At 68.5% G+C, this 57,671-nt stretch carries 48 protein-coding genes (2 of these 48 cut by a window edge); 27 read left to right on the forward strand and 21 right to left on the reverse strand.

What is annotated here, in order from left to right; translation table 11 throughout:
* Together ACX114_RS23865 and ACX114_RS23870 are read left to right on the forward strand one after the other, a co-directional pair.
* On the forward strand, positions 1-309 hold the 3' portion of the coding sequence (locus ACX114_RS23865) for an immune inhibitor A domain-containing protein (RefSeq protein ID WP_459288110.1). It extends 2,046 nt beyond the left edge of the window; the window shows 309 of its 2,355 coding nt (coding positions 2,047-2,355); the start codon falls outside the window, past its left edge; the stop codon is at positions 307-309.
* 149 nt (positions 310-458) lie between these two features.
* Positions 459-1,424: a hypothetical protein gene (locus ACX114_RS23870; protein ID WP_459288112.1), complete on the forward strand. Its 966-nt coding sequence runs from the start codon at positions 459-461 to the stop codon at positions 1,422-1,424.
* 6 nt (positions 1,425-1,430) lie between these two features.
* On the opposite strand, the gene ACX114_RS23875 is transcribed toward ACX114_RS23870, so the two are convergent.
* Together ACX114_RS23875 and mltG are read right to left on the reverse strand one after the other, a co-directional pair.
* Positions 1,431-3,125, reverse strand: coding sequence for a sensor histidine kinase (locus ACX114_RS23875; RefSeq protein ID WP_459288113.1), 1,695 nt, complete (start codon positions 3,123-3,125; stop codon positions 1,431-1,433).
* Between the two features lie 9 nt (positions 3,126-3,134).
* Positions 3,135-4,151: an endolytic transglycosylase MltG gene (mltG, locus tag ACX114_RS23880; RefSeq protein WP_459288115.1), complete on the reverse strand. Its 1,017-nt coding sequence runs from the start codon at positions 4,149-4,151 to the stop codon at positions 3,135-3,137.
* 133 nt (positions 4,152-4,284) lie between these two features.
* Here mltG and ACX114_RS23885 point away from each other — a divergent pair, with 133 nt between their 5' ends.
* Positions 4,285-5,199 carry a LysR family transcriptional regulator gene (locus tag ACX114_RS23885; RefSeq protein ID WP_459288117.1) on the forward strand — a complete coding sequence of 305 codons (915 nt, stop codon included), beginning with the start codon at positions 4,285-4,287 and terminating at the stop codon, positions 5,197-5,199.
* A 258-nt stretch (positions 5,200-5,457) separates the two neighbouring features.
* Here ACX114_RS23885 and ACX114_RS23890 read toward each other — a convergent pair whose 3' ends face one another.
* Together ACX114_RS23890 and map are read right to left on the reverse strand one after the other, a co-directional pair.
* Positions 5,458-6,372: a YeiH family protein gene (locus ACX114_RS23890; RefSeq protein WP_459288118.1), complete on the reverse strand. Its 915-nt coding sequence runs from the start codon at positions 6,370-6,372 to the stop codon at positions 5,458-5,460.
* A gap of 120 nt (positions 6,373-6,492) precedes the next feature.
* Positions 6,493-7,284, reverse strand: coding sequence for a type I methionyl aminopeptidase (map, locus tag ACX114_RS23895; RefSeq protein WP_459288120.1), 792 nt, complete (start codon positions 7,282-7,284; stop codon positions 6,493-6,495).
* Positions 7,285-7,384: 100 nt separating this feature from the next.
* Here map and ACX114_RS23900 point away from each other — a divergent pair, with 100 nt between their 5' ends.
* The gene (locus ACX114_RS23900; protein WP_459288122.1) at positions 7,385-7,669 is read left to right on the forward strand and encodes a LysR family transcriptional regulator; all 285 of its coding nucleotides are present in this window, start codon (positions 7,385-7,387) and stop codon (positions 7,667-7,669) included.
* A gap of 6 nt (positions 7,670-7,675) precedes the next feature.
* On the opposite strand, the gene ACX114_RS23905 is transcribed toward ACX114_RS23900, so the two are convergent.
* Positions 7,676-10,237, reverse strand: a complete 2,562-nt coding sequence (locus ACX114_RS23905; protein WP_459288124.1) for a DEAD/DEAH box helicase — start codon at positions 10,235-10,237, stop codon at positions 7,676-7,678.
* 193 nt (positions 10,238-10,430) lie between these two features.
* Between ACX114_RS23905 and ACX114_RS23910 the strand changes: the two genes are divergently transcribed.
* From ACX114_RS23910 to ACX114_RS23925, 4 genes are all read left to right on the forward strand, one after another.
* Positions 10,431-11,066, forward strand: coding sequence for a DUF4142 domain-containing protein (locus ACX114_RS23910; RefSeq protein WP_459288126.1), 636 nt, complete (start codon positions 10,431-10,433; stop codon positions 11,064-11,066).
* 148 nt (positions 11,067-11,214) lie between these two features.
* On the forward strand, positions 11,215-12,882 hold the full coding sequence (locus ACX114_RS23915) for a serine/threonine-protein kinase (protein ID WP_459288128.1): 1,668 nt from the start codon (positions 11,215-11,217) through the stop codon (positions 12,880-12,882).
* Positions 12,883-12,942: 60 nt separating this feature from the next.
* A complete protein-coding gene (locus ACX114_RS23920; protein ID WP_459288130.1) occupies positions 12,943-13,773 on the forward strand; it encodes a hypothetical protein in 831 nt (276 codons plus the stop codon).
* An 18-nt stretch (positions 13,774-13,791) separates the two neighbouring features.
* Positions 13,792-14,607: a hypothetical protein gene (locus ACX114_RS23925; RefSeq protein ID WP_459288132.1), complete on the forward strand. Its 816-nt coding sequence runs from the start codon at positions 13,792-13,794 to the stop codon at positions 14,605-14,607.
* A gap of 30 nt (positions 14,608-14,637) precedes the next feature.
* On the opposite strand, the gene ACX114_RS23930 is transcribed toward ACX114_RS23925, so the two are convergent.
* Together ACX114_RS23930 and ACX114_RS23935 are read right to left on the reverse strand one after the other, a co-directional pair.
* A complete protein-coding gene (locus ACX114_RS23930; RefSeq protein WP_459288134.1) occupies positions 14,638-17,406 on the reverse strand; it encodes a bifunctional acetate--CoA ligase family protein/GNAT family N-acetyltransferase in 2,769 nt (922 codons plus the stop codon).
* 140 nt (positions 17,407-17,546) lie between these two features.
* Complete coding sequence (locus tag ACX114_RS23935; RefSeq protein ID WP_459288136.1) at positions 17,547-18,440, reverse strand: NmrA family NAD(P)-binding protein; 894 nt, start codon at positions 18,438-18,440, stop codon at positions 17,547-17,549.
* A gap of 80 nt (positions 18,441-18,520) precedes the next feature.
* On the opposite strand from ACX114_RS23935, the gene ACX114_RS23940 reads away from it, so the two are divergent.
* Both ACX114_RS23940 and ACX114_RS23945 read left to right on the forward strand, forming a co-directional pair.
* Positions 18,521-19,522, forward strand: a complete 1,002-nt coding sequence (locus tag ACX114_RS23940) for a LysR family transcriptional regulator (protein ID WP_459288138.1) — start codon at positions 18,521-18,523, stop codon at positions 19,520-19,522.
* Between the two features lie 79 nt (positions 19,523-19,601).
* Positions 19,602-20,219, forward strand: a complete 618-nt coding sequence (locus ACX114_RS23945) for a DUF2378 family protein (RefSeq protein WP_459288140.1) — start codon at positions 19,602-19,604, stop codon at positions 20,217-20,219.
* Here ACX114_RS23945 and ACX114_RS23950 read toward each other — a convergent pair.
* On the reverse strand, positions 20,170-21,015 hold the full coding sequence (locus tag ACX114_RS23950; RefSeq protein ID WP_459288142.1) for a tRNA (5-methylaminomethyl-2-thiouridine)(34)-methyltransferase MnmD: 846 nt from the start codon (positions 21,013-21,015) through the stop codon (positions 20,170-20,172). The two genes, ACX114_RS23945 and ACX114_RS23950, sit on opposite strands and share 50 nt — an antisense overlap.
* A 132-nt stretch (positions 21,016-21,147) precedes the next feature.
* Here ACX114_RS23950 and ACX114_RS23955 point away from each other — a divergent pair, with 132 nt between their 5' ends.
* The 5 genes from ACX114_RS23955 (at position 21,148) to ACX114_RS23975 (ending at position 28,931) form a co-directional block, all read left to right on the forward strand.
* Entirely contained in the window at positions 21,148-22,047 is a 900-nt protein-coding gene (locus ACX114_RS23955; RefSeq protein WP_459288144.1) for a hypothetical protein, read from the forward strand.
* Positions 22,048-22,243: 196 nt separating this feature from the next.
* On the forward strand, positions 22,244-22,765 hold the full coding sequence (locus tag ACX114_RS23960) for a hypothetical protein (protein ID WP_459288146.1): 522 nt from the start codon (positions 22,244-22,246) through the stop codon (positions 22,763-22,765).
* A 271-nt stretch (positions 22,766-23,036) separates the two neighbouring features.
* On the forward strand, positions 23,037-23,762 hold the full coding sequence (locus ACX114_RS23965) for a type VI immunity family protein (protein ID WP_459288147.1): 726 nt from the start codon (positions 23,037-23,039) through the stop codon (positions 23,760-23,762).
* Positions 23,763-23,927: 165 nt separating this feature from the next.
* On the forward strand, positions 23,928-27,194 hold the full coding sequence (locus ACX114_RS23970; RefSeq protein WP_459288149.1) for a Kelch repeat-containing protein: 3,267 nt from the start codon (positions 23,928-23,930) through the stop codon (positions 27,192-27,194).
* 36 nt (positions 27,195-27,230) lie between these two features.
* Positions 27,231-28,931: an OmpA family protein gene (locus ACX114_RS23975; RefSeq protein ID WP_459288151.1), complete on the forward strand. Its 1,701-nt coding sequence runs from the start codon at positions 27,231-27,233 to the stop codon at positions 28,929-28,931.
* Between the two features lie 180 nt (positions 28,932-29,111).
* On the opposite strand, the gene ACX114_RS23980 is transcribed toward ACX114_RS23975, so the two are convergent.
* The gene (locus ACX114_RS23980; RefSeq protein ID WP_459288153.1) at positions 29,112-29,885 is read right to left on the reverse strand and encodes an HAD family hydrolase; all 774 of its coding nucleotides are present in this window, start codon (positions 29,883-29,885) and stop codon (positions 29,112-29,114) included.
* Between the two features lie 102 nt (positions 29,886-29,987).
* Between ACX114_RS23980 and ACX114_RS23985 the strand changes: the two genes are divergently transcribed.
* Entirely contained in the window at positions 29,988-30,548 is a 561-nt protein-coding gene (locus ACX114_RS23985; RefSeq protein WP_459288155.1) for a sugar O-acetyltransferase, read from the forward strand.
* A gap of 43 nt (positions 30,549-30,591) precedes the next feature.
* A complete protein-coding gene (locus ACX114_RS23990) occupies positions 30,592-31,329 on the forward strand; it encodes a TetR/AcrR family transcriptional regulator C-terminal domain-containing protein (protein WP_459288157.1) in 738 nt (245 codons plus the stop codon).
* A gap of 11 nt (positions 31,330-31,340) precedes the next feature.
* On the opposite strand, the gene ACX114_RS23995 is transcribed toward ACX114_RS23990, so the two are convergent.
* The 3 genes from ACX114_RS23995 to tgt form a co-directional block, all read right to left on the reverse strand.
* Entirely contained in the window at positions 31,341-32,108 is a 768-nt protein-coding gene (locus tag ACX114_RS23995) for a transglutaminase domain-containing protein (protein WP_459288159.1), read from the reverse strand.
* 169 nt (positions 32,109-32,277) lie between these two features.
* Positions 32,278-33,462 carry a nuclease gene (locus ACX114_RS24000; RefSeq protein ID WP_459288161.1) on the reverse strand — a complete coding sequence of 395 codons (1,185 nt, stop codon included), beginning with the start codon at positions 33,460-33,462 and terminating at the stop codon, positions 32,278-32,280.
* 124 nt (positions 33,463-33,586) lie between these two features.
* The gene (tgt, locus tag ACX114_RS24005; RefSeq protein ID WP_206793309.1) at positions 33,587-34,756 is read right to left on the reverse strand and encodes a tRNA guanosine(34) transglycosylase Tgt; all 1,170 of its coding nucleotides are present in this window, start codon (positions 34,754-34,756) and stop codon (positions 33,587-33,589) included.
* Between the two features lie 235 nt (positions 34,757-34,991).
* Here tgt and ACX114_RS24010 point away from each other — a divergent pair, with 235 nt between their 5' ends.
* From ACX114_RS24010 to ACX114_RS24025, 4 genes are all read left to right on the forward strand, one after another.
* A complete protein-coding gene (locus tag ACX114_RS24010; protein WP_459288163.1) occupies positions 34,992-36,590 on the forward strand; it encodes an ABC-F family ATP-binding cassette domain-containing protein in 1,599 nt (532 codons plus the stop codon).
* A 274-nt stretch (positions 36,591-36,864) separates the two neighbouring features.
* On the forward strand, positions 36,865-38,322 hold the full coding sequence (locus ACX114_RS24015; protein ID WP_459288165.1) for a DUF4041 domain-containing protein: 1,458 nt from the start codon (positions 36,865-36,867) through the stop codon (positions 38,320-38,322).
* A gap of 83 nt (positions 38,323-38,405) precedes the next feature.
* Positions 38,406-41,684 carry a metallophosphoesterase family protein gene (locus tag ACX114_RS24020; RefSeq protein ID WP_459288166.1) on the forward strand — a complete coding sequence of 1,093 codons (3,279 nt, stop codon included), beginning with the start codon at positions 38,406-38,408 and terminating at the stop codon, positions 41,682-41,684.
* Between the two features lie 481 nt (positions 41,685-42,165).
* Positions 42,166-43,245 carry a hypothetical protein gene (locus ACX114_RS24025; RefSeq protein ID WP_459288168.1) on the forward strand — a complete coding sequence of 360 codons (1,080 nt, stop codon included), beginning with the start codon at positions 42,166-42,168 and terminating at the stop codon, positions 43,243-43,245.
* On the opposite strand, the gene ACX114_RS24030 is transcribed toward ACX114_RS24025, so the two are convergent.
* A complete protein-coding gene (locus tag ACX114_RS24030; RefSeq protein ID WP_459288170.1) occupies positions 43,232-44,329 on the reverse strand; it encodes a serine/threonine protein kinase in 1,098 nt (365 codons plus the stop codon). The genes ACX114_RS24025 and ACX114_RS24030 overlap by 14 nt on opposite strands.
* 21 nt (positions 44,330-44,350) lie before the next feature.
* Here ACX114_RS24030 and ACX114_RS24035 point away from each other — a divergent pair, with 21 nt between their 5' ends.
* A complete protein-coding gene (locus tag ACX114_RS24035) occupies positions 44,351-46,102 on the forward strand; it encodes a serine hydrolase domain-containing protein (RefSeq protein WP_459288171.1) in 1,752 nt (583 codons plus the stop codon).
* A 7-nt stretch (positions 46,103-46,109) separates the two neighbouring features.
* On the opposite strand, the gene ACX114_RS24040 is transcribed toward ACX114_RS24035, so the two are convergent.
* Positions 46,110-46,769, reverse strand: a complete 660-nt coding sequence (locus tag ACX114_RS24040; RefSeq protein ID WP_459288173.1) for a glutathione S-transferase family protein — start codon at positions 46,767-46,769, stop codon at positions 46,110-46,112.
* A 79-nt stretch (positions 46,770-46,848) separates the two neighbouring features.
* Here ACX114_RS24040 and ACX114_RS24045 point away from each other — a divergent pair, with 79 nt between their 5' ends.
* Genes ACX114_RS24045 through ACX114_RS24055 form a run of 3 tightly spaced genes read left to right on the forward strand, consistent with a single transcriptional unit; the run spans position 46,849 to position 48,527 of the window.
* On the forward strand, positions 46,849-47,361 hold the full coding sequence (locus ACX114_RS24045; protein WP_459288175.1) for a winged helix-turn-helix transcriptional regulator: 513 nt from the start codon (positions 46,849-46,851) through the stop codon (positions 47,359-47,361).
* Positions 47,362-47,385: 24 nt separating this feature from the next.
* The gene (locus ACX114_RS24050) at positions 47,386-48,003 is read left to right on the forward strand and encodes a hypothetical protein (protein ID WP_459288177.1); all 618 of its coding nucleotides are present in this window, start codon (positions 47,386-47,388) and stop codon (positions 48,001-48,003) included.
* A 38-nt stretch (positions 48,004-48,041) separates the two neighbouring features.
* Entirely contained in the window at positions 48,042-48,527 is a 486-nt protein-coding gene (locus ACX114_RS24055; protein WP_459288179.1) for a hypothetical protein, read from the forward strand.
* 57 nt (positions 48,528-48,584) lie between these two features.
* On the opposite strand, the gene ACX114_RS24060 is transcribed toward ACX114_RS24055, so the two are convergent.
* The 5 genes from ACX114_RS24060 to rfbB all read right to left on the reverse strand — a co-directional run bounded on the left by ACX114_RS24060 (position 48,585) and on the right by rfbB (position 53,217).
* Positions 48,585-49,646 (reverse strand): YihY/virulence factor BrkB family protein, encoded by a 1,062-nt coding sequence (locus ACX114_RS24060; RefSeq protein ID WP_459288181.1) that lies wholly within the window; start codon positions 49,644-49,646, stop codon positions 48,585-48,587.
* A gap of 146 nt (positions 49,647-49,792) precedes the next feature.
* Positions 49,793-50,338, reverse strand: a complete 546-nt coding sequence (rfbC, locus tag ACX114_RS24065) for a dTDP-4-dehydrorhamnose 3,5-epimerase (protein ID WP_459288183.1) — start codon at positions 50,336-50,338, stop codon at positions 49,793-49,795.
* Complete coding sequence (gene rfbA / locus ACX114_RS24070) at positions 50,335-51,216, reverse strand: glucose-1-phosphate thymidylyltransferase RfbA (RefSeq protein ID WP_206793278.1); 882 nt, start codon at positions 51,214-51,216, stop codon at positions 50,335-50,337. The genes rfbC and rfbA overlap by 4 nt, the downstream gene beginning before the upstream one ends.
* A gap of 71 nt (positions 51,217-51,287) precedes the next feature.
* Positions 51,288-52,187, reverse strand: a complete 900-nt coding sequence (locus ACX114_RS24075; RefSeq protein ID WP_459288185.1) for an SDR family oxidoreductase — start codon at positions 52,185-52,187, stop codon at positions 51,288-51,290.
* 4 nt (positions 52,188-52,191) lie between these two features.
* Positions 52,192-53,217 (reverse strand): dTDP-glucose 4,6-dehydratase, encoded by a 1,026-nt coding sequence (rfbB, locus tag ACX114_RS24080; RefSeq protein ID WP_459300258.1) that lies wholly within the window; start codon positions 53,215-53,217, stop codon positions 52,192-52,194.
* Between the two features lie 114 nt (positions 53,218-53,331).
* Between rfbB and ACX114_RS24085 the strand changes: the two genes are divergently transcribed.
* Both ACX114_RS24085 and ACX114_RS24090 read left to right on the forward strand, forming a co-directional pair.
* Positions 53,332-54,978, forward strand: coding sequence for a glycosyltransferase (locus tag ACX114_RS24085; protein WP_459288187.1), 1,647 nt, complete (start codon positions 53,332-53,334; stop codon positions 54,976-54,978).
* On the forward strand, positions 54,968-55,495 hold the full coding sequence (locus tag ACX114_RS24090; protein WP_459288189.1) for a hypothetical protein: 528 nt from the start codon (positions 54,968-54,970) through the stop codon (positions 55,493-55,495). Before ACX114_RS24085 ends, ACX114_RS24090 begins: the two co-directional genes overlap by 11 nt.
* A gap of 6 nt (positions 55,496-55,501) precedes the next feature.
* Here ACX114_RS24090 and ACX114_RS24095 read toward each other — a convergent pair whose 3' ends face one another.
* Positions 55,502-56,383 (reverse strand): class I SAM-dependent methyltransferase, encoded by an 882-nt coding sequence (locus ACX114_RS24095; protein ID WP_459288191.1) that lies wholly within the window; start codon positions 56,381-56,383, stop codon positions 55,502-55,504.
* An 18-nt stretch (positions 56,384-56,401) separates the two neighbouring features.
* Positions 56,402-57,671 carry the 3' portion of a glycosyltransferase gene (locus tag ACX114_RS24100; protein ID WP_459288193.1) on the reverse strand. The gene runs 2,354 nt beyond the window's last position, so only the last 1,270 of its 3,624 coding nucleotides appear in the window; the start codon falls outside the window, past its right edge; it ends in the stop codon at positions 56,402-56,404.

The following is a 57,671-nucleotide window of genomic DNA, read 5'->3' on the forward strand; positions in this document are numbered from 1 at the left end:
CCCGTCGACGCGCGCCCGCAGCCGCTGCAGCGCAGCGACGGCCGCTACTGGTCCGGCCGCGTGCAGACGCACGACGCGACGTTCGGTCTGGACCCCAGCTTCCCGCTGTCGCTCAAGCCCAACGGCTTCCCGCGCAACGAGTACCCCTCGCAGCCCGCGGTGCCGGTGTTCAACGACACGAACGAGTTCTGGTACGCCACGCAGCCGTACGCCGGCGTGAAGGTCCCGAAGACGGGCACCATCATCGAGGTGCTGTCGACGAACGCGGACCAGACCGTGATGGAAGTCCAGGTGCGTCCGGTCGACTGAGTGTCTGACCGTCGTCACCGCTGAGCCGTGAAGGAAGGCCGGTCCCGCTTCGCCGCGGGGCCGGCCTTTCGCATTCGGGTTGAAGGAATCCGGACATCCAGCCCGCGGCCGAGGATGACGGCTGCGCGCGGGGCGCTACGGTGTCCGCCATGGCCGAGTGCCCCGTGGGCGGTCCCTCCTCCCCCTCCCCTCCTCCTGAACCGCCCTCCGACGTCGCGCGAGCCGTGGCGCTGGACCCCGCGGATCCGCTCAGCGTGCTCAACCAGGCCTTCCGCGACGCGTACGCCGCGCGCCGTGAGGCCGTGCTGTCCCGCATGGGCCCGGTCATCGCGCAGATCGACGACGTGCTCATCCTGCGCATGCGGGGCCAGCGCTTCGAGGCCCCCGCGCGCACGCGCCGCTACCACGAGTACAAGACCGTCACCCACGTGCCGCTCGCGCTCCACGTCCTGCTCGCCAGCAAGGAAGCGCTCGACTGGGAGACGCACACGCGGCTCACCACCCTGCGCGGCCTCATCACCGCCTCGCGCCGGAGCCTGAAGGGCCGGGACCTCCCGGCCGAGGCCCTGGCGCGGCAGAAACGCCTGCTCGACGCGTCGCTGGTGCTCGTGGACGAGGTGACGGCGGCGGGCGGGGTGACGCCGGCGCAGCTCTCCGCGTTCATCCACGCCCGGGTGCCGGACCTGCTGAAGAACGCCGAGGACGCGGCGAGGGACCAGATCGACACCATGCACGCCTCGGTCGAGGCGTGGAAACGCCAGATGACCGAGGAGGAGCGCGGCCAGTTGCGCGCCGTGGTGGCCGCCTCGCACATGTCGCGGCCCGGCAACGTGGCCGCGCAGTACTTCTCCATCACCCTGGGCGACACGTGGGAGGGGCGCTTCCACGAAGAGGATCAACAGCCCGGCAAGCGCGTGCTCTCCTCGGAGGCGACGTTCGACGAGCCGTCGGCGTTCGCGCTGCTCGCCACGCACGTGCTGGACGCGAACACGTCGCGCGGCATCTTCGGCGAGGAGACGCGCATGGCGAGGGACCTGCTCGCGGACGCGGCCGAGCGCATCCTCGCGGGCATGTTCCAGACGTCGCCCCAGCCGCCCGGCACGAGCGCGCCTTGAAGCCGCTCAGGGGCGCGTGAGCGGCAGCTCCACGGTGGCCGTCGCGCCCTCGCCCAGTTGGCTGTCCAGGGACACGCGCCCGCCCTCCGCCTCCACGATGGTGCGGGTGAGGTAGAGGCCCAGTCCCAGGCCGCCATAGTGGCGCTCGGACACGGCGCGGCCGTAGCGCTCGAAGAGGCGGGGCCGCTGCTCCGGCGAGATGCCAATGCCCCCGTCGCGCACCGTGATCCGCGCCAACGCCCCGTCCGCCACGAGCCGCACGGACACCGGCGTCCCGGCGCCGTACTTGAGGGCGTTGTCCAGCAGGTGATCCAACACCTGCGCCAGCCTTACCCGGTCGAAGCAGCCGCGCACCGACTCCGGGGCCTCCACCTGGAACTCGCAGTGCTCCAGGGCGAACCTCGGCGCGAACAGCGCGGCCACCTCGCGCACCACCTCCGCGACGTCCACCTCCTCGCGCTGCAGGCGGAAGGTGCCGGCGCTGATGCGCGACACGTCCAGCAGGTCGTTCATCAGCTCCGTGAGCCGGCGGACCTGGCGGTGCCCCGTCTCCACGTGGGCCTCGATGACCGGGGCGAGCGGCGAGTCCGGATGGGACTTCACCGCGCGCGACAGCGCCTGGAGCTTCAGGCTCAGCGGCGTCAGCGGCGTCTTCAGCTCGTGGCTCGCGACGGAGAGGAACTCGTCGCGCAGGCGGATGGCGTCGCGCGCGCCCTGGAGCAGCCGCGCGTTGTCCACCGCGAGCGCGGCCACGTTCGCCAGCTCCTGGGCGAAGCGCAGGTCCTCGTCGCCATACCGGCGGCCGGAGGTGGTGACCAGGAAGGTCAGCGCGCCCAGGATGTGGCCCCGGGCCAGCAGCGGCACCGTGAGCAGCGACCGGATGCCCACCGTGCGCATGGCCTCCAGGTGCTGGGAGTCCTGCGCCACGGCCTGCATCAGCGCGTCCGTGACCTCCGGCACCAGCGTGGCCTGTCCGGTGGCGAGCGCCACCGCGGGAGGATAGACGGGCCGCTCCCGTGGCACCGGCGGCAGCCGCTGCACGGCGGCCGCGAGCGAGCGCAAGGCCGGATCCGTCGTCACGACCTGGACGCGCTCGAAGTGCCCGTCCGCATGCAGCACGTCCACGATGCACCAGTCCGCGAGCGCCGACACCGACAGGTTCGCCAGCGATGCCAGCGTGGCGGTGGCATCCAACGACGACGCGAACAGCTCGCTGGCCCGCGCCAGGAACGCGGCGCGCTCCTCGCCCAGCACCTGCGCCTGGATGTCGATGCAGGTGCCCACCCACTCGCGCACGGCGCCGTCCGGCCCCAGCACGGGCACGCCCCGCGCGAGCATCCACACGTACGTGCCATCCACGCGGCGCAGCCGGTAGCGCGTGGAGAAGACCCGCGCCCCCGCCTTGGCCCGCTCCCACGCCGCCAGGGCGCCGGCCCGGTCATCCGGGTGCAGGGCGAGCAGCCACCCATGGTTGCGTATCTGCTCCGGCGTCTGGCCGGTGAAGGCCGTCCACGACGGAGAGACGGGCGTCAGCGCGTCCCTGGCGGGGTTCGTCGACCAGGTGACCTGCGCCGCGGTCTCCAGCAGCCGGCGCAGCCGCTCGGATTCCTGGCGCAGCGAGGCCACCTCCTCGCGCAAGGCGGCCTCGGCATCGCCGGAAGGCGTGGAGACGCGGCCCGGGTCCGTGAGGGGGGACGTCATCGCGGTGCCTCAGTACACGTTGTACTTGGCCCGGAGCGCCTCGTGCTCCTGCGCGTTGCGCGACGGGTGCAGGACCTTCTGCGCGTCATGCAGGTAGTACCAGTAGTCGCTCTTCACCGGCCGCAGCGCGGCGAGCAGCGAGTCCACCGTGGGCGCGCCAATGGGGCCCGGCGGCAGGCCCGCGCGGGTGCGCGAGTTCCACGGGTCCGAGTTGTCCCGCAGCCGCTTGAGGAACGCCTTGCGGTCGTTCCACTCCGCCAGCTCGTAGCGGCTGGTGGCGTCCACGCCCAGCGGGAAGCCCTTGTCCACGCGCTTCCAGAGGATGCCCGCGACGAGCGCGCGCTGGGACGGCACCGGCTCCTCGCGCTCCAGCATGGAGGCCATCACGACGATGTCGTGCAGCGACCGGCCGCTCTTGGCGATCTCGTCCTTGTGCTCGTCGTAGAAGCGCGCGCGGAAGGTGTCGATCTGCCGCTGGATGAACGCCTCCACCTTGAAGTTGTCCGCGATGATCCCGTACGTCTCCGGGTAGAGGTAGCCCTCCAGGCTGCGCGTGGGCAGCGGGAACGGCGCGGCGAAGCTGCTCGGGCGGCTGGCCGCGGCGATGTACTCGCCCGGCTTGATGAGCCCCTGGGCGGCGAGCACCTGGTCGGTGTCGCGCAGGCGCCAGCCTTCGATCATCGCGAAGGGCACGTCCTCCGGCAGCGGCTGGCCTTCCAGGGCGTTGGCCAATTCCGCCACGGAAGACGTAGGGCTGAGCATGAAGCGGCCCGCCTTCACGTTGAGGCTGCCCCGGCGCCACAGGTGGAAGCGCCACACGGTGGGGTCGTCCAGGAAGCCCTGGGCCTGGAGCTGCTGGCCCAGCGAGCGCGCGGACGCGCCCTTCTTCACGACGAACTCCTTGGGGGCCGGATCCGCCGCCGTGTGCGGCGCGGTGGTGGCGTTCTGGAAGTGCATGAACACGCCGCCTGCACCCGCGACCGCCAGGACGATGAGCACGAGGAGCGCGACCAAAATCTTCTTCATGGGGCGCCAACCTATCAAAGGCCCTGACGCTTCCAACGAGAACCACCGGGCTCCCGGCCGGGCAGGCGGACGCAAGCGCCCCCTTCTCAACACCCAGCGATGAAGGCGCCCCTTCCCCCGCGCCTCGTCTAGGATGACGGCCTTGTTCGTCGACCCCCGCCGGCTCGAAACCTTCCGCGTCGTCGCCTCGACCGGGCAGATCTCCGCCGCCTCCCGCCTGCTCCACCTGTCACAGCCCGCCGTCACCGCGCAGGTCCGGCAACTGGAGGCGGACTGCGGCCAGCCGCTGCTCGTGCGCACCGCGCGCGGAGTGCGGCTGAACGCGGCGGGGCGTGTGCTCTTCGACTATGCCCAGCGCATCCACGGCCTGCTGGATGAGGCGGCGCTTGCCATCGCGGCGGAGGAGACCCTCACCGGCGAGCTGGCGCTGGCGGCGAGCACCACCGTCGCCAATGCCATCGTGCCGGGCCTGCTGGCGTCCTTCCTGCGCACGCACCGCGAGCTCCAGGTCCGTCTGGAAGTGGGCAATACGCGCGAGGTGCTGGAGTGGCTGTCGGAGGGCCGGGTGCCGCTCGGGCTGGTGGAGGGCCACGCGCGGGCGCCCGGGATCCGGCTGGAGCGCTACCTGGATGACGAGCTGGTGCCGGTGGTCTCGGCGCAGGGGCCGGCGGAGTGGTCGCGGATCCGCACCATGGAGGCGCTGCGGGAGGTGCCGCTGCTGTGGCGGGAGCAGGGCTCCGGCACGCGAGCCGTGCTGGACCGGGCCCTGCGCAAGGCGGGCGTGCGCAAGGGGCCCCGGCGCGGAGACCTCCAGTTGGGTAGCACCGAGGCCATCAAACGGGCCGTGTCCCTGGGCATGGGCGTGGCGCTGTTGTCCCGCTGGAGCATCGACGGCGAGCTGTCCCTGGGCCGCTTCCAGGTGCTGCCCGTACCGGGGCTGCGAATCCCGCGAGCGTTCTCCTGGGCCCTGCCCGTCGATGAGCCGTCCGGAGCCGCGGGCCGCTTCCTGCGCCATGCCCGCGCCACGCCCCCGGTACTGCTGCCCTAAGCCCAAGGCTCACGCCGCCCAGCCTAGCCGCGCCAAGCCCGCGCTTCACCCCGATTGCCGCCCTGAGCCCGCGCCTCACGCCGCCCAGTCGTGCCATTCCCGCGCTTCACCCCGATTGCCGCCCTGAGCCCGCGCCTCACGCCGCCCAGCCGTGCCATTCCCGCGCCTCGCCCCGGTTGCAGTCCTGAGCCCAAGGCTCACGCCGCCCAGCCGCGCCATTCCCGCGCCTCGCCCCGGTTACAGTCCTGAGCCCAGGGCTCACGCCCAGTCCAGCCTCAGCGCGCCCAGGCACAGGCCCGCCATGAGCAGCCACAGCGCCACTGCCTGCGCGAGCGGACGGAGGCCCACGGCCCGCAGTGTTTCGCGCGTCAGCCCCGCCCCCAACAGGAACAGTGTCACCACGAGCAGCTGCCGGGCGACGGCCGCCACGCCCTGCCCCACCGGTTCGAGCGACGGGAACAGCGTCACGACCGCCGCCGCGCCCAGGAACCCGGCGATGAACCACGGCCGGCGCACCCGGCCCGTCACCGCGTGGCCTTCGCGCCTTCGCCATGCGGCCAGGCCCACCGTCAGCGGGAGGATCCACAGGGCGCGTGCCAGCTTCACGGGCGTGGCCACCGCCAGGGCCTCGGGGCCGTAGCGCAGCGCCGCGCCCACCACGGAGCTGGTGTCGTGGATGGCCATCGCGCACCACAGTCCGAACTGGTGCGGCGTCAGCCCCACCGCGTGACCCACCACGGGGAAGACGAACAGCGCTACGGCATTGAGCAGGAACACCGTGCCCAGCGCCACGGACGTCTCATGCTCCTGGGGCCGCAGCACCGGCACCACCGCCGCGATGGCGCTCCCGCCGCAGATGGCCGTGCCCACGCTGATGAGCAGGCCCGTCACCCGGGGCACGCCCAGCAGCCGGGCAAGCCCCACGCCCAGCGTCAGGCACAGCGCGATGCCCACCACCGTGTAGCCCAGGCCCTCACGCCCCGCCGTGAGCACTGTGCGCAGGTCCATGCCCGCGCCCAGCCCCACCACCGCCAGGGACAACAGCCGGGGCGTCAGCTTCCGCGTCGTCCCGGCGAACGGATTGCCCACCGTCAGGGCCACGCACAGCCCCGCGAGCAGGGCCACGCCGGTGGAGACGGCAGGCAGCAGACACAACGCCGTGCCGAGCGGCATCAGGACATGCGCGGCCGTCCAGGCCCGGGGACGGACAACGGGAAGCGTCGGAGGCGTTTCCATGCGCCAGGAGATGCGCCCGGCGGCCTCCGCGCACCAGATGTCAGAAGCGATATGCCATCAGCTTTCTGGATGGCTCACGGGGATGTGCAGCAGTAGCTCGTTGGGCGTGAGGATTTCGCAGCCCTCGCGGGTGACGAGCACGGTGTGCTCGAACTGGGCGGACAGGCTGCCGTCCGCGGTCACGACGGTCCACCCGTCCGGCATCATCCGGATGTCCGGGCGCCCCAGGTTCACCATGGGCTCGATGGTGATGACCATCCCCGACTTCAGCGTGATGCCCGTGCCCGCCTTGCCCACGTGCGGCACGTGGGGCTCTCCATGCATCTGCCGGCCGATGCCGTGGCCCCCGAACTCCTCCACGATGCTGCACCCCTCCGCCTTCGCCAGCGCCATCACCGCCGCGCCAATGTCCCCCAGCCGCGCGCCGTGCCGCACCACCGACACGCCCACGTCCCGGCACCGCCGCGCCACGTCCACGACGTGCCTCGCGTCCGAGGAGACCTCGCCAATCATGAACGTGGCGGACGTGTCGCCGTGGAAGCCATCCAGGTGCGTCGTCACGTCCACGTTGACGATGTCGCCGGACTTCAGCACCTCATCCGTGCGCGGGATGCCATGGCACACCACGTGGTTGCGGCTGGTGCACACCGTGGCCGGGAAGCCCTTGTAGCCCAGCTGACTGGGCGTCCCTCCCCGCCGCGCCGTGTCCTCGCGCACCCAAGCGTCGATGTCCGCCGTCGTCACGCCCGGCTGGAGCCGGGTGGACACGTGCGCCAACGTCCCCGCCGCCGCGCGGCCCGCGAGCCGCAGCCGCTCCACTTCACTGCCCTTGAAGAGAGGAATGCCCATGGCGGGCAAGGTGGCACCCGGCCGTCCGGAACGTCCAATGCTGTTCTGGCATCACGCGCCCCCCTCCACGGCGCCCCCGTCCCGCGCTAGCTTCCAGGCCGTGAGCATCACGCACCTCCAGTCCTTCGTCGCGGTGGCGGAAGAGGGTCACGTGGGCCGGGCCGCGCGCCGGCTGCACCTCACCCAGCCGCCGCTCAGCCGTCACATCCTCGCCCTGGAGGATGAGCTGGGCACGCCCCTCTTCGAGCGCGTCCCCCGGGGCATGCGCCTCCTGCCCACCGGCGAGGCCCTGCTCCAGCACGCGCGCCGCATCCTCGCGGAGGTGGAGGTCGCCACCCGCACCGTGCGCGAGGCGGCCGGGAGCACGAAGCCGCCCCCGGCCTGACCGCGACTACGACCAGGCGGCCATGCCGCCAATGCGGCGCAGCATCAGGATGGGGCCGTCGTCCATGCGCCGGCCGCGCAGATCAATCTCACAGTCGATGACCCAGTCCCCGTGGCCCTCCGGGTCCATGATGCGCTGCTGGGCCTCCCACTGGCGCGTGCCCGCCTCCTTGAGCTGCGTGTTCGCCGGCTTGCGCGCCTGGGGCGTGAGCACGACCAGCTTGTGCTCCTCGAAGTACGGCGCCATGGCCTGCTCCAGCTTCGGCGCGGTCCACTCGCCCAGGGCGTTGTCCAGCATGCCCAGCGCGTCCAGGTAGCGGCGCTGTCCCAGCGCGCGCAACAGCCGGTGCAGCTCCTCGCGCACGCGCGCGGCGAAGGCCTTGGGGTCCTCCGTGAGCTCCTTGGGCTTGAGGTCCACCACCGGCTTCACTTCGACGGGGGCCTCCGGGTTGCGCATCCGCTCCCACTCGTCCAGGAGGCTGGAGTCCACCTGGCGCAGCGTCGCGCGCAGGTGGTCGATGATGTCGTCCAGGTCCTCGTTGCGGAACTTCTCCGGCACCGTCTGCACCAGCGACTTGTAGACGTCACCCACGTAGCGCAGGAGCACGCCCTCGCTGCGCTGCAGGCCGTACTCGCGCACGTAGTCGTGGAAGGACATGAAGCGCTCGAACATGTCCCGGACAATGGACTTGGGCCGGATGTTCTCCTCGCCCACCCACGGGTGCTTCTTCGCGAAGGCGTTGAAGGTGCCGTAGACGAACTCGCGGTTCGGCTTGGGCCATTCCAGCTTCTCCAGCTCCTCCATGCGGTCGTCGTACTCCACGCCCCGCGCCTTCATCTCCTGGATCTTCTCCCCCTTGAGCTGGTGCAACTGCGCGTACAGCACCACCTCCGGGTTCTCCAGGATGGACTCCACCAGCGTGACGACGTCCAGCGCGTACGTGTCCAGCGTGGGGTCGAGCAGCTCCAGCGTCTCATGCAGGTACAGGGACAGCGTGTGGTTGAGGCTGAAGTCGCGCTGGAGGTCCTCGGACACCTCCACCGTCGCCGAGTGCTTCTCCCACTGCACCACCTTCACGATGCCCGCGTCGCGCAGCGTGCGGAAGTACATCGCCGCGTCCTTCAGGAGCTTCTTCTTCGTGTAGTCGGAGCTGTGCGAGCGCATCACTAACTGCACCAGCCGCCGGTAGCCGCCGCTGCCCTCCGTCTTGTCGCTCTGGAGCAGGTTGAGCAAGAGGCCGTGGCTCACGTCGAAGCGCGACTCCAGCGGCTCCGGCAGCCCGTTCTGGAGCCGCTCGAAGGTGCTCTTGTCGTATTGCACGAACCCCTTCTGCGGCGGCTTCGCCTTGGGCGACTTCTTCTTGCCCGCGGCCTCCTTCGCGGCCTGGCGGATGTTTTCAATCATGTACTCCGGGGCCTGCGCCACCACGCTGCCCTCGGTGTCGAAGCCCTTGCGGCCCGCGCGGCCGGCGATCTGCTTGAAGTCGCGCACGCTCAAGGTCGCCAGCTTCTCGCCGTTGAACTTGAACAGCTGCGTGAAGAGCACCGTGCGGATGGGGATGTTCACGCCCACGCCCAGCGTGTCCGTGCCGCTGATGACCTTGAGCAGGCCCTGCTGCGCCAGCTTCTCCACCAGCAGGCGGTACTTGGGCAGCAGGCCCGCGTGGTGCATGCCGATGCCGTGGCGCAGGAAGCGCTGGAAGTCCTTGCCGTAGGGCGTGTCGAAGGGGGCGTCCAGCAGCGCCTGGCGGATCTCCTCCTTCTCCTCCTTGGTGTTGAAGTCCACGGACATCAGATTTTGCGCCTGCTCGGCGGCGGCCCGCTGCGTGAAGTTCACCAGGTACACGGGGTACTTCCCGCGCGCGATGAGGTCCTGGATGGTCTCGTGCAGCGGCACCTCGCGGTAGTCGAAGTCCAGCGGCACGGGGCGCTCGGAGCTGCGCACCGTGGCCACCTCGCGGCCGGTGAGCTTCTCCAGGCTCTGCTCGATGACGTGCGTGTCGCCCAGCGTGGCGGACATCAGGAGGAACTGCGTCTTGGGCAGCGCCAGCAGCGGGATCTGCCAGGCCACCCCGCGCTCCTTGTCGGAGTAGTAGTGGAACTCGTCCATCACCACCGCGTCCACGCGCGCGGACGCGTCACGCAGCGCGAGGTTGGAGAGGATCTCCGCCGTGCAGCAGAGGATGGGCGCCTCGCGGTTGATGGACGCGTCGCCCGTCAGCATGCCCACGTTCTCCGGGCCGAAGGCCTTGGAGAGCGCGAAGAACTTCTCGTTCACCAGCGCCTTGATGGGGCACGTGTAGAACGACACCTTGCCCTCGGCCATGGCCTTGAAATGGAGCGCCATGGCCACCAGCGACTTGCCGGAGCCCGTGGGCGTCTTGAGGAACAGGTGCTTGTCGCTCAGGAGCTCCAGGATGGCCTCCTCCTGGGCGGAGTACAGGCTCAGGCCGTTCGTGGCCACGTAGCTCACGAAGCGGTTGAGGATCTCGTCGGCATCGAGAGGGGGCTCGCCGGGCTTCGGCAGCAGGGCGGCGAGCGGGGCGCGGGTGTCGGCGGAGGCACTCATCGGGCCCGACTCTAGGAGGTGACGCCCGGTCCCCGTGAAAAATCGCGCGTTCCCGGGCCGGCACCCGTCCCCGGAGAGGCCCCCTGCCTGCCCGGCCTGTGCACCCGGACACAGTGGCAACGGCTGGGACGCGCATGGCCGCGGGCGGCGGGCCTCCCCATCCTGCCCCCGCGACATTCACGGGGGGTTGGACATGCGGACAGCGAAATTCTGGATGGGGACACTGCTGGCGGGCGCACTGGCGCTGGGCTACGGCTGCGGAAGCGACGCGAACAAGGATCCGACGCCGCAGGACGCGCCACAGCAGCAGGTCCCGGACGCGGGCACCGACGCGGGCGTGGTGCTGACGCTCACCGACGCGCAGATCGCCCGCGTCCTGCAGGTGGCCAACGAGGGCGAGGTGATGCTGGGCCAGTACGCCGCGCCGCTCGCCACCGACCAGGCCGTGATCGACTTCAACAACCAGATGGTGACCGAGCACACGGCCGTGAAACAACGGCTGGACGCGCTGCTCGCGGCCGAAGGCATCACGCCCGAGGACTCCGCGCTGAGCCTCCAATTGCAGACCGAGATCCAGCAGCTGATGCTGATCCTCCAGGGACCGAACGCCCCGGCCGCGGGCCCCGCGCTCGACCTGGCGCTGATCAGCGCCCAGCTCAACGCGCATGCGCGCACCGCCTTCATCGGCGACAGCCTGCTCTCACCCCAGGCCACCAACGCGGCCCTTCAGCAGGAGCTGCTCAGCGAACGGCAGGCCGTGCAGATGCACATCAACGAAGCGTCGGACATCCAGTCGGACATCGTGATGCCTCCTCCCGCCACGCCGTAGCCGGAGCGCTTTCCGTTCCTGGATAAAAATACAGCTCGGGCTCTCAGAACCTGAGAGCCCGAGCGCCTTCGCACGACCCGTGGGGGAGGATTCGACCCAGGTGCTTTCCAATCGTGTCGGCCCGGTTTAGTAGGAATTTGGACCGCCGATGCAAAAGCCAACCGAACCGACCTCCGCGCAGAGCGAGCCGTTGACGACGGGACGGGTCCTGCGCTCCACGTATGAGATTGGCACCGTGCTGGGCAAGGGCGGCATGGGCGCGGTGTTCCTCGCGCGCCACCTGCGCCTGCCGGGCAAGCAGGTCGCCATCAAGGTGCTGCACGGCGCGGAGGAGCTGTCGGAAGAGGTGGCGGTGCGCTTCCGGCGCGAGGCGGAGATCGCCTCCCGGCTGGGGCACCCGAACATCGTGGAGGTGCTGGACTTCGACACCCTGGAGGACGGCACGCCCTTCATGGTGATGGAGTACCTGCGGGGTGAGGGCCTGTCGCGCCGGCTGCGCAAGCAGAAGCAGCTTCCCCTGGAGGAGGTCTTCTCCATCGCGCGGCAGATGGGCGCGGCGTTGCAGGCGGCGCACCGCGCGGGCGTGGTGCACCGCGACCTGAAGCCGGGCAACGTGTTCCTCGTGCCCACCGAAGCGGGCGGCGTCGTGGGCGAGCGCGTGAAGCTGCTCGACTTCGGCATCTCCAAGCTCGTGGACGCGCGCACGGTGATGACGCTGGACTCCGTGCTGATGGGCACGCCGCAGTACATGGCCCCCGAGCAGGCCATGGGCCACAACAGCAACGTGGACGCGCGCACGGACCTCTTCGCGTTCGGCTGCATCGTCTACGAGATGCTCGCCGGCCGGCCGCCCTACTCCGGCGACAACATCGCGGAGCTCATCTACCAGATCGTCCACCTGGAGCCCCCGCCGCTGCTGACGCTGGCGCCCGAGACGCCGCCGCACGTGGTGACGGCCATCTCCCGCGCGATGGCGAAGAAGCCGGAGGACCGCCACCCGGACGTGGGCGCGTTCATCCTGGAGCTGACGGGCAGCCCGCTCCAGACGCTCGCGGAAATGAAGCCGGAGCAGCGCTCGCGCGGCACTACGCCCACGGCCCCGCCGCCGTCGGTGCCGCGTCCGCCGGACCGCGAGGAGCACATCCCCACGGTGGGCATGCGCCCCCACGCCGGCCGCGACACGGCGTCCCTTCCTTCCGGCCCCCAGACGGCGTCCCTGGCCGCGCAGCCGCTGGCCCCCGCCCGCCCGAAGTGGCCGGTGGCCGTGGCCGTGGGGATGGCGGTCATCGTCGCGTTCGCGGTCGCCTTCTTCTGGAAGCGCCCGGACGTGACGCCGCCGCCCACCGTCGCCGGGGTGAATCCCCCGGCCCAGACTCAGCCCCAGCCCGCGGCGCCCGTCACCCCGCCGCCCGCCGCGGTCGTGGCGCCGCCGGAGGACGTGAAGAAGCCCGTGGAACCGGAGCCGCAGACAGTGGAGCCAGTGGAGCCGGAGGAGCCCAGGCAGCCCCCGACGGACTCGCCCACGGCGAACGCGAAGCCCAAGCCGCGCGGCGCCCCCGAGTCCATGCCGGACAGCGTGCGCGAGGACCTGGCGTCGGCGCAGAAGGCGCTGGACGCGTCGAACACGGCGGAAGCGCTGCGTCACATCCGGCGCAGCCAGCGCACGAAGATCACCGGCCTGTCGTTCTCGCTGCTCACCCGCGTGTACTGCCAGCAGCACGACCTGGCGAACGCGCGAGCGCAATGGACCCGTGTCCCGGCAACGGAACGTCCAAGGGTCCGACAATACTGTTCGCAGTACGATATCGACCTGTAGGGTCGTCCGGGCGCGCGGAAACTCCAGAGCGGGGGCGCGTCCGCAATCCAAGGAGTCGTCGTGAGAGTGCTACTGGCAGTGGGGGTCGTGGCGCTGTCCCTGGGGTGTTCCCGGGGCGTGCGACCTGACAGCCAGGTGGCGGGCACGAAGCCCGTCACCGGCAAGGTTTATTCCAACGAGGCTGGCGAGAAGGTCACCCTGATCGCGCTGGAGCCGGGTGACGCGCACAAGGCGCTGGTGGCCTTCGAGGGCACCAAGAGCGAGCTGGACGGCCAGGTGCTGGTCGCGTCGGTGAACAACGAGCGCGGCAAGACGCACTACTGGACGCCCTGGCGCGGCCGCACCCAGCGCTTCGTCTCCGTGGAGGACCGGGGCGGCTACGAGGACCTCATCTTCAGCGACGTGAACCACACGGGCTACACGCACCTGAAGCCGGACGCGGGGAAGACGGGCTCGCTGAAGGTGGAGAAGGTCTTCGAGCGCTACCAGGACCTGGAAGGCGACAAGAAGTACCAGGCGATGCTCGCGTTCGACCGCAAGTTCTGGGCGAACCAGGCGGAGGTGCAGCTCGCGGAGGCCCTGGCGGAGACGAACAAGGCGTGCGGCACCAAGCTGACGTCCACCGTTGCCTGGGACTCCATCACGGACGCGCAGATCAACGACATCTCCTTCGGCAGCTACTGCGTGGGCCCGCTGGAGTCGCTCCAGAAACTGTGCGCGCGCTCCGACGAGGCCAAGCGCGCCGTCCAGGAGAAGATCCAGACGGTGGAGTGCCGCATGGACGCGCAGCAGGCGCTGAAGCTGGAGTCGCGCAAGGTCATCTGGTCCGTGACGGAGCGGTACACGGTCCAGCCGGACGAGGCCACCACCTACTTCATCGACAACCTCTAGAACGAAAGCCCACCGACAATGACGCTTCGACACATGGTCATCGCCCTGGGGCTCGTCCTGGCCCCGCAAGCCGCGCTCGCGCTGGATCCGCCCTGGAAGAAGGAAGAGAAGCTGCGCGACCGCATGGTGCTGGAGTCCGCCAAGGTCTGCGCGGACGGCAAGGGCCACTACACGGTCATCATCCCCCGCTCGCCCGAGCACGACGGCGACCTGTACTACGGGGACGGCAAGACGTTCACGCAGGTGCCTCCCGTGGGCTACACCGACGCCCGGGAGGGCATGTTCTTCGAGCCGCGCTTCTTCAACCCGAAGGCCAACGACAGCTTCCGCGGCGTGGACTACCGGGTCGTGTCCTATCTGCGGCTCAGCGAGGACCTCAAGACGTGCACGCTCAGCTGCGGGGAGAAGAGCCTGCCCCAGCAGCCGGTGCCGGCGGCGGAGGCCAAGGAGCTCCTGCGCAAGGCCACCTACCAGCCCAGCCCGGTGAAGTTCCAGCCGTACGCCCTGCTGCGCGACGACAAGGGCGTGTACTACCTGGTGGAGCGCGGCATCGGCTCGGACAACAAGAGCTTCCGCATCTTCACGGGCCAGCGCGGCCAGGTGAAGCAGCAGAAGATGCTCAACGTGGTCACCGACTCGCAGGGAGAGATCTTCTCCACGCAGGGCGGCGACCTGCGCCTCGTGGTGGACCGCGAGGAGCCGTCGTTCTGGGTGGTGAAGAGCAAGCGCCAGAAGCTGCGCGCGGTGCCGGTGGGTGAGAACCTGCCGTTCATCTACAACGAGCTGGGCGTCTACACGGGCGCGCGGCTGGGCACTCCCTGCGACGACGTGTAGTCCCGTAACACCGGGGAGCCCCGGGCACGGTCAGCCGTTGAGCACCTTCACGGCCTTGACCATGTCCGGGGCCAGCTCCTCGTGTTCGAGGAGCGTGAACCCCAGCTTCTTGCTGACGGCCTGCATGCCGCGGTTGCGCGTGAGGATGTCCGCGACGATGCGGCGCAGGCCCCAGTCCTTCCCGATATCCACCAGCCGCCGCAGCAGCTCCGTGCCCAGGCCCAGCCGCTGCGCGGGGTCGCTGACGGTGATGGCGAACTCCGCGTCCTTCGTGCCGCGCAGGCGCGTGAGCCGGCCCACCGCGAGAATCTCTCCCCCGCCCTTCCCGTCCGGCGACGGCCGCTCCGCGACGAGCGCCATCTCCCGCGCGTAGTCGTTGAAGCAGATGCGCGCCAGGCGCTCATGGGCCACGCGCTGGCTGAGCTTCATCAGGCCCGCGTAGCGCATGAACACCGTCTGTTCGGAGAGGGCCTGGTGGAAGCGGCCCATGGCGGGCTCGTCCTCCGGGCGGATGGGGCGCACGAGCAGCTGCTCGCCGTTCTTCAGCGTGAGCACCTTCGCGTACTGGTGCGGGTACGGCTCGATGGCGAGCTTCGGCAGCGACGCGGCCTGGACCTCCGGAGGGTGCAGCACCACGCGCGCGTCCAGCGCGATGATGCGCTCGCCGGAGACGAGCAGCGGGTTGATGTCCAGCTCGCGGATGAGGGGCTGCTCCACCACCAGTTGGCTGAAGCGCACCATCAATCGCTCCAGCGCGCCCAGGTCCACGGGGGCCCGGCCGCGCACGCCCTTGAGCGCGTGGTGGATGCGCGTGCGCTCCATCATCCGCCGCGCCAGCGTGGTGGTGAGGGGCGGCAGGCCCAGGGCCCGGTCCTGCATCACCTCCACCAGCGTGCCGCCCGCGCCGAAGAGCAGCACCGGCCCGAACTGCGCGTCCAGGCTGCTGCCCAGGATCAGTTCGTAGCCGTCCAGCTTCGCCATGGGCTGCACGGTGACGCCCTGGAACGCGTCCTGGAGCCCCCGCTCCGCGAGCGCGTCGCGGATGGCGCGGTATGCATCCCGCACCTGTTGTTCGTCGCGCAGGTCCAACCGCACGCCGCCCACGTCCGTCTTGTGCGTCACCGTGAGCGAGTTCAGCTTGAGCACCACGGGGAAGCCCAGCGTGCGGGCCTTCTCCACCGCCTCGTCCTCCGTCGTGGCGAGCCACGTCTCCACGGTGGGGATGCCGTAGGCGGCCAAGAGGCGCTTGGACTCGTACTCGGACAGGAGCGTGCGGCCGGAGGCGCGGGCCTCGTCCACCAGGGCGCGCGCCACGTCGCGGCCTCCGCCGCCAGGCTCCTCCGCCAGCGTGGGCGTCTCATAGAGCCCGGCGATGTTGTCCGAGTAGCGCCACATGTAGTTGAAGACGCGGGCCGCGGTGTCCGGGTAGCCGAAGGTCGGGATGCCCGCGTCGTTGAGGATGCGCTCGCCGGCGGCGACTTCAGAGCCACCCATCCAGCTCGCGAGCACGGGCTTGCCGGGCAGCTTCGCGTAGCCCTTGAGGCGGTCCGCCGTCTTGGTGGGCTCCGTCATGTCCTGCGGGGTGAGGATGACGAGCAGGCCGTCGCTGTTGGGGTCCGCGCCCGTCGTCTCCAGGGCCTTCGCGTAGCGCTCCGCGTCCGCGTCTCCCAGGATGTCCACCGGGTTGGCGTGGCTCCATGGCGGCGGCAGGAAGCCGTCCAGTTGCTTCCGGGTGTCGTCGGACAGCACGGCCAGTTCGCCGCCGCCGGACACGAGCGCGTCCGTGGCGAGCACCGCGGGGCCGCCCGCGTTGGTGAGCAGCGTGAGCCTGCGGCCGGAGGGCCGGGGCTGGCGGGCCAGCACCTCCGCCATGTGGAAGAGGTCCTCGATGGAGTCCACGCGCAGCACGCCCGCGCGGCGGAAGGCGGCGGAGAGCACCTCGTCGCTGCCGGCGAGCGTGCCGGTGTGGGACGCGGCGGCCTGCGCGGCCTGCGCGGTGCGGCCGGCCTTGATGACGATGATGGGCTTGGTGAGCGCCACCTCGCGCGCGGCGGAGAGGAAGGCGCGCGCGTCGCCGATGGACTCCATGTACAGCAGGATGGAGCGCGTCATCGGATCATCCGCGAGGAAGTCGATGAGGTCTCCCCAGCCCACGTCCAGCATGGAGCCCACGGAGACGAAGGCGCTGAAGCCCACGGCCTCGCGCAGGCTCCAGTCGAGGATGGAGGTCAGCAGCGCGCCGGACTGGCTGATGAAGGCCACGTTGCCGGGGCGGGCCATGCCCTTGGCGAAGGTGGCGTTGAAGCCGCTCGTGGGGCGCATCACGCCCAGGCAGTTGGGGCCGATGATGCGCAGGTTCGCGGCCTGCGCGATCTTCAGCACCTCGTGCTCCAGCTTCGCGCCCTCCGGGCCCGTCTCCTTGAAGCCCGCGGAGATGATGATGGCGCCCTTGACGCCGACCTCCGCGCACTCGCGGATGATGGCCGGCACGGACTTCGCGGGCGTGACGATGACGGCCAGGTCCACGGCTTCCGGCAGCGCGCGCAGGGAGGGCCACGCCTTGATGCCGAGCACGTTGGGGCGCTGCGGGTTCACCGGGTAGACGGTGCCGCCGAACGGGCTGCTGATGAGGTTCCAGAGGACGGTGCGGCCCACGCTGCCAGGGCGCTCGCTCGCCCCCACCACCGCGACGCTGCGGGGGGAGAAGATGACCTCCAGCGGCTGGCGGGTCCGCTGGTGGAGCAGGTCGATGGAGGGGTCCGTCCGGGCCGGGGGCGTGGCGGGGCGTTGCTCGTCCATGGTGCGCTCGTCTTCCGTGGGGTGGCCGTACCGGAGCAATCTCCGGCAGGCCCCCATCGTGCACCAGTTGTCAGGGAGGGGACGGGGCAGCGGACGCTTCCCCCATCCCGTTCCTTATGCGAGCGAACGGGCGGACGCCGTCAGGACGCGCGCGCCTGCTCCACCACCGGCTTGAGCACGGTGCTGGCGAACTCCGCCAGCGTGGTGGGCGTGGTGGTCTCCTTCGAGCGCGGCTCGGCCGGGTCCATGCGCCCGTCCAGGATGGCGCCGTACATCTCCACGAAGGTGTCCACCGCGAAGGCCGGCATGCCCGCGCCCGCCATGCCGTTGCGCAGGTCCTCCAGCCCCACCCGCACGTACTTCACGGGCTGCCCCAGCACCTGGGTGAGGATGCTGGCGACCTCCGGATAGGTGACGTCCTTGGGGCCGTGGACGCCCACATAGCGGTGGCCCGTCCATGACGGCTCCAGCAGCACCTCGGCGGCCTTGGCCGCGATGTCCGCGGTGGCGACCATGGGGAAGGCCTTCGTCTCCGGGTTCGTGCTGAAGAGCGCGCCGGCCTTCGCCAGGCTCTGCACGTCGCGCAGCAGGTTCTCCATGAAGAAGCCCGCGCGCAGGCTGACGACGTTCGGCGCCGCCGCCTGGAAGGCCTCTTCAATGGGCTTCAGCACGGACACCGGCCCCGTGCCCGCTCCGCTCTGCGCGCCGACGCTGGAGAGGATCACCACGCGCTTCACGCCGTGCGCCTTCACGCGCTCCGCGGCCATCCGGCCGTTGGCCTTCGCCCAGTCCTGGAAGTCCGGGCGGATGGCGGGCGGCGACAGCCAGAACAGCGCCTCCGCGCCCACGAGCGCCGCGTCCAGCGTGGCCTGCTCGTCGATGGAGCCCTGCACCACCTTCGCGCCCAGCTTCACCAGGTCCGCCACCTTCTCCGGCGTGCGCGAGATGACGGTGACCTTCCTGCCCGCCTTCAGCAGCTTCTCCACGAGGGGACGACCGATGTTGCCGTTCGGGGTGTTGATGACGATGGACATGGGGTTGCCTCCGGACCGCGAGATGGAGCAACAGTGCCCCCGCGCGCCTCATGAGGCCACTGCATGCTATGCATGCCCCCATGCGCCGCGTTCATGAAACCCCAGCGCCCTCCCTCGCGGAGGTGGACCTCTCCGGCATCAACCTCAACCTGATGGTGGCGCTGGACGCGCTGCTGCACGAGGTGCACGTCACCCGCGCCGCCGCGCGCGTGGGCCTCACCCAGTCCGCGATGAGCCACGCGCTCGCGCAGTTGCGGGAGCTGCTGGGCGACGCGCTCCTCATCCGCGGCCGGGGCGGCATGGTGCTGACGCCGCGCGCGCAAGCGCTGGCCGCGCCGCTCAAGCGGGGGCTGGCGGAGCTGCGGCGGGCCCTGCGCGACGAGCCCGCGTTCGAGCCCGCCACCGCGACCCGCCGCTTCACCGTGGCCACGCGCGACTTCTTCGGGACGGTGCTGCTGCCGGGCGCGCTGGAGCTCCTGGGCCGCGAGGCCCCTGGCGTGGACCTGTCCGTGCTGCACGTGGACAGCAACACCTTCCCCAGCCACCTGGAGACGGGCGAGGTGGACCTGGCCATCATCGTCGCACCCGTGCCGTCCGTGCCGGGCCTGCGCCAGCAGAAGCTCTTCACCGAGGACTTCGTCTGCGTGGTGCGCAAGGACCACCCCACCGTGCGCCGCACGCTGGACGTGGACACCTACCTGAAGCTGTCCCACATCCTCATCAGCCCCAAGGGCGACGGCGTGGGCGCGGTGGACCTGGCCCTGGCCCAGCGCGGCCTGCCCCCGCGCCGCATCGCCGTGCGCGTGCCCTACTTCCTCATCGCGCCGCTGGCGGTGTCGCGCTCGGACCACGTCCTCACCGCGCCCCGCCGCCTCATCGCCGCGTTCAAGGACGCGTACGCGCTCCAGGTGTTCCCCCCGCCCATCCCCGTGCGCCCCTTCGACATCCTCCAGGTCTGGCACGAGCGCTTCGACGGAGACCCCGCGCATCAGTGGCTGCGCGGACTGGTGGCGCGGTCCGTCAACGCAGGGTCTGAAAACACCCGGAGTTCACGAAGGGTGCGGCGCGCGCCAGCTTCCTGACACTCTTGGGGCGCGACACTGAACGTCAGTACACAGGTGGGGGAGCATCGCATGGGGGGCATCGTGTAGGGTGCTCCCCATGAATCCTGAGAAGCTTGTCTTCGCCCAGACCGTCGAGGCGCTCTTCGTCCGCGCGTTGGAGAATCGCCTGACGCCCGCGTGCCGTGAGCACCTGAAGCGGGCTGGGCTGGACCTCGACAAGAAGCTGGAGCGCTCCTACTCGCTGGAGCAGTGGCGGGAGTTCCTGCGCATCGCGGCCGGGCACGTCTACGGCGGCGTGCCGGCGGAGGCCGCGTACTACTCGCTGGGCGAGCGCTTCATGGACGCCTACTTCGGGACGTTCTTTGGCCGTGCGCTCCTGGGCGTGGGCCGGCTGGCCGGTCCCCGGCGGATGCTGCTGCGGGCGGACCTGGGCTTTCGCGCCGGCAACAACTTCAGTGAAGTCAAAATCGTGGAGCGCGGCGCGACGTCGCTGGAGCTCTGGATGAACGACGTGCTGGCGGACCAGCCGACGTTCGCGGCGGGGCTCCTGGCGCGCGCGGTGGCGCTGTGCGGGGGCTGGCGGGTGGTGGCGCTGCCGGAGGAGTTCGACGGCACGGCGGCCACGTTCCACCTGCGCTGGAGCGAGGCCTCCGCGGAAGGGGCGCTCAGCGCCACTGAGGATGGGTCCGGAGGCGACGCTCGACCTCAGGCGTGAGGCTGCCTCCGTGCGGGGCCCGGGAGGACGAGCGCTCCCAGCGCGTAAGCCACCGGGTCCCCAGTGGGGCGGTCAGTGTTTCGTAGCGGGTCGAGGCCACGGTGGTCTCCCCCTTGGTGCCGGTGGAAGCGCCGGCGCCCACGTAGAACCCCGCGAGCAGCAGCGTGACGCGGGTGGGCGTGGCCGCGCTGTAGGTCATCAGCAGGGCGCCCTCCCCGTCCTCCCGGCAGTGCCGGCGCACCCGGGCGAGGACCGCTTCGGTCCACATGTCCGGGTTGGATGCGGGTGAGAACGGGTCGAAGAAGACGAGGTCCGCCAGGGGCAGCTCCGCGTCCAGGAAGGGCACCGCGTCCCCCAGCTTGAGGGTCCAGTGGATGCCGGGCTCGGACCACGTGCCGTGCTTCATCAGGCCTTCACAGGCTTCGCGGAATGGCTGGAGGAAGGGGAAGCCCTCCGCGTCCGCGAGCGCGAGCCGCAGCGGGGCCAGGTCCACCTCGAAGCTGACGATGTGCAGGTCGCGGGCGCGCTCCGGGACCAGCTCGCGGGCGCGGGTGAGCGCGGCGACGGCGTTGGTGGCGGCGCCCAGGCCCACGTCGTGGATGACGAGCGGCGGGCCGGGCTTTCGCAGGCGGTCCGCGAGGCCGGGCTGGTCGACGTAGAGGCGCAGGGCCTCCTGCCACGGGCCCACCGCGGGGTGCATGACCTCGCCATGGCCCAGGTGGCGCACGGCGCGGTGGCCGTTGCGCAGGGTGACGAGCTCGAAGTCGCCGTCGCGCGGATGGGAGGGCTCGGACATGGGGCTCCTGGCCTGGAGGGGACGTGTGGGAAAGGATGGGTGCCTAGCATGACGACTCCAGGGCAGGAACATCGGGGCGCGCTTCACGGGGAGGACGTCCGGCACGGGGAGGCTCCATTCGAGGGCGGCAGGGTGCGGCTGTCGCTGCGGGTGGAGGCGAAAACGCGCACGGTGCTGGCGGCGGCGTGGGACGCGCCCGTGAACGCGGGTCATCCGCTGGCGGCGTGCCTGGAGTCGCTGTGTCAGAACGCGGTGGGCATGGGGGTGGACGTGTTCCTGCGCTTCGACGACTTCCACCTGCGGGCGGGGTGTCCGGAGGGGTTGGAGGCGACGGAGGAGGCGGGGCTGGCGGTGCGGGTGTTCCGGCTGGCCTTCAGCCAGTTCCATCCCCGGGCCACGGGGCCCGCGTACCTGTCGAGCGGGCTGGTGCTGGCGAAGCTGCCCCGGGGCGTGCGTCCGGAGTGGGACGAGCCGGGGTTCTACTTCGCGCACTACTACCGCGAGGAGCTGTGGCCCTCGGCGGTGGAGGAGGCGCGCCGGGGCGGCGTGCTGGGGCCTCGGGCGGCGTGTGCGTACATCGACGCGCTGCTGGCGAAGGCGGATGACGCGGTGGAGCTGGACTGGCCCGTGGAGCAGGGCACGGCGACCTGGGACTGGCTGACGCGCGTGTGCCTGCCGGCGGTGACGGGGGGCGAGGAGCGGACGCGGCAGTTGCTGGAAGGCGGGTACGGGGGCGCGAGCGGCACGGGGAGCTTCCCCTTCGGGCACCTGGACGGTGGCGCCTGGCATCCCCCGGAGGGGCTGCCGGAGCCCGAGGACGTGGGGCACGCGGAGTTCATCCTCGGGGATCTGGAGCACCTGTTGCCGGAGCTGCCGAAGGACGGCGTGCTGCTGGCCGCGCCCCGGTGGATGGCGGTGGGACAGACACAGGACTCCCCTGCCCTGCGCCGCGCGGACATCTCCAGCGAGGAGGCCGGAGGCTTCGGCCTGTTCAACGCGGCGGCGCACGACGTGGGTGAAGACGATGATTGAGGGGCGGAGTCTGGGCTGGCTGGTGGCCCTGCTCTGTCTGTCGTGCGCTTCAGGGCCGACGCGGTACGCGCAGACGTCCGACTCCGCGACCAGCGGCTGCCTGCGCAATCCCACCTGCTACACACAGCCAGGGGACGAGGCACTCCTGCCGTGGGTGGACAAGGCCGCCAGGGCCGCGGCCTCAGCGGGAGCCACGATGAAGCTCCTGGAGGCGGCGGACGTGGCCCGCATCGAGCACCTGTTGGTGGAGTGCGCGAAGGAAGCGAACCACGCCATCAATGAACGTGAGTACGGCGAGGGGAAGTACCCGGACGACAAGGAGTGCTTGCGTGTGGTGGGCTACGACAAGCACGGTGATCCCATCCGACGACAAGCCGAGCTTGGGAGGATGAAGCACGACGTTGCCTTCGCATGCGTGCGGCGCGAAATCCTCCGGCTCTTCCCCAACAACGTATCGATCGAGCCGAGCTACGTGGTCCGCGCCAGCAAGGCAGGACAACCCTCTGACCTCATGAAGCCTGACATCGTCCTTCATGCCTCAGGTCGGCCGGATCAGGTCCAATGCGTCTTCGACTTCAAGTTTCCATGCCTCAAGGACCGAAAGAGCGACCCACTTTCGGTTCCAAATACAAGGGATCAGATGAATCGGTATGTAAACCTTGATGGACAATGCAATCCCGCCATCATCACACCTCAGTTCGGGATCATTCGTGAGTAGCTACACGCTCTCTGAACACTTCGCCACGACACTCCCCAGGGTCCAGCTCGTCCTGCGCGTCGTGTTCTACCTCCCGCATGACCACGGCCCACTTGCTCCATACGCGAGACAGTCTCTGGACCTGTTTCTCAACGCCATTGGGCATGCGCCTGAGAAGCTGACCACGGGCTATGACCCGGACATCAGTGAGGCGGCCTTCCCACTCACATCTGAGTTCTGGGAGGAGGCACGGCGCCATGTCGAGAGGTCTCGCTTTGAGCCCTTGGATGACATGGAGCAAGACTCCATCTGGTTCCGCACGCTGACCAAGCGGGGCTTCGACACGTGGATCCATCTCATCGGTGGAGAGTCGGACCCCAGTGGCTATGAATTCAGCTTCCGCTCCCGGCTGCCCTGGCGAAAACCTTCGCCCGAATACAGCGTTCTGAGCGTGAAGGTCCCCATGCAGTATCTGGAGGAGCAAGGGCCGGAGAAGGCACGTGAGCTGGCGCTGTCGCTGGCGGGGCTTCTTCCCTTCAGCACGGGCCATGCGGGACTGTCGCTCTCGTTCACCCGTGGGCGGTCGAAACTCCTTCCCCTCCTGAAGGATCAACTGGTCCAGCATCCCGGCTGGGATGTCCCACGGGAGAGTACGTGGGGCATGCGAGAAGGAGTGGATGGCATCCACTGGCTGAACTTCCTGGGCCCGCCCCTCCTCGAAACGGTCGGCGGCATCCAGGCGCTCCGCTCGCACCTGAGCCACCCGGAGACCTCCGTCCAGGAGCTCACCGGAGGCCGTGCCGTGATTGGCCTGGGCCCCGCGCCGCTCGCGGGGAATACGAAGTGGGGTGAGACACTGCCGGCGTATCGTGAGCTGGCCCGGTTCCTGGAGCCGTGGCTCCTGCCCTCCCCTCCCTTCAACAATTTCGAGGGCTACACCCAGGAGGAGGCCCGTCTCTGGTGGCGCCGCTTCCTGGAGGCCCCTCCCGAGAAGGTCCACGACCCACAGGACGGGTAACCGCGCCGGATTTTTTCACGCATTGCCCCAGCACCCGGCGCACTGATAATCCGCAACCCGGAGTGTTTACGTCGAGCGGCGGGCCGACGGTCGTGGTCGCGCCAGCCCTCGCGGATCGGGGTTTCATCGATGCGGTCACAACGCGCTGTCTGGAGCAGGCTCCTGTTGTTCGCCGCGAGCCTGACCCTTCTGTCCTGCGGCGGGAACGAGCGCCCGGCGGCACCCGCGGGCATCCGCGCCACGCACGCCCGTCTCGCGACGGCCCCTGCCTGGTACACCACCCCGTCCATGGCGACGGCGCGCGGCCAACACGCGGCCGTGCTGCTCCCCACCGGGAAGCTGCTCGTCGTCAACGGCGTCAACACGACCGGCTTCGTGGGCACGGCGGAGACCTACGACCCCGCCACCAACACCTGGGCCTCCGCGGGCACCACCGGCCTCACGGGCAATGTCACCCTGGCCGTGCTCCTGCCCACGGGCCGGGTGCTGGTGCTGACCGACGGCTCGCAGGGGGGACGCCTCTACGATCCCGTCGCCAACACCTGGTCCGCCACGGGCAACATGTCCTCGACCCGCTCCCTCCCCACGGCCACGTTGCTGGGCACGGGACAGGTCCTGATCGCGGGCGGCACCGGCGGTGGCGGCGTCCGGCTCAACACCGCGGAGCTCTACGACCCCGCGACCAACACCTTCACCGCCACGGGCGCCATGACCGTGGGACGCAACGCGCACGTGTCGACCCGGCTGCGCGATGGACGCGTGCTCGCGGTGAGCGGCTTCAGCGGCAGCGGCGAGGTGCCCGGCGCCGACCTCTACAATCCGGCCACCGGCACCTGGTCCGCCGCGGCCCCCCCGCTGGTTCCCCGGCACTACTCCTCCAGCACCCTGCTCCCCGACGGCCGCGTGCTCGTCGCGGGTGGCTTCGCCACGGGCGGCGTGACGGCCCAGTCGGAGCTCTACGACCCGGGAGCCAACACCTGGACCGCGACCGGCAGCCTCGCGTTCCCGCGCGCCGGCCATCAGTCCACGCTGCTGCCCGACGGACGCGTCCTCGTCACCGGCGGCGCCGTCAGCGGGTCGCCCGCGCAGGCCGAGGCCGAGATCTACGACCCCGCCACCGGCACCTGGACTTCCGGCGGCACGATGAACACCGGCCGGGAGAACCACACCGCGACGCTGCTGCCCGGCGGCAAGGTGTTCGTCGCAGGCGGGTTCTCCCTGAGCCCCACGACGTTCTACGCGGACACGGAGCTCTACGACCCCGCCCGGAGCCAGTGGTCCCCGGCCGGCAACCTGGCCACGCCCCGGTTGGATCCCGTGGTGGCGCTGCTGCCCAGCGGCGAGGTGCTCGTCGCGGGAGGCCGCGTGGGCGTCAACTCCTCGGCGGCGGTGGAAATCTATGACCGCGCGGCCAACACCTGGAGGCCCGGACCCGCGCTCGATGAAGCCCGCGAGCGCGCGACCGCGACCGTCCTCCGCTCCGGCCAGGTGCTGGTCGCCGGTGGACGCAGCGCGAGCTTCTCCACGTCGTCCGCCCAGCGCTACGACTCCACCACCGGGACCTGGCTCCCCACCGCCGACCTCCTGGGCACCCGGCACGCCCACACCGCCACGCTCCTTCCGGACGGGCGGGTGTTCGTGATGGGCGGCCAGCGCAACACCTCCGTGCTCGTCTCCGCGGAGCTCTACTCTCCCGACACCGACACCTGGAACGCGGCGGCTCCCGCCAGCATCCCGCGCGCCAGCCATGGCGCGGTCCTGCTCCACAACGGCAAGGTGCTCGTCGCCGGCGGCCATGACAACAGCGGCGCGGAGACGAACACGGCGGAACTCTATGACCCCGCCACGAACACCTGGGACTTCGCGGCGAGCCTCAACACCGCCCGCGACGAACTGACGCTGACGCTGCTCCCCTCGGGACAGGTGCTGGCGACGGGAGGGCTCACGGGGGGCGTGACGGAGCTCGCGTCCTCGGAGCTTTACGATCCCGCCACGGACACGTGGACCTCGGTGGGCCTGCTCTCGCAGCCGCGCTGGCTCCACACCGCCACGGTGCTGCCCTCCGGCAAGGTCCTGGTCTCGGGCGGCCTGACCACGGCGAGCGCGTTCGCGGACACGGCGGAGCTCTACGATCCCCAGCTGCGCTTCTGGACGACCGTCGCGGACCCGAACTCGCGCGGAGGGTTGATCTCCACCGCCCTGCCCTCGGGCGAGGTCCTCCTCGCGGGCGGCGTGGGCGCGATCACCGCGGAGCTGTTCAACGAGAACGGCGCCCAGCCCGCGTGGCGTCCCACGGTGACGAACCCGGTGACGCTCGTCGCCGCCTGCCCCACCGTCCTGGAGGGCCTGCTGTTCCGGGGCATCTCCGGCGGCGGCAGCGGCACCTACTCGGACTCCTCCACCGACTTCCCCCTGGTGCGCTTCCGCGCCGCGGAGGGCGGGCGGCTCTGGACGCTCCCCTCCAGCAACACCTCCGCCACGCGCGCGACGGTGACCGTCCCCGCGGACGTGCCGGTGGGCACCTACGGCCTGTCCGTCTTCGCCAACGCCATCTCCGGCGGGCGGATGGTGAACGTCGTCGCCAACCGTCCTCCGACGGCGGCGGACCAGACGGTCGTCGTTCCGAAGGACACGGTCACGGCCATCGCCCTGAACGGCACGGATCCGGACCCCGGCCAGGTGTTGAGCTGGACCACGGTCACCCAGCCGCAGCACGGCACGCTCGGCACCAGCGCGCAGGGGACCCTCGAGTACACCCCCAACCCCGGCTTCGTGGGCACGGACAGCTTCACCTACCGCGTCCGTGACTGCGCCGACGACAGCAACATCGCGACCGTGACCCTCGACGTGACGGAGGACGCGGTCCCCTCCACCCTCACCTGCCCCGCGGACGTCACCGTGGAGGCGACGGATCCGGACGGCGCGCTCGTGACCTACGACCCCGCGGTGCTGGAGCCGGCGGGAGGGCTCCCCGTGAGCTACTCGCAGCCGTCGGGCTCGCTGTTCCCGATTGGCACCACCCCGGTCACCGCGACCTCCACCGGCCTCACCTGCACGTTCCAGGTGACGGTGCGGGACACCACGGCGCCCACCCTCACCTGCCCCGCGGACATCACCGTGGCGCCGGGCACGACGGTGACGTTCGAGCCCACGGCCACGGACGCGGTGACGGCCAATCCGGTCGTGACGTCCTCGCCCGCGTCGGGCAGCGAGTTCCCCGCGGGTGCCACGCAGGTCACGGTCACCGCCACGGATGATGCGGGCAACACCGCGCAGTGCACGTTCCAGGTCCGGGTCCAGGCGCAGGTCGTGGAGATCGCTGGCGGTGGCTGCAACAGCACCGGCGCCAGCTCTTCCGCGCTGGCGCTCCTCGCCGCGTTGGCGGCCTGGGGCACGTCGCGTCGCCGTCAGAACCCGGCCCGGGGGAACTGAGACATGCGCTCCCTCTTTTCTCGAATGGACCTCCCCTTGCGTACGAAGGCTCAGAGCTGGGCGCTGGCCGCGCTGCTGGCCACCGCCGTCACCCCCGCCGCGTTCGGGCAGACCACCACGAGCCCGCTGAGGCCGCTGGACCTGGAGCGCTTGCGCTTCACGCCCGCGGCGACGGACTCGATGCTGGTGGACACCGGCCGCGTGCTCCCCGAGGGCGGCTACCGCCTGCTCCTCATGGTCAACTACGAGCGCGGCATCCTCCTGCTCCAGGGCAGTGACGGGCTGGAGCGCTCCATCCTCCACTACCGCACCGCGGGCTGGCTGGCCGGCGCGTGGTCGCCGGTGGACCGGTTGGAGTTCTCCGCGAAGCTGCCCGTCATCATCGCGCAGGGCGGCCATGGCGCGGAGCAGCTGGTGGGCGTGAGCGAGCCGGACTCGTTCGGCCTGGGCACGCCGGAGCTGGGCGTGCGCTACGAGCTCTTGCGGCGCGAGGAAGGCGCGCCGGTGTTCCTGGGCCTGGGTCTGGACATCGGCATTCCGGGCGGCACGGCGGACGCGTTCGGCCGTCAGGCGGGCTGGGCCGGGTTCCAGTTCGCGCCCCGCGTGTCGGTGAGCCGCGAGGTGGGCCCGGTGGTGCTGGGCGCCAACGCGGGCATCCGGATCCGCTCGAAGGAAATCGAGCCGGGCCGCGACGTGGGCACGGAGCTGGAGCAGGGCGTGGTGGTGGCCACGCGCGGCAAGGGGCTGCGCGCCGAAGTCGCGTTGCAGGCCGCCGAGTCGCTCGTGGAGTCGGACCTGGCGCTGGAGCTGCTGGGCGGCGTGCGGCTGCCGGTGGGCGCGGGCTTCGAGGCCTTCGCGATCGGCGGGCACGGCTTCACGGACATCCCGGGCACACCGTCGTTCCGGTTGGGCGCGGGCATCGCGTACGCGAACGAGCCGGAGCCCGTGGACCGCTGCCGCACCGGCCGCAGCCACACGCCGGAGCAGTGCCCCAACGAGGACGACGACGGCGACGGCGTGGCGAACAAGGACGACCGCTGCCCGCTGGAGGCCGGCTCCGTGGAGAACAACGGCTGCCCGGACAAGGACTCGGACGGCGACGGCGTGGTGGACCGAGAGGACCAGTGCCCGAACGAGGCCGGTCCTTCCTCCGAGCGCGGCTGCCCGGTGAAGGACTCGGATGGCGACGGCGTGCCCGACAAGGACGACGCCTGCCCGAACGAGGCCGGTCCCTCGTCCGAGCGCGGCTGCCCGGTGAAGGACACGGACGGCGACGGCGTGCCCGACAAGGACGACGCCTGCCCGAACGAGGCCGGTCCTTCGTCCGAGCGTGGCTGCCCGGTGAAGGAGCAGCCCAAGACCGAGGAGCCCAAGCCCCAGCCCGCGGAGACGACGTCGCCGCTGGCGCACATCGTCCAGTTCCCGGTGAACCAGTCGGAGTTCCAGGAGAACGAGCAGCAGCAGCTGGATGCCATCGTGGCCTACCTGAAGGCGAACCCGAAGCTGAACGTCCGGATTGAAGGCCACACGGACAACAGCGGCCCGGAGGAGGCCAACCGCACGCTGAGCCAGCAGCGCGCGAACCGCGTGCGCGCGTACCTCATCCAGAAGGGCATCGCGGGCTCGCGGCTGGAGGCGAAGGGCTTCGGCCCCGACCGTCCGCGCGTGTCCAACGAGACGCCGGAAGGCCGCAGCGCGAACCGCCGCGTGGAGTTCGTCCCCGTCACGGGGAGCTGACCGCGTCGACATGACGCCGCTTCGTGGACACCCACGAAGCGGCGCATGGAGGTTTCATTGAAACGGGCGTGGAGGTCTCCTCCGCGCCCGTTTTGCGTCAGGCCTCTTCAGGGTGCATGAAGCGGCGCAGGAAGGTTTCAGGCAACGGGCGCGGAGGTCTCCTCCGCGCCCGTTTTTGCGTCAGGCATCTTCGGGGTGCAGCTGCACCAGCGCGGGCAGCTCCGCCGCGCGGTCGCGCAGCCGCGCCTTGGGCCGGATGGCCACCGGCACACGGGAGGCCGCGAGCAGCTCCAGGTCGAACACGTTGTCACCGAACGCCGCGTAGAGCGGCCGGTCCGTCCGCAGCCGCAGGCTGTTCACCTTGCCGGGGCCGTAGGGCACGGGCTCGAAGACGGACGTCAGCAACCGTCCGCCCTCCTCCTTCGGCGTGCACGCCACCACGAAGTCGGCCGGGATGCCCACCTCGCGCACCGCGGCCTCCACCACCGCGCGCGGCGACGCGCTGACCACGTAGCAGTCCACGCCCTGCCCCCGCGCCCACTCCACCACGCGGCGGGCCTCCGGATGGACGCGCCCGGCCACGCCCCGCCGGGCCACCACGTCATGGGCGAAGCCGCGCACCTCCTCCGCGTGCCAGCCGGCGAAGACCCACGCCATCATCTCGTAGGTGTCCTTCTCCGGCAGGCGCCCGGCCTCGAACGCCTTGAACAGCGCGTGCGCCAGCGTCACCGCATCCGGGTGAGACTCCACGCCATGGCGGGCCCCCAGCCGCTCCAGCGCCACGCGGGCCTCGGGGCGCACACCGCCGTGCTCCAGCAGGGCCATGAACAGGTCATCCCCCACGTCCCCGCTCCACAGCGTGCCGTCGCCATCGAAGGCCAGCACGCCGTCCGGCGTCCGCTCCACCTCGCGACGGATGCGCTCCAGCGTCTCCTCGACCCGCTCAGTCCTCATGGCCGGCATCCTCGCTGGCCGCGCTGCCGGGTGTCACCCGGGTCCGCGCGGCCGGGACGCCGGCTGTTCACCATCCCGGAATGGATGAGTACCCTCCCGGGCATGGCACGAACGGAGAAAGAGAAGATGCTCGCGGGCGAGCTGTACAACGCCGTCGACCCGCGGCTGATGGCCGAGCGGGCCCGCGCCCGCAAGCTCCTGCGCTCCTACAACCAGTCCACCGAGGACGAGCTGCCGCTGCGGGAGAGCCTGCTCACCGAGCTTCTGGGCAAGGTGGGCGCCGGGACGTGGATCGAGCCGCCGTTCCGCTGCGACTATGGCGAGCACATCCGGCTGGGCGAGCGCGTCTTCATGAACTTCGACTGCGTCATCCTGGACTGCAATCCGGTGACGATTGGAGACGACGTGTCCTTCGGCCCCGGCGTGCACGTGTACGCGGCCACGCATCCGCTGGACGCGGATGAGCGCATCAAGGGCCCGGAGCTGGGCCGCCCCGTCACCATCGGTTCGAAGGTGTGGATTGGCGGCGGCGCCATCATCTGTCCGGGTGTCACCATTGGCGAGGGAACCACGATTGGCGCGGGCAGCGTGGTGACGCGGGACATTCCCCCGTATGTCTTCGCCGCTGGCAATCCCTGTCGCGTCATCCGGAACCTCCGGTAGCCCGGCTGTCATTGCGGCCCGGAATCGAGCAAGACTCGAGGCCATGAGCCCGATATCGCTTCTGCTGGCGAAGAAGACGCCCCTGATCTGGGAGCGCCCCGAGCCTGCCCACCCGCCCGGGGCGATCTCGCTGCGGCGGGAGGCCATCGCACGGGCGGCCATGAGCCTCGCCGACAAGAAGGGGCTCGGCGCCGTCTCCCTGCGCACCGTGGCGGCCAGGCTGAAGGTGGACCCGAAGCGGCTTCGCGAGCACGTGTTCTCGAAGGACGAGGTGCACGAGCTCATGTCCGACGCGTTCTACCGGGAGCTGGTCGCGGACAGCCTGTTCGCGGGAGACTGGCGCCAGATCCTGCGCGAAGTCGCCCACCAGTTCCGGCGGGCCGTGCACAAGCACCTGTGGTTCACCGACCTGACGGGCCCCCGGATCGCCATGGTTCCCCACGCGCTCGTGTACACAGAGGGAATGCTGGCCGCGTTGGTGGATGAGCCCGGGTTCGAGGACATCGACGTCGCCATGCGGACCCTGCAGCACGTCAGTGCCTACGCCGTGGGCGCCGTCCACGGCGAATCCGACGAGGTTCGCTACGAGCGCCGCTTCGGCAAGGCATGGATGGAGCTGCTGTTCACCATGGGGCCCTACTACCGGCGGATGCTCGAATCCGGCCGGTTCCCGCGGACCGTCCAGGGGGCCGAGGCCCCCATGGACATGTCCCTGGACGCGGTGTTCGACCAGGGGCTGGAGTTCATGCTCGACGGGATTGCCGCGAAGCTCCCTCACTGAAACAGAGGACTTCAGCCCACGGCCTGGTGGGTCTCGGTGACGCCCTTGTACCCGTAGAGGCCGCTGTCGTATGGGGTGATGGCGTCCTCGGCCTTCTTGGTGCAGGCCGCGGCGGTGGGGTCGAAGGCCTGGAACTGGCCCTTGTCGTCCTTGAACTCCACCCATGCATGGAGGCCCCGGTCCGTATTGCCGAAGACGACCTGCGCGTCCACGCCGGCCTGCTCGAAGCGCTGCTCGGCCTCGATGGCCATGTCCACGCAGACGCCGGACTTGGACGCGTCGAAGTTGCCGGCGTTCTTCATGGCGGCATCCCACGACTTGCCGCCCGTGTAGTCGTACTTCCAGGACGTGGCTTCCTTCGCGATGTCCTGGGCCACCGCATCCGCGCTCTTGCCGGAGGACGGGCCCTTCGCGCCCTGCGCCTGGGTGGGAGCGGGAGCCGGGGCCGGGGCCGGAGCGGGCTGGGGCTTCTGGGCCTGGGCCTTGGCCGGCTCGAAGCTGTCGCGCTGCCAGTTCTGCTGGAAGCGCTGGGAGCCACCGGTGGTGGGCTTCGGGCCCTGGGCCTTCGCGCCCTCGCCCTTCAGCAGGGCCTCCTTCGTCAGGCCCAGCTCCTTCAGCAGCTTGGCGAACTCCTGGGGCTGCTTCGCGGAGTCCACCGTCTTCACGTGCGAGCCGTCCGGGTTGACGACCTTCACCACGACGTTCCGCGGGGCCTGCGCGGCTTCGGGAGAAGGCTTCGCGCACGGGCTGGAGGAAGGACGCAGGGAGGAGATCGCCATGGGACAGGGCCTCGAAGGAACAGCGGGGATGCCTGTCCCTTGAGCACGGCGTGTGCCAGCGCACGTGCCTCACGGGGTGCACGCCAAACCCCTGTGTTTCCAGGCTGTCGTCCTCAGCGAAGGCCCGCGCCCCTGATGACAGCCGTGCGCCGGGTGATGTCCGGCGTCATCACCCCGCCGACTCGGAGGCGCCCTCGGGCTCCGGTTCCTCCGGCCCCTCCACGGTGCGCTCCAGCGTGCGAGCGAGCGCGGCCCGGGCCTCCGCCGCCGCCTCGAAGGGCTCATCGCTCCCGGCCCGCGCCGGAGGAGGCACCGTCGCGTCCAGCTCCTCCGGATGCAGGCGGAACCACTTCGCGACGAGCATCACCTCCTGGGCCTCCTGCGCGCGGAGGCCAATCGCCTCCGGCTCCGGCACGTCGAAGATGGCCCGCACGCGCGCGTCCAGCGCCGCCTGCTCCTCCGGCGTCCGGGGCGTGGGCACCTCCGCGCGGATCCGTCCCCGCCTGAGCACGTACGTGCGGTCCTCCCCGCCGTGCCCACGCGCCGTGTAGATCAGCGACAGCCGGCGCAGCGTGCGCCCCAGCTCGACAATCCACGCCTGCACGTTCTCCAGCCGCTCCGCGCGGTCGCGCAGCTCCGCCGCGTATTCGAACTGGAGCCGCCGCGCCGCCATCGCCATGCGCTCGCGAAGGATGACCAGCGGCCGGTCCGACTCACCGTTGAGGAACGCCCGAGCCAGCGCGACCCGAGCCAGGTACTCCGCCGTCGTGCACCCGCCCGCGCACGGCGACAGACACCGCGCCGTCTGCCCGCGCATGCACCGCGGGTCATCCTTCAGGGGGAAGAGCTGGATCTGATCCGCCAGCCGCATGGGCGTCTCGGACGGACAGTCGCGCAGCTCCAGCAGGTCGTTCACCGCGCGCACCACGTCCGCCATGGTGTGCCGGCCGTGGAAGGGCCCGAAGTACTCCGCGCTCCCGCCGCCGCCGGGCTGGCCCACCACGCGCAGCCGGGGCACGGCCTCGCGCGTGAGCTGGAGGAAGCAATGCGCGCGGTCGCGCTTGTGCTCCACGTTGTAGAGGGGCCGGTGGCTCTTGATGAGGCGGAACTCATGCAGGAGCGCCGCGAACTCGCTGGCCGTGTACTCCCACTCCACCTGGTGCGCCTGGGCGACGATCTCCCAGGCCTTCTCACCCTCGTCCGCGCGGAAGTACGACAGGAGCCGCGTGCGCACGCGCACGGACTTGCCCACGTAGAGCAGCTCCCCGGCGGGACCGAAGAACCGGTACACGCCGGGCCGGTTCTCCGCGCTCGCGCGGACGTGACTCAGGAGGGTGGCGACGCGCGGGTCCATGTGGCGGAAGGCGCCCGAAACCGGGGCACCGCAGGCTAACCCGCCACGTCCCTCCGCACCGCCGTTCGCGCACGGCCCGTCACAACCCGGCCGGAGGGCGGCCAGCGGGCCACGCGCCCGGACTTCAGCCCACGTCCTTCAGCGTCGCGGCGCTGGCCGCGGCCTCGTCCTTCAGGTCCTTGGGCGTGGCGATGGCGGACTTCAACTCGCGGTACGTCTGCGCATAGCCGTTGCGCAGGATGCCCTCGCGCACGCGCTCCATGAGCTTCTGGTAGTGCCGCACGTTGTGCACGGACAGGAAGCGCGAGCCCAGGTGGTGCTTGCCGCGCATCAGGTGCTGGAGGTAGCCGCGCGTGTACTTCTTGCACACGTAGCAGTCGCACTCGGGGTCGAGCGGCCCGTCATCCAACTGGTACACGGTGCGGGTGATGCGCACCAGGCCCTGGAACGTGTACGCGTAGCCCTGCTGCGCCATCTTGGTGGGGATGATGCAGTCGAACATGTCCACGCCGCGCAGCACCGCCTCCAGCAGGTCCGTGGGGGTGCCCACGCCCATCAGGTAGCGGGGCTTGTCCTGCGGCAGGGACGCGGTGGCGCGCTCGGTCATCGTGTCGCGCTCCACCTTCGTCTCGCCCACGGCCAGCCCGCCGATGGCGAAACCATCGAACGGCAGCTTCGTGAGGAACGCGGCGCTCTCGTCACGCAGGGCCGGGTGGACGCCGCCCTGGACGATGCCGAACAGCGCCTGGCCCGTGTTCTTCGACTCCTTCGCGGCGAGGCTGCGCACGGCCCAGCGGTGGGTGCGCTCCATGGCCTCGCGGGTGCCGGCCTCGTCCGTGCGCGAGTCGATGCACACGTCCAGCACCATCATGATCTCCGAGTTGATCGCCTGCTGCATGGCGATGCTGGACTCGGGGCTGAGGAGCCGGCGGCTGTTGTCGTAGAAGCTGCGGAAGTGCGCGCCCTTCTCCGTGATGAGCCGGTCCTCCGGCAGGGAGAAGATCTGAAAGCCGCCCGAGTCCGTGAGCACGGCGCCGTCCCAGCCCATGAAGGGGTGGATGCCGCCGAAGCGCTCGAACACCTCCGGACCGGGCCGGAGCATCAGGTGGTAGGTGTTGGCGAGGAGGACCTTGGCCCCCGTCTCCTTCACCTCCTCCATGGCGATATGGCGGAAGCCGGCGTGGGTGGCCACCGGCATGAACATCGGCGTGGGGAAGGACCCCTTGCGGGTGTGGAGGATGCCCGTACGGGCGCCGGTGGGGTCGGTGTTCAGGAGTTCGAAGCGGACGGCCATTGGACGGGCCTTATACCCAGCCCGCCCGTCCGGAGGCACCCGCTTCCTGGGGGACGCCCGCCTGGTCTCCTGGGGGCCGCCCCCCGCTGGGACGCCGGTTTCCCTACCTGCACCTGGGGACGGGGGGTGGGAAGCCGGCATTTCCGGGGCGTCCCAGCGGTTACATTGGGTCCTCCAGTTACCGATTCACCGCGCGTCTTGGGTCGCCGCGCCATTTCCGTTACAAGCCGCCGCCATGTTCAACGTCATCAACGTCTCCAAGGCCTATGGGCCCAAGAAGCTGTTCGAGGAGGTCAACGTCGCCTTCTCGCCGGGCCGCCGCTACGGCCTGACCGGTCCGAACGGGGCCGGCAAGTCCACGTTCATGAAGATCCTCGCGGGAGACGAGGAGCAGGACATGGGCGAGATCATCCGCCCCCGCAAGCTGGGCATCCTGCGCCAGGACCACTTCCGCTACGAGAACGACCGCGTCATCGACGTGGTGTTGATGGGCAACCGCCACCTGTGGGCGGCGATGGACGAGAAGAACAAGCTGCTCGCCAAGTCGGACATCACCGAGGAGGACGGCAACCGGCTGGGTGAGCTGGAAGGCGTCATCGCGGAAGAGGACGGCTACTCGGCGGAGAGCGACGCGGCCACGCTGCTGGCCGGTCTGGGCATCGAGGAATCCTTCCACGAAGGGCCCATGCGCCAGCTGACGGGCGGCCTGAAGCTGCGCGTGTTGCTCGCGCAGGCGCTGTTCGGCAAGCCGGAAGGGCTGCTGCTCGACGAGCCCACGAACAACCTGGATATCGACTCCATCCGCTGGCTGGAGAACTTCCTCCACGTGTACGAGGGCGTGCTGATCACCATCAGCCACGACCGGCACTTCCTGAACTCCATCTGCACGCACATCGCGGACATCGATTACGAGACCATCATCCAGTACACGGGTGGTTACGACGACATGGTCCGGCAGAAGTCGCAGCTGCGGACCCGGGTCGAGTCCGAGACGGCGGAGAAGAAGAAGAAGATCGCCCAGTTGCAGGACTTCGTGGCGCGCTTCCACGCGGGTACGCGCGCGTCGCAGGTGCAGAGCCGCATCAAGCAGATCGAGAAGCTGAAGACGGAGGACCTGAAGCGCTCGAACATCGCGCGGCCGTTCATCCGGTTCGACCAGAAGGTGGTGAGCGGGCGGCAGACGCTGATGTTCGAGGGGCTGAAGAAGTCCTTCGACGGGCAGCAGGTCATCAAGCCGTTCACGGACCTGGTCTGCAAGGGCGAGCGCATCTGCGTGATTGGCCGCAACGGCGTGGGCAAGTCGACGCTGGTGAAGATGCTGGCGGGCCAGATGGAGCCGGACGCGGGAACCATCACCTGGGGCCACCAGGCGACGGTGGGCTACCTGCCGCAGGACCACCACGGCGTCATCCACAAGGGCACGACGTGCTTCGGCTACCTCCGGGAGATCAGCGAGAAGCTGACGAACGAGGAGATTTCGGGCGTGTTGGGCCGGATGCTCTTCTCGGGTGAGGAGCGGATGAAGCCGACGGACACGCTCTCCGGTGGTGAGACGGTGCGCGTGCTGTTGTCCAAGCTGATGATCACGCAGGACAACGTGCTGATTTTGGACGAGCCGACGAACCACCTGGACCTGGAGTCCATCGCGGCGCTGGCGGAAGGCCTGGCCAAATTCGAAGGCACGGTCATCTGCGTGACCCACGACCAGGAGCTCATCTCCGAGGTCGCGACCCGCATCTGGAGCCTGGAGGCGGGCAAGGAAGTGCTCGACTTCAACGGCCCCTACTCCGAGTTCATGGAGAAGCACGCGGACGCGGCGCTCAAGCGCCGGTAGTCAGCACAGCTTTTCTGGCAGTGCCAAACGCCGCCCGTTTCCGGTCCTCCGGAAGCGAGGCGGCGTTTTCGTGCGGGTGTCCATCCCTCTCCCGGGTGATGTCACATCCTTGAGCGGATCGACAAGACTCACGCCAGGCCGTCAGCCCATGGTGGCCTGGGGGTGAGCGATGGTTCTGTCCATGATTTGGGGACTGTTGGCGTCGCTGTTCGCAGTCTTGTGGTTCCAATCCCGCTCTCGCGTTCGCGAGTTGCAGGAGCGGCTTAAACCCATCGTGGACATTGAAGCCGAGAAGAAACGAATCACCGAAGAGATCGCACAAACGCAACGGGCCGCCACGAAGGACCTTGAAGCGGAGCGCCATCGGGCAGCCCATGAACTGGCTGAGGCCCGTGGCGTCGCGACCAAGGAGCGCCTCGACGAACAAACGCGAGTGCACGCCCAGCTCGCCCGAGAAAAGGAGTCGTCCGCGAAGACCATCGCCGAGGAGAAGAAACAAGCGGCCGCAGAGTGTCACCGCATGCGGGAAGATGCGTCACGAGCAACCGTAGCCGCCGCACGGTCTGTGGCAGAAGCGGAAGAACAGCGTCAGAAGTTGCTCTCGGAACAACGAGAACTGAAGGCCACCATCGTTCGGCTGCGCGAAGAACTGCGCCCCTTGGATGAAGAAGCGATTCTCCTCTCCACTGGCTTCTACAAGTCGATTTACGCCTTCTCCTCCGTTGAGGAGTACGAGCGCCGCATGGTGGAGCTTCGCGAGAAGCAGAAATCCATGCTGCAGCATAAGCGGGCTGCGACGTGTTCCCTCGAATGGGAGGTCAATGGCAGCAAGGCCGAGGGCAGGAAGCAGACTGAGCGCACGTTGAAATTAATGCTCCGTGCCTTCAATGGCGAAGCCGATGCCTGTGTCGCGAAGGTGACTTACAAGAACATCAAAACCATGGAAGCCCGCATTGAGAAGGCAGCGAATGCGATCAATGCATTGACGAAGATTCAGCAATGCACCATCGCGAGCAAGTACGTCGACCTCAAGCTGGACGAACTGCGCCTGGCCTATGAATACGCCGAACGGGTTCAGCAGGATCGCAACGAGCAGAAGCGCATCCGGGAGCAGATGCGCGAGGAAGAAGCTGCTCAGCGGGAACTGGAGAAGGCAAAGCTGGAAGCGGAGCGCGAGGCCAAGCGGGACGCGGAAGCCCTGGAGAAGGCGAAGGCTGACTACGAGAAGGCCAAGGGCTCCGAGCAGCAAAAGCTTCTGGAGCGAATCGCGGAACTGGAGCGCCGTGTGGCGGAAGACCTGGAAAAGCAGCGCGCCATCTCCCAGGCACAACTCACACGTACGGGGCACGTCTACGTCATCTCCAATATTGGTTCCTTCGGAGAGGGTGTGTTCAAACTGGGAATGACCCGGCGGCTGGTGCCGCAGGACCGGATTGACGAACTGGGAGACGCCTCGGTGCCCTTCGAGTTCGACGTTCACGCCATCATCCGGACTTCGGACGCCCCTGCCCTCGAAGGCGCCCTGCACAAGGCCTTCGCGAACCGGCGCGTCAACCGCATCAACGAGCGCAAAGAGTTCTTCCGCGTCGGCCTGGACGAAATCGCGGAGGTGGTCCGCATGCACCACGGTGAGTTTGAGTTGACCCGGCTCGCAGAGGCCGCAGAGTACCGCAAGTCTCTTGCTCTGATGGAGGAGGAGAAAGGCAAGCCCACTCAAAAGTCCGCCGCGTAAGAGGGGCATATCTACCCCAGCATGACCGAGTAATCCCTCTTCCGAGTTCGTTAACGACCGCAACAACATGGTAGAATGGAACCATGGCGCCCCGTTACACCACTCGAATCCTGCATATTTCGGATATCCACTTCCGCTCCGCAGAAGGCTCCCTTCCTCAGGAGCGCATCAATCAAATCAAACGCGAAGAATGGAAACGTTACCGCGTCTTGGGTACAGCCTGGGAAAAGAACCTCAACGAAATCCTTACCGGCCATCCTCGTGTCGACCTGGTCTGCGTCACAGGAGACGTTGCAGACTGGGGGATAGCGCAAGAATACAAGCCAGCTACCGATTTCCTGTCAGTCCTTTTAAAGCGCCTGGAACTCGATTCAGACCGCCTATATGTAGTCCCAGGCAATCACGACATCCATAGAAAGACTGAAGAGGGTGCTTGGGACTCACTGCGGGACATAGCCGCAAGACTGAGCACCTCAGCATTCAGCAACTGGATGGCCGGCGGGCCAGCTCCATTCGGAGTGAATGCAGGTCTGCGTGACCTTGTTCTAAAAAGAAGTGATGCATATCGCGAATGGCTCGAAAAGCACTTGCGGCGCCCTGAGCTTCTTTCGTCCCAATCGGCGCATGGCCTCCTGGGCTACAAGAGCAGGATTCAATTACCAGGCCGACCTTTCCCTATTCACATCATTGGCCTAGACTCATCCTGGCTTGCCGGCGACGACAACGACGCAGGAAAGCTACGCCTCACTGAAGACCAAGTCGGGATTCTTGCCACGGACAGCGGCAGGCAATTGGATGGCTTTCGTCTTGCTCTTGTGCACCATCCGCTAACAGAACTTGCAGATGGAGTAGAAGTTCGGAGGCTGCTCGCTGAGCATACAGATTTACTGCTTCGCGGCCACCAACATGAGGCGCTCACCGAAACCTGGGCAGATCCGCAGCGTCGCCTATTGGAACTCGCTGCTGGATGCCTTTATGAAGGAACCGAAGGGCACCGGCATCCCAATGCGTTCCAGCTAATTGACGTGACAACCAACGAAGAGGGGCGACCTCTAGAGTACAGCATTCGCTTTAGAGGCTGGTCGCCTCGCGGGTATTGGTTTGATGATGCGTCTCTATACAGCGAGGCGAGAGAGGGGCGACTGACGATCAGGGTTGGAGCCCCCCTTGCGAATGAGTTTAATCAAGTCGATCATCGCCAACCGAACAGAAACGCTGAACGCCCAGAAAAAGACAGCCAAAACAGGCCAAGCCCTGACAAAGAAAACAGGGTGAGCCTCGGCGCCGCAAGCACTCCGCGCACTACTAAACGCGGGAACATCCTGGGCGAACTCACGGGCGAAGCGGATAAGACGATGCTAAGTGGAGCATTTTATGAGTCCTCCGTTTTCCTTGAGCTTATAGCGGGAAGTGACTACCGCTTCGTTGTTGGTAGGCGTGGCGCGGGGAAGAGCGCTCTATTCCAGAAAATCGCCGAGCGGCTCCGTCAAGAAACAAGAACGCACCTGCTCACAGAAAAGCCGCAAGAAGATACAGCTCGAGCACTGCAAGGGATGCTTAAGAAGGTAGCTGATAGTTATGCTGCTTCACGCCATATCACGCGTCTAACCTGGAAAGTTCAAATCCTCACTGCCGCCCTTGAAAAACTTCGCACCCATTACAAGGTTCGAAATTTGGGGGAGGCGGCATTCTTTGAGACCTATATGCGTGAACATTCCGCAATATTCTCCACCAAGGGAATGGAGCGCAGCCTGCAAGTGCTTGAGGCGGTTTTTCACGATAAAATGACGGCTGATGAGCTGCCACGGGCAGTTGCCAAGCACTTTCGCGTGGAAGAGCTCAAAACCAATGTCGGGAATGTACTGCAAGAACTTGGGCATCGAGTGATTTTCCTTTATGATGGACTTGATGAAGGATGGGTGCCCGAGCCCATTGAGACCGGAGTGCTTGGGGGGCTTGCCAAGGCATCCGCGGAACTTAGAGAGGCGGATTTGCCTATAAGCTGCACGCTCTTTGTTCGCGATAATATGCTACGGGCGCTGGCATACCTAGACAACGACTACACTCGAAACATTGAAGGAAGTACGCTTCGCCTTCAATGGGATGAAGAGTCTCTCTTTCGGCTTGTCGTAAAACGCTTGCGCACGGCGTTCGGGTGGGCTGGCGACGACATGAAGATGTGGAATCACTTTGCACAGCGCGGCCTGCAGGGCAAAGAAGGTTTCAGAACCTGCCTGAGAAGCACGTTGTACCGACCTCGAGACGTCATCGCTCTGCTCAATAGTGCATACCAAGTGGCATGGCAGGCAGGCAGAGAGAGCATCATTGAGTCGGATCTTGAGGCTACATCCGTGCTCATTTCGCGGGATCGTCTCAATGACCTCTTTAGGGAATACGATCGCGTTCTCCCTGGCCTCCAGGCCTTTGTGGGCTTGTTCGCGTCGAGGAAGTCGATAGACGAATATGGCAACATCCTCAAAATGCTGTCAGATGTGGCCGAGGGACCTTTGTCTGGGAACACAGGGAAAGAGTTTGCCCTGCTCGGCACTGGCGCTGAGATCTTCTCAGCCCTCTATAGTGTGGGTTTTCTCGGTGTAAAGGACGAGAGCGCCGAAGGATTTCGCTTCTGTCATGACGGCTCGAATGCGGACCTCCGGACGCTAGAGCCGACACGCGAAGTGGCAATACATCCGTGCTATTGGAAGGCTCTTGAGGTCATTCCAGCTGCGGCAGCCGAATCAGTTGTCATGAAGGTGGATGACTCAGATGACATCGCAAAACGACCGACCACCAAAAATGAACTGGTCGACAGGCGCACCAAGCTTCTGGGCGAAACTGTTTCTGAGTTGCACAAAATCAGGCCGGGCTGGGAGGACTCCGATAAGTTCGACCGATGGGCCCAACGTGCAGTTCAGCTGGTATTTGGGGAGCAGCTCGACAACGTCGAGCGGCGACCAAATCCACATGGACCGCAACGTCGAAACGTTATCGTTGCCACAATCAACACCAACAAGGGGTTTTGGGCGAGAGCGAGCCGAGACTACGGTGTTCGCCAATGTCTATGGATTGCTGAAAATAGCGAAGAGCTGCATAGTGGTGATTTTGAGCAGATTTGGAGCATGTTAGGCGGAGTGAACGGCCGACTAGCCTTTGTTGTAAGGCAAGGAAAAGAAAAAATCCTGTCGCGCGGCGAAAAGCGTCTAATAAGACTTGGATTAGATGAGAATGACAAGCTGGTTGTCGTTTTGTCGGCAGAGTTTCTAAAAAGAGCGCTTTCAAAAATGCGAAATGAGCTCAAACAGGAGTATGCCGAAGACAGAATGCACACCTTGCTCTCTCAGTTGGAGCGCGGTCAAATCTAAGGTGCGGCCACCCGCTCGCAAAGCTCGCGTCCTAGCTCAGACACTGCCTCTCCTTCGTTCGACTATCCTTGATGCTGAGTGGGACGGGCATTAGTGGGTATGATGCATGGCCATGTACCCGAGACGCCGTCTTCTGACCCGTGGGCAGTGGTTGTTCGATCTCAGACCGCATCGGCTCATCGTCTGCCACGGAGCCGACGGCGTGCACCGGGAGGTCAGTGGGGACGTTCCAAATCCTCCGTCCGCGCCCGTGGTGCTCGCAGCGCTCGATGAGGCCAAGGACGTCTGGGTGGGAGGCGGGGATCGGCGTGTCTTCTCTGTTGGGGCCGACGCGAGCGCTCCCGTCCAAATCTTTCCGCGGGAGTGCTTCGATCTCATCACCGATGGGGACCGGCTCATCGGAACGATGGTGGACGGCGCCCTCAAGCTGACCACCCTTTTTGCGACCGATGAGGCCGGGCAGCGATGGGAGCCCATGACCTTGCCCAAGCCAGTGACCGCCATGCACGGGTATGGGTATAGCGAGGGCCGTCCCCACCGACAGGTCCCTGATGGCGCGTTCCTCGACACGAGCCCCTTTGGCATCACCGTCGTGGAGAAGGGCCGGGGCTGCGTCTACGTGCTCCGCTCGGGGGCGGCTCAACCGGAGGGTGCGCTCCAGGTGGAGCCGGGCCATGAGCAGGACATCTGGCGGGCCCAGGCCACTCCCCATGGCGTGCTTCTCCTGCTCGTCATCAATTATCGGCAGACGGCGCTTCTCCACTTCGCGCTCGACGGCACCCTGCTCGGCTCCATCCCGGCTCAGGATGACGATGATGATGAGTCGGATGAGCTGACCTGGGGCGGTGCCGGGGTTTGCGTCCTCGACGCGGACCGGGCGCTCCTCTTCGTCCAGGACAAGGTCCTCCTGGTGTCCCTGCCCGGGCTTCAGGTGCTTGAGACGCTCGCGGGGGAGTGGCCCTCCTTCGTGTCCGTGACGCCCGCTGGGTCAAACCGGTGGTGGGTGGGGCCCGAGGACAGTGACGCGCTCTTCCTGCTCACCGCCGAGCCCGGACACCCCTTGCGTCTCCAGGCCTCGAACCGTCCGGTAAGCCCGGGCGCGCCGCTCATGCACGTGGGCTACAAGACGCCCACGCTCCACTGGACCGAACACGCCTTGGCGCCGCTGACTGTGTCCGCGCCTGTGATCGAGACGTGGCGGGCGGTGGTGCACAATGACGGGACCGCGTGTGAGGCGGTGCGGATCCGCGTGTCCGGAGTGCTCGTCGGTGCTCGCGTGATGGACGTGAGCGTGCGGTATCGCGGCCAGCCCCTCCCGATGGTGGAGGAGCACCGCGTGAACGTCGTGGGGGTTACCGGCGGCCTGGAGGCAGGGGCCACCGCGGAGCTGGAGGTGACCTTCAAGCCCCGCAGCGAGGGTTCAGGACCGCTGACCATCACTGTCGAGCCATGCTCCTGGCAGTCGAAGGGCAAAGAGTGGCAGTGGGACAAAGAGGAGTCTCGCGTCCTCTCGGTGACGGGCCATCCGGCATCCGCCCAGTTCCTGCTCACGGTGGAGTAGCGCGAACCTTCTCGGGCTCGGGCGCCGCGCCCATCTTCCAGAATAGGACGCCACCTCCGAGCAGGACCGCCAGGCCCACTGCCGCAGCGAGAATCCAGCGCCGCCCCAAGCCGGGCAGTGACTGGTGCTCCATGCCGTCCGCAACCGGGACGACGAAGGTCGGGTCATCGCTCGGCATGACCTGTTGGACGAGCTGGGCCACTTGATTCGGGGGCGCCGGTTCCTTCACCGAGCGGATGAAAGCCTCCAGGTCCTTCCGGAACGCGTGGCAATCCGGGTAGCGCTGCTCCCGATCCTTTGCGAGCGCCCGGGCGAGGATGGCTCGAAGGGCGTCGGGCAGGTCCGGGCGGTGCTGCTCGGCGGGCACGATGGGCTCTGACGTGACGGCCTGAAGCAGGCCCCAATCGGACGTGGACTCAAAGGGCCTGTGCGTGGTGAGCAGTTCGTAAAGCACCATACCGAGCGCGTAGACATCCGCTCGCCGGTCCACCGGAAGGCCCCGGACCTGCTCGGGCGGCATGTACCTGAGCCTGCTCAGGTTGGGGGTGAAGTGTCGGGGGGTCCATCGTTCCCGGAATTCATCGATGCCGAAGTCCACCAACTGGGTCGTCCCCTGGCGCGACAGGAGGATGTTGTACGGCATGACGCAGCGGTGGGTGACTTCCAGCGGCTGGTTCGTCTTGGGGTCGGTGAGCTCGTGGGCATAGGCGAGCCCCTCGCAGGCTTGCGAGATGATTCGCGCGCACAGGGACACCGGCAGGGTCATCCGCTGGGCCACCAGGTGATTGATCAACTGGCGCAGGCTGGGCCCATCGACGTGCTCCCGGGCGAGGAAGTACGTGCCGTCCACCTCACCGAAGTCCACGACCTTCACGAGGCGCGGGTGCGTGAGCCGGGCGGCGTCCCTCGCCGTGTCGAGGAACATCTCCGGGAAATCCACCTGCTCGGCCATGTCCGGCCGGAGGCACTGGAGCACCAGCGTCTTCTCGACGCCCTGCGGACCGGCGGCCTTGGCCAGGTAATCCTCGATGATGCCTTCGGTGAGCAGGCGGATGCGCTGGTATTTGCCGACTTGGGATGTCACGGGGCGTATGAATAGCAGACCATGACCCGCTACCGCTTCCTTGGGCTTCTGCTGGCGCTGCTGCCTTTCCACGTCGGCGCTGTCCCCATTCCAGCCGAGCAGCTGGTGGGCATCTGGGGCAGTGAGCGCGTCTTCGGACCGCAGGTTCGCGGAGAGCTGACACTGGTTCGCGATGGAACGACGTGGCGAGCACGCATCGCGGGCTTTGACGTCCCGGTCCGGGTCGAGGGCCGCAAGGTGTCCGTCGCATTTCCAGGTGGCGAACTCCGAGCGACGTTGGCGGAGAACGGGCAGAGCATCGCCGGCCACTGGATCCAGCCTCGCGTGCTCATGAGCGGCATGAAGTTCGCCTCTCCGGCGGAACTGCGCGCGCTTCAGCCGGGTGTCTGGCGTGGCAACGTGGCTCCGCTGGAGGACCGGTTCTCGCTGTACCTCGTCGTCCAGAAGCAGCCTGACGGCTCCGTGACAGCGTTCATTCGCAACCCGGAGCGGAACTTCGGCAACCGGATGATGTTCCGCGTGGAGCTTCAGGACCGCACGGTCCGGCTCACGTCCACCAAGGACAACACCCAGATCGAAGGCACGTTCGACGCGCAGTCCGGACGGCTGTCCCTCCCCTACCCTCCCTTCGACACGACGTTCGACTTCACCCGCCGGGACCGTTCGCAGGCCGTGGGTCTCTACTTCCGCACGCCTGCTCCCGGCCCCTACGCCTACCAAAAGCCCATCGAGGAGGAAGACGGCTGGACCACGGCCTCCCCCGCCGACGTCGGCATGGATGTCCAACCGCTCCAGCAGCTCGTGCAGCGCATCCTCGACCAGGACCCGAGCCCGGAGTCAGTGCCCGCCATCCAGGGCCTGCTCATCGCGCGTCACGGGAAGCTCATCGTCGAAGAATACTTCCAGGGCTTCGACAAGGAGCGTCCCCATGACCTGCGCTCCTCCTCCAAGTCCTACGCGTCCCTGCTGATTGGCATTGCCCTGGACCAGGGCGCCCCCTTCACCGTGGACACGCCCGTCGCCTCTCTCTTCCCTGAGTACAAGGGCAAGCTCTCCAACCTGGATGCGCGCAAGCGCAAGCTCACCGTCGCTCACCTGATGACCATGGCGACGGGCCTGGCTTGTGACGACGACGATCCGGATTCACCTGGCAACGAGGACCGGCTCGAGGACTCCGTACCGGATTGGTACAAGTACACGCTGGACCTCCCCATGGTCCGCGCCCCCGGCGGCGGGAAGGCCGTGTACTGCTCCGCGAACATCAACCTGCTCGGCGGCGTCCTTCGCAACACCACTCGCACCTGGATCCCCGAGTTCTTCACCCAGCACGTCGCCACGCCCCTCCAGATGCGCGGTTATCACCTGGACCTGATGCCCGACGGTGAGCAGTACCTCGGCGGCGGCATCTACATGCGCCCTCGCGATGCCCTGAAGCTCGGGCAGCTCTACCTCTCCGGAGGCACCTGGAACGGGAAGCGCGTGGTCAGCCAGCGCTGGGTGGAACGCTCCGTCGCGAAACAGGCGACGATGCCGGATGGACGGACCTATGGCTACACGTGGTGGCGCCATGAGCTTCGCGTCGGTGACCGGGTGTATTCACAGTACGAAGCCAGCGGGAACGGTGGCCAGCTCGTGATGGTCGTCCCGGAGCTGGACCTCGTCGTGCTGTTCACCGCGGGCAACTACAACCACGTCTCCCTCTGGCGGAAGTTCCGCGAGGAGCTCCTGCCCCAGTACATCATGGCCGCGGTGTCTACTCCCCCGCGGCCCTGACCCGCGCTCAATCGCGGTCCGGCGCTCCCAGCGGGAAGAGATGCCGATAGGGGCGTCCCCCGTCCACCGCCCGAGCGACGGACGGACGCGCGAGCAACCTCGCGCGATAGGCGCGCAGTTGGGGACACGACTCCGGAATCCGGTGCGTCCAGTCCGCGTAGAACAGCGACGGCGCCGCCGCACAGTCCGCCAGCGTGAAGTCGTTGCCCGCGGCCCAGGTCCGGCCCCCCAGCTGTCCTTCAATCCAGCCGTAGGCGCGCTCCAGCTTCTCCACCGCCAGCTTCATCCCATCCTGGCGCTTCACCGGGTCCCCTGTCAGCGCTCCGTCCACGGCGTGCTGGGCCGCGTTCATGATGTGCAGGTCGAAGAAGCGGTCGAGGAAGCGCACGTCCAGCGCGGCCAGCGGGTCCTCGGGCAGCAGGCGCACCTGCCCGGGATGCTTCAGCTGGAGGTACTCGATGATGATGCTCGTCTCGACGACCTGACGGTCACCGTCCACCAGCAGCGGGAACTTGCGCAGCGGCCAGCGGCGCAGCCATTCGGCTGAATGCTCCGGCGTCTCCGGGCTGATGCTTCGAAACTCGAAGGACGTGCCGTTCTCGTACAGCGCGATGAGCACCTTCTGCGTGTACGAGGAGAAATAGTGACCGTAGACCGCGAGCGACATCGTTGGACCTTTCCATCCGACTACTTGCATTTCACAACGGGTTGAACCGTATTTGGACCGCTTGCATACTGCAAGGAGTATGGCCATGCCGCAGACAGGGCGCTCCGGCTGCCCCATCAACCTGACGCTCGAACAACTTGGCGACCGCTGGAGCCTGATCGTCATCCGCGACGTCATGTTCGGGAACCGGCGCGGCTACGGTGACCTGCTCTCCCAGAGCGAAGAGGGCATCGCCTCCAACATCCTGGCGGACCGGCTCAAGCGCCTGACCGCGTCCGGACTGCTGTCGCGACGCCCGGACCCGAAGCACCGCCAGAAAGGCATCTACAGCCTCACGGAGGCGTCCATCCAACTGGTGCCCCTGCTCGCGCACATGGGGGCCTGGGGCCGCCGGCACACGCCGGTGAGCGAGGAGCTGTCCGTCCGCGCGGAGCTGCTGGAGAAGGGCGGCCCGCCCCTCTGGGACGCGTTCATGGCTGAGCTGCGCCACCTGCACCTGGACGCGCCGCGCCCTTCCCGCTCGGTGTTCCGGGAGCTTCAGGCCGCCTATGAGAAGGCCGTCGCACGCAAGGCTCGGGACGGACGGACCTGAAGCGGGTTAGCGTTCACCGCGCTCATGAAAGTCCTCGGCTGGTTGTTCGTCCTGCTGTGCGCGCTGTGGCTCCCCGCCTGCGGTCCCTACGACTGCACCCCGGAGAACTGCGCGGACGGCTGCTGCTCCGCGCTCAATGAGTGCATCCGCTACCGGAGCGACTCGGAATGTGGCCCCAATGGCGGCATGTGTGAGTCCTGCGGGGCAGGCAGTGTCTGCCGGCTGGACCAGCGCGCCTGCTACACGGGCGTGATGCGCACGTACATCCAGCCCCGGCGCGCCGTCATCGCGGACTTCGACCCGGACACGGGCGAGGACTGGGACTCCGATGGCTCCCCGCCGGACGTCGTCGTGGAGATGAACTGCCCCTCCGCGCCCGAGCGCTCCCGTACCCCCGAGGACGAGAGCTGGGACCCCGAATGGCGCTCCGGCGGCTGCCAGGTCATCACGTCCAACCTCCTGCGCTACCCGCTCGAAATCTCCATCTTCGACAACGACGACTTCACCTTCGATGACGAGTTCGGCGGCCTCTCCTACCAGGTCACCCACGCCGACCTGAACCTGGGCCGCATCGAGATATCCATCCCGCCCATCGTGAAGACGCTCGTGTTCGAGCTGAGCCACAACTACGCGCCGCAGTGAGCTGTAACCGCCCACGCCCCACCGGCGTAGTCCTGACCATGCGCGCCCACCTCCTGCCGCTCATGGTCCTGTTCACCGCCGCCTGTGGCCCCTCCTCCTCCGTGGACGAGGGCCTCGGCGTCGTCCAGGGCATCGACACGTCCGAGAAGGGCATCACGGACTTCGTCCGCTCGGGCCAGTACACCTCCTGGCTCGCGGAGCCCTCGGTCCATGACACGCGCGCGCCTCACGGCAGCAAGGTCCGCGTGTTCTTCAACGACGTCGTCGTGCAGTCGCTGCGCGAGGGCAACGCCACGCACCCCGTGGGCAGCATCCTGGTGAAGGAGCTCTTCGAGGATGACGGGAAGACACTCCGGGGCCACGCGCTGGACGTGAAGGTCGCGGAAGGCCCCGGCAAGGACACCTGGATCTTCTACGAGGGCTTCGGCCCCGACTACACGCGGAACTACTACGGCCGCGCCCACTCGACCTGTCACGGGTGCCACTCCGACGGGGTGGACTACGTCACGTCACCGCTGCCCTGAAAACGACGACGGGCGGCCCCCTTCCGAGGACCGCCCGCCGTTGAGCAGCATGCCTGCCTACCGCGCCGCGGACTTGCGGCGCATCAGGAACACGCCCAGGCCCACGCCCGCGGCCCACTTCGCTGCGGCGGCCAGCGGCGTCTTGCTCAGCGCCACCGGGCGGCTCTCGTATTGAGGCTGGGGCGGAACCGGACGGAAGTCCGTGGCGCCGGGGAGGTTCGCGCCCCGCTCCTCCGCCTCCGTCTTCGTCACGTTCGGTCCCGGCGCGTCCGGATCCCGCGCACCCGGCGCCTTCCCGTCCGGCGACTTGTGCTCGAGGATGCCGTTGATCTCCGCGCCCAGCAGCACGACCATGCAGGAGATCTGCATCCACAGCAGCATCACGATGACACCGCCGATGGCGCCGTAGTTCACGTCGTACGAGCCGAAGTTCGCCACGTACTTCGAGAACCCCCACGAGGCGATGACCCAGATGATCACGCTCACCACCGACCCCGGCGTGATGAACTTGAACTTCTGCTTCACGTCCGGCAGCACGTAGTACAGCACCGCCAGCAGCAGCATCATCAGGATGCCCGCCACCGGCATGCGCAGCCACAGCACGAGGCTGGTGAACGGCTCACCCAGCTTGTCCGCGATGGCTGGCGTGACGATGGCGACGGCGGCCGCCAGCACCACGGTGAGGGCCGTCCCCAGCGTCGTCAGCAGCGCGAGGCCACGCTTCTTCCAGAACGGGCGCTTCTCCGTCACGCCGTAGACCGTGTTGAGCGCGTCCATCAGCGCCACCACACCGCCGGAGGCCGCCCAGACGGCGCCCACGCCACCGATCGTCAGGAGCCCCACCGGATTGCTGCTCGCCAGCGCCTCCAGCCGCTCGCCCAGGATCTTCGTCACCTCCTGGGGCGCCACCTTCGACAGCTCCTGGATGAGCTGCTGCGCCTGGTGCGGATCAATCAGCACGCCGGCCAGTGACACGAGGAACAGCAGGAACGGGAACAACGCCATGATGGCGGAGAACGTCAACGCCCCCGCGACGTTGCCCACGTTGTCGCGCCCCCATTCGTCCTTGAGGGACTTGAAGAACTCCTTCCAACTCATTCCCCTGCCGGGCAGGACCATGCGTCTCCTCCTTCGAGGAGATTGGGCATTCCATCCCCCGGCTGGCTTCCTCCCCCAGGACGAGGCCCGCCCCCCTGCCTGCTCACCGCGCAGGGGGCGGGGAATGACAAGCCCCCTGCGCCACGCCTGCCCGGCCGCCTTCAGCGTCAGAAAACAGGCAGCACGGGCGCGTCCTTCAGCCGGGGCGCGCGCAGATCCTTCGCGGACAGGAGCGGCTGCTTCACCGGCCACGGGATGGCCAGGTCCGGATCATCCCAGATGACGCTCCGCTCGGTCTCCGGGGAGTAGAGCGCGGTGCACTTGTAGAAGAAGTCCGCCGAGTCGCTCACCACGCAGAACCCGTGCGCGAAGCCCGCCGGCACCCAGAGCTGGTGCTTGTTCTCGCCCGTCAGCTCCGCGGCCACCCACCGGCCGAACGTGGGCGACCCCTTGCGGATGTCCACCGCCACGTCCCACACCGCGCCCGCCAGGCACTGCACCAGCTTGCCCTGCGGGTTGGGCTCCTGGAAGTGCAGCCCGCGCAGCGTGCCCTTCACCGAGCGCGACAGGTTGTCCTGCACGAACGGACCGACCACGCCCGCGTCCGCGTAGCGCTTCGCGTGGAAGGACTCGAGGAAGAAGCCCCGGTCGTCGCCGAACACCTTCGGCTCGATGAGCAGGACGTCCGGAATCGCCAGCGGGGTGACCTTCACGACACCGCCCCCCGCTTCTCCACCAGGTCCAGCAGGTACTGGCCGTACTCGTTCTTGCGCATGGGCTCCGCCAACGCCGTCAGCCGCTGCTCGTCGATGTAGCCCATGCGGAAGGCGATCTCCTCCGGACAGGCCACCTTGAGGCCCTGACGGCGCTCGATGATCTCGATGTAGTTGGATGCCTGCATCAGCGACTCGTGCGTGCCGGTGTCCAGCCACGCATAGCCGCGTCCCATCAGCTCCACGTTGAGCTGGCCGCGGCGCAGGTACTCCGCGTTGACGTCGGTGATTTCGTACTCGCCGCGCTTGCCCGGCTTGAGGTTCGCCGCGATGTCGATGACCTGGTTGTCGTAGAAGTACAGGCCCGTGACGGCGTAGTGCGACTTGGGCTTCGCCGGCTTCTCCTCGATGCTGACGGCCTTGTGCTGGGCGTTGAGCTCCACCACGCCGTAGCGCTCCGGATCCTTCACGTAGTAGCCGAACACGGTGGCGCCCTGCGTGCGCTTCGACGCGCGCTGCGTGAGCTCCCCCATGCCGTGGCCGTAGAAGATGTTGTCACCCAGGATGAGCGACACCGGGTCCTTGCCCACGAAGTCCCGGCCGATGACGAACGCCTGCGCCAGGCCCTCCGGACGCGGCTGCTCGGCGTACTGGAGGCGGATGCCCCACTGCTCTCCGTCGCCCAGCAGCTCGCGAAAGCGCGGCAGGTCCTGCGGCGTGGAGATGACGAGGATCTCCCGGATGCCCGCCAGCATCAGCGTCGTCAGCGGGTAGTAGATCATCGGCTTGTCGTAGACGGGCAACAGCTGCTTGCTCACCACGCGCGTCAGCGGGTACAGGCGCGTGCCCGAACCCCCGGCCAGAATGATTCCCTTCATGCGTGCTCCCCTGTGTTCCACGGCGCTGCCGCGAAACGGATGCGCGCGGCCAGGTCGCCACGCGCGGATGCTCAACCGGCGCGGTGCGCCTTCCAGGCCGCGTGGAAGCGCGCCAGGGACTCCGCCAGCTCCAGCGGTTGGGCCTTCAGCTCCGTGCGCACCTTGTCCGTCTTGAGGCCGCTTCGCAGCGGCCGGGGGCTGGCCAGCTTCAGGTCCGCCATCCGCGTCGGGGTGATCAGCGACGCGTCGAAGCCGAACACCTCGCAGAGCGCCTTGCCGAAGCCGACCCGGTCGATGACCGTGCCACCACAGGTGTTCCACACGCCACCCAGCCGCCGCTCACCCAGCTCCACCAGCATGGCGGCCACGCTGTCCGCGAAGCTGGGGGACACGACCTGGTCCTCGAAGAGCTTCACCGGCTGGCCCTTCTCCAGGGCCCCCACCAGCCACGCTCCGAAGTTGGGACGCCCCGCCGCGGGCCAGCCGTACACCACCGCCGTGCGCGCGATGGCGCAGCCCGGCACGAAGACGCGCGCGGCCTGCTCGGCCATGTGCTTGGTCAGCGCGTACACGCCGCGCGGGTTGGGCAGCGCGTCCTCCGAATACGGCCCCGCGTCCCCGTCGAAGACGTAGTCCGTGGAGACGTGCACCAGGTGCGCGCCCGCGGCCTTCGCGGCCCGGGCCACCGCCGCCGTGGCGTGGACGTTCGCCGCGTAGGCCGCGTCCGGGTCCTTCTCACACGCGTCCACCTCCGTCATGGAGGCGGGGTGGATGATGGCCTCCGGACGGGCCTGGGCGATGGCCGCGGCCACGTCCTGCTCGCGCGTGAGGTCCACCTCCACGTAGCCGTGCGTGCCGCCCGTGCGCCGGGGACCACGCCCCAGGCCCACCACCTCGTGACCGCGCTCGGTCAGCTGCGCGCAGACGCGGCTGCCCACCAGGCCGTTGGCCCCCGTGACGAGAAAGCGCATGGTGCTAGCCCCGCCCCTGCAGACGGGCCTTGTACTGGGTGTCGAAGTACTGGCGGTAGGCGCCGCTGGTGACGCGCTCCCACCAGGCGCGGTTCTCCACGTACCAGGTCACCGTCTCCGCCAGCCCCTGCTCGAAGGTGTGCTTCGGCTGGTAGCCCAGCTCGGTGCGGATCTTCGTGGGGTCGATGGCGTAGCGGCGGTCATGGCCGGGCCGGTCCGCCACGTACTGGATGAGCGACTCGGGCTTTTTCAGGAGGCCCAGGATGCCCTTGACGATCTCGATGTTGCGGCGCTCGGAGCCGCCGCCGATGTTGTAGACCTCGCCCGCGCGGCCCTTCTCCAGCGCCACCAGCAGGCCCTGGCAGTGGTCGTCCACGTGGAGCCAGTCGCGCACGTTGGCGCCGTCGCCGTAGACGGGCAGCGGCTTGTCGTGCAGCGCGTTCACCACCATCAGCGGGATGAGCTTCTCCGGGAACTGGTAGCGGCCGTAGTTGTTCGAGCAGCGCGTCACCACCACGTCCATCTTGAACGTGTGGTGGTAGGCCAGCGCGATCAGGTCCGAGGACGTCTTGGAGGCCGAGTACGGGCTGGAGGGCTGCAGCGGAGAGGTCTCCGTGAAGGCGCCCGTGGGGCCCAGCGAGCCGTAGACCTCATCGGTGGAGACCATCAGGAAGCGCTTCACGCCCCGGGCGCGGCAGGCCTCCAGGAGCTGCTGGGTGCCCAGCACGTTGGTGTTGATGAACACCTCCGGGCCCAGGATGGAGCGGTCCACGTGGCTTTCGGCCGCCAGGTGCATCACCGCGTCGACGCCGTGCTGGACGATGAGGTGTTCCACCAGCTCCCGGTTGCCGATGTCGCCGCGCACGAAGACGTGCTTCGGGTCGCCTTCCAGGTCGGCGAGGGTCTCGAGGTTGCCCGCGTACGTGAGCTTGTCGAGGTTGATGATCTTCCAGTCGGGCCGCTCGCGGCGGAGGTACTTCACCAGGTTGGAACCGATGAAGCCGCAGCCACCTGTCACCAGGACGTTCATTGACACGCCACCACTCGGACTACGGGAGAAAGCGCCCTCCGTAGCGGAGGGACGGATCCCCGTCAAGGCAGGCGCGCGACCACTTGTGGCCGGTGCGGGCCAGGGGTAAATGCCATGGCCAACGTGAGCCTCTGGAACAGCAAGCGAGGGACCGCGTCCTCGAGCGCCGGAGCGGTCCACCAGCTCGTGCCTCGGCTGGCCTGGGGCGACGCCGTGGGCAACCAGGTGCGCTACCTGCGCGACCTCCTGCGCGGGTGGGGGTACGCGTCGGAGATCTACGCGGAGCAGTGGGACGAGGCGTGCCGCGACGATGTGCGCCCCGCCCTGGAATACGCCCGCGACGCGGGACGGGACACGGCGCTCCTCGTCCACCACAGCTTCGAGTCGCGGCTGGTGCCGCTGGTGGCCAAGGCGAAGGGGCGCAAGGCGCTGCTGTACCACAACGTCACGCCCGAGCGGTTCTTCGAGGGCACCGACCGCCACGTCGCCCGCGGCTGCATGCTGGCGCGCGAGGAGCTGCTCCAGCTGCGCGAGCACGTGACGCACGCCTGGGCCTACTCGCACTTCAGCGTGGAGGAGCTGTCCGCCGCGGGGTTCCCTGACGCGAGCGTCCTGCCCTTCGCGGTGGACTGGAACGCGTTCAACGTGCCGCCGGACGCGGCCCTGCGCGAGCAGGTGGCGGACGGCTGCGCCAATGTGCTCTTCGTGGGCCGCACCGTGCCCAGCAAGCGGCTGGAGGACGTGCTGCGCGTCTTCACCGCCTACCAGCGCCTGTACCAGCCCAAGAGCCGGCTGCTGGTGGCGGGGACGCTCTACAGCAGCGCGCCCTATGACGCGTCCGTGCTGGCGCTGCGCGAGCAGCTGGGCCCGGATCGCGTGGTGTTCCTGGGGCGGGTGGACGCCGCCCAGCTGTCCGCGTGCTTCGCCTCCGCCACCGCGTACCTGTCCATGAGCCGCCACGAGGGCTTCGGCGTGCCGCTGCTGGAGGCCATGTACCGGGGCGTGCCGGTGGTGGCCTACGGCGCCGCGGCGGTGCCGGAGACCATGGGCGGCGCGGGCCTCACCACCCTGTCGGATGACCCCTCGCAGGTGGCGGGGCTCCTGGCGGTACTGGAGCGCGACCCCGCCCTGCGCGCGCGGGTGGTGGAGGCGCAGCGCCAGCGCCTGGCGTCCCTGGACCAGCAGTCCGTGGCCCAGCGCGTGCGCGAGGCGCTCATGCCCTTCATCCAGGGGGACGCGCCCCCTGCCCGTCCGCCCGCCGGGCCCGCCGTCACCGTCGTGTGCCCGGGCTTCGACGCCGCGCCGGATGCGCCCATGTCCCGGCTGGCGCGCGCGGTGGTGGACCGGCTGCCGGACGCGAGCCTGTGGACGGTGCGCCGCCAGGTGCTGCCCCTGCGACTGGCTCCACTCGATGAGCGCGAGGGCGTGACGCGGGTGCGGCGCTTCACGCCGGACGAGCCCACCTTCGGCGTGGATGGGCCCAGCCCGCCGTCGTCGTCGCTGGAGACGGGCGTGCGGTGCGCCTCCGGGCCGTTGCTGTTCGCGGGCGCTGGTGAAGAGGTGGCCCGGCGCACGGTGTCGCGGCTCCCCGCGGACACGCGCGTCGCGGGCGTCTGGGAGCCGCGCCGCGCGCCGGACGCGGGCGTGCGGCAGGTCCTGGGAACAAGGCTGTGGGAGCTCACCCCGGGGCGCGACCTGACGTCACTGGCGGCGGAGCTGGCAAGAGAGCTGGACGTGGGAGGACGCCCGCATGCGCGCTGAGGACCTCATCACCGACGACCCCACCGTGAAGGCGGTGCTGGAGTCACTGGAGCGGCTGCCCACGCCCGAGCCCGAGAAGGTGGAGGCGCTGCGCCGGCGCCTCGCCGCCACCCAGGCCCCGGCCACCAGCGCCGCGTGGCCGCCGTTCCTGGAGGGCGCGCGGCTGAAGCGCGACGCGCGCTACGCGGATCCGCCTTCGTCCCACCGGCCCCTGGTAGGGCCCGCGCTGGTGATGGCCAAGCGCGCCTTCCGGCTGGCCTTCCAGCCCTTCATCAACGAGGCGCTCCGGCGGCAGGTGGAGTTCAACGAGGCCATCCTGGACGCGCTCATGCTCATCCACGAGCACCAGCGCGTGCAGGCGCGCACGCAGTCCCTGTGGCGCCAGGAGGTGGAGCGCCAGTTGGAGCAGCTGACGTCGCGCCTGCCTCCAGCCGCGCCGGAGCCCACGTCGGAGCCGTCGCCGGAGCCCGTTGGGGAGCCGCCACGCCGGGCACCCTCCCGGCGTCGTGGCCGGTAGCCCTCTTCAGGGCAGCGGCTTCTTCACCTCCAGGATCCACACCGCCTCCAGGCAGGAGGGATCCAGGAAGACCATCCGGATGTTGAAGGGCAGGCCCAGCTGATCTCGGGCCACGGTGAACAGCTCGAACATCTCGGTGAGCGTCCACACATGGAAGTGGATGTTGACGCGATCCCGGATGAAGGCCTCCGTCAGGTGGGCCAGCTCCTCGCCCTCCTTCCGGTCGATGATGCGCAGCCACTCGTCATAGTGGGCGCGCCGCGAGCCCTCCGGCCCCTTCAGGTAGTCCTCCACGACGTGCGCCGTGGGGGTGATGGCCCGGGGCAGGTCGAAGGTGAAGCGCTTGTCCGGGATGGCCATGAAGAGGATGCCTCCGGGCCGCAGGACCCGGATGAAGTTCTTCACCGTGCCAATGGGATTCTCGCAGTGCTCCAGGACGTGGTTGGCGATGACGAAGTCCTGGGACTCCGCCGCCACCGTGCCCAGCTCCTCGCCGTTGTCGATGATGTCCGGCGTGACGATGCGGTCGGCCACTTCCGGGAAACGGGAGCGCAGCACCTCGACGGGCGCCACGTCCACATAGCGGGCCCGCGCCCCGGCGGGCAGCTTCGTGGGATTGCACAGGGGGCCAATCTCCAGGCCCTCGCCGCGCAGGTAGTGGGCCGCGATGAGCTCCCGGGTGAGCGGCGGCGCCACGGGGGGCGGCGGCGCCGCGGGGACCGGCTCCACGGGCACTGGCGGTGGCGGCTCCACGGGGGCCGGAGGCATCCAACGCGAACGGAGTGACGCCAGCTGGTTCTCCGTGCGCGTCAGCCCCGTGTGGAGCTGGGAGCGCACGGCGGCCTTCATCGAGGGAGGAATCAGGGCCTTGAGCTGGGACAGACGCATGGGGTGCCTCCGGTGTTTTCAGCGTTGGGTGGCCGCGGCGCCGCCCTCCTTGCGGGGCGTGCTTCGCGCGGCGGGCGGAGTCACCAGGCCGGACAGGAGCGCACGCAGCTCCCGGGCCTGGGTGACGTAGTCGCGCACGGCGGCGCGCTGGGGGTTCTGGTACCGCGCCAGACGCTCCGGGTGAGCCATCAGCTCGCGCAGCACGCGGCGGTAGCCTTCGGCGTCCCCCATCTCCAGGACGTTGCCGTTGACGCCCTCCACGATGTCCTCGCTGACGCCGCCCGACGCCGTGGTGACCACCCACACGTTCCGGGCCAGGGCCTCGCGCACCGCCAGCCCGAAGCTCTCCTTCCACTGCGAAGGCATCAGCAGCACGTCCACTCCGTCGAAGAAGGTGTCCAGTCCGTCCTGATCATACGGAGGCACCACCTCCACCTGGCCCTTCACCTTCCATTCCTTCGCGTCGATGGAGGCCGACCCCATGCGCAGCTGGATGTCGGTCATCTTCAGGACCCAGTTGGACTCCGGCACGGACTCCAGGAGGTCCTTGAGCCAGAAGTACCCCTTGTGGACCGCGCGGCCGCCCAGGTAGGCGAAGCGCACCGGGGTGTTCGCGGGGCGAGCGGCGCGCTCGCGGTTGGGCATCAGCACGCCGTTCTTGTTCACGACGATGCGCTCCGGCGCGACGCCGTTGGCGATGTAGAGCTGGCGCTGGAACTCGCTGGGAGTCATCAGCAGGGCCGCGCCGTCCAGCACCTTGCGCAGGGCGAACGTGCGCGTGAAGGTGTAGCGCGAGTCCGGCACGCACTTGGAGCACACCCGCAGGTCGATGCCCTTCTGGTTGCAGTACGTCTTGTCCTCGCGGACCATGAACTGCCGCTCGCACAGCCACCACGCGTCATGCAGGGTGATGGTGTACGGGATTCCCTCCGCGACGCACGCCGTGGCGAGCGCGGAGCTCAAGAGCTGGATGGAGTGGAAGTGCACCACGTCCGGGCGCACCGCCTTGAGCACCTGGGTGAAGGTCTCCCCGATGCGCGGGTTCTGGTACTCCTGGGCGCGGTCGGTCTGGGGCGGCACCTGGGTGGCGATGACCGGCAGGCCCAGCGCCTCGTAGCGCACCACCGAATAGGCGGGCAGCGGCGAGCTCAGGATGCCGGTGAACACGGTGACGTCGCAGCCCTCCTCCTTCAGCCGGTGCGCCACCTGCTCCGCGACGATGGTGGCCCCGCCGAAGCTCAAGGGCGCGAAGAGGATGTTGGCCTCCAGCACCTTGAGGCGCGGAGGC

Source organism: Corallococcus sp. M7 (genome assembly GCF_054512695.1).

Coding starts and splice junctions, on each gene's coding strand:
- ACX114_RS23870 (WP_459288112.1), top strand. CDS start 459: ATGGCCGAGTGCCCCGTGGGCGGTCCCTCCTCCCCCTCCCCTCCTCCT.
- ACX114_RS23875 (WP_459288113.1), bottom strand. CDS start 3,125: ATGACGTCCCCCCTCACGGACCCGGGCCGCGTCTCCACGCCTTCCGGC.
- mltG (WP_459288115.1), bottom strand. CDS start 4,151: ATGAAGAAGATTTTGGTCGCGCTCCTCGTGCTCATCGTCCTGGCGGTC.
- ACX114_RS23885 (WP_459288117.1), top strand. CDS start 4,285: ATGACGGCCTTGTTCGTCGACCCCCGCCGGCTCGAAACCTTCCGCGTC.
- ACX114_RS23890 (WP_459288118.1), bottom strand. CDS start 6,372: ATGCCGCTCGGCACGGCGTTGTGTCTGCTGCCTGCCGTCTCCACCGGC.
- map (WP_459288120.1), bottom strand. CDS start 7,284: ATGGGCATTCCTCTCTTCAAGGGCAGTGAAGTGGAGCGGCTGCGGCTC.
- ACX114_RS23905 (WP_459288124.1), bottom strand. CDS start 10,237: ATGAGTGCCTCCGCCGACACCCGCGCCCCGCTCGCCGCCCTGCTGCCG.
- ACX114_RS23910 (WP_459288126.1), top strand. CDS start 10,431: ATGCGGACAGCGAAATTCTGGATGGGGACACTGCTGGCGGGCGCACTG.
- ACX114_RS23915 (WP_459288128.1), top strand. CDS start 11,215: ATGCAAAAGCCAACCGAACCGACCTCCGCGCAGAGCGAGCCGTTGACG.
- ACX114_RS23925 (WP_459288132.1), top strand. CDS start 13,792: ATGACGCTTCGACACATGGTCATCGCCCTGGGGCTCGTCCTGGCCCCG.
- ACX114_RS23930 (WP_459288134.1), bottom strand. CDS start 17,406: ATGGACGAGCAACGCCCCGCCACGCCCCCGGCCCGGACGGACCCCTCC.
- ACX114_RS23935 (WP_459288136.1), bottom strand. CDS start 18,440: ATGTCCATCGTCATCAACACCCCGAACGGCAACATCGGTCGTCCCCTC.
- ACX114_RS23940 (WP_459288138.1), top strand. CDS start 18,521: ATGCGCCGCGTTCATGAAACCCCAGCGCCCTCCCTCGCGGAGGTGGAC.
- ACX114_RS23945 (WP_459288140.1), top strand. CDS start 19,602: ATGAATCCTGAGAAGCTTGTCTTCGCCCAGACCGTCGAGGCGCTCTTC.
- ACX114_RS23950 (WP_459288142.1), bottom strand. CDS start 21,015: ATGTCCGAGCCCTCCCATCCGCGCGACGGCGACTTCGAGCTCGTCACC.
- ACX114_RS23960 (WP_459288146.1), top strand. CDS start 22,244: ATGAAGCTCCTGGAGGCGGCGGACGTGGCCCGCATCGAGCACCTGTTG.
- ACX114_RS23965 (WP_459288147.1), top strand. CDS start 23,037: ATGGAGCAAGACTCCATCTGGTTCCGCACGCTGACCAAGCGGGGCTTC.
- ACX114_RS23980 (WP_459288153.1), bottom strand. CDS start 29,885: ATGAGGACTGAGCGGGTCGAGGAGACGCTGGAGCGCATCCGTCGCGAG.
- ACX114_RS23985 (WP_459288155.1), top strand. CDS start 29,988: ATGGCACGAACGGAGAAAGAGAAGATGCTCGCGGGCGAGCTGTACAAC.
- ACX114_RS23990 (WP_459288157.1), top strand. CDS start 30,592: ATGAGCCCGATATCGCTTCTGCTGGCGAAGAAGACGCCCCTGATCTGG.
- ACX114_RS23995 (WP_459288159.1), bottom strand. CDS start 32,108: ATGGCGATCTCCTCCCTGCGTCCTTCCTCCAGCCCGTGCGCGAAGCCT.
- ACX114_RS24000 (WP_459288161.1), bottom strand. CDS start 33,462: ATGGACCCGCGCGTCGCCACCCTCCTGAGTCACGTCCGCGCGAGCGCG.
- tgt (WP_206793309.1), bottom strand. CDS start 34,756: ATGGCCGTCCGCTTCGAACTCCTGAACACCGACCCCACCGGCGCCCGT.
- ACX114_RS24010 (WP_459288163.1), top strand. CDS start 34,992: ATGTTCAACGTCATCAACGTCTCCAAGGCCTATGGGCCCAAGAAGCTG.
- ACX114_RS24020 (WP_459288166.1), top strand. CDS start 38,406: ATGGCGCCCCGTTACACCACTCGAATCCTGCATATTTCGGATATCCAC.
- ACX114_RS24035 (WP_459288171.1), top strand. CDS start 44,351: ATGACCCGCTACCGCTTCCTTGGGCTTCTGCTGGCGCTGCTGCCTTTC.
- ACX114_RS24040 (WP_459288173.1), bottom strand. CDS start 46,769: ATGTCGCTCGCGGTCTACGGTCACTATTTCTCCTCGTACACGCAGAAG.
- ACX114_RS24045 (WP_459288175.1), top strand. CDS start 46,849: ATGGCCATGCCGCAGACAGGGCGCTCCGGCTGCCCCATCAACCTGACG.
- ACX114_RS24050 (WP_459288177.1), top strand. CDS start 47,386: ATGAAAGTCCTCGGCTGGTTGTTCGTCCTGCTGTGCGCGCTGTGGCTC.
- ACX114_RS24055 (WP_459288179.1), top strand. CDS start 48,042: ATGCGCGCCCACCTCCTGCCGCTCATGGTCCTGTTCACCGCCGCCTGT.
- ACX114_RS24060 (WP_459288181.1), bottom strand. CDS start 49,646: ATGGTCCTGCCCGGCAGGGGAATGAGTTGGAAGGAGTTCTTCAAGTCC.
- rfbA (WP_206793278.1), bottom strand. CDS start 51,216: ATGAAGGGAATCATTCTGGCCGGGGGTTCGGGCACGCGCCTGTACCCG.
- ACX114_RS24075 (WP_459288185.1), bottom strand. CDS start 52,187: ATGCGCTTTCTCGTCACGGGGGCCAACGGCCTGGTGGGCAGCCGCGTC.
- rfbB (WP_459300258.1), bottom strand. CDS start 53,217: ATGAACGTCCTGGTGACAGGTGGCTGCGGCTTCATCGGTTCCAACCTG.
- ACX114_RS24085 (WP_459288187.1), top strand. CDS start 53,332: ATGGCCAACGTGAGCCTCTGGAACAGCAAGCGAGGGACCGCGTCCTCG.
- ACX114_RS24090 (WP_459288189.1), top strand. CDS start 54,968: ATGCGCGCTGAGGACCTCATCACCGACGACCCCACCGTGAAGGCGGTG.
- ACX114_RS24095 (WP_459288191.1), bottom strand. CDS start 56,383: ATGCGTCTGTCCCAGCTCAAGGCCCTGATTCCTCCCTCGATGAAGGCC.